A 57,494-nucleotide genomic window follows, 5' to 3' on the forward strand; every position below is an offset into this window, starting at 1 on the left:
CGGTACTCGACCAACCTGCAGGTCGTCATCGACGCCAACAGCCGCCTGGTGGTGACGGTCGGCCTGCCGCTGCCCGGCAGCCGCAACGACTGCCGGGCCTTCACCGAGTCCGGCGTCGACCGGGCCTGCCGCGGAGCCCCGGCCCTCGCCGACGGCGGCTACCAAGGCACCGGCCTCCTCATTCCACACCGCAAACGACGAGGCCAAAGCCACCTCAGCCCACAGCAGGAAGCAGAGAACGCCGTCCATCGCCGGGCCCGAGCACGGGTCGAACACGCCCTGTCGCGGCTGAAGAACTGGAAGGTCCTTCGGGACTGCCGGCTCAAGGGCGACGGAGTTCACCAGGCCATGCTCGGCATCGCCCGGTTGCACAACCTGGCCCTCACGGGATAACTCACACCCCATACGGGACAACCTCTAGCCATCCTCATTGATCGGTACGGGCACCCGGACATCGCCACGGCCATCCAGACGCCGCGCCGTGGGCCGTCCGAAGACCCCCGCCCGCCGGGAATTCCGACAGACCGTTGCGCACCACAACGACACCGGCGGCGCCGGGAACGAGTCCCCCGGCACCCCGGGGTCGCTCCGGCTGCGGAAGACCTCGGCGGCTGCTCGTTTCAAGGATCGGCCGGTTGGTGTGTGCCGGTTTCGTTGTCTGCTTCTCTACGCCACCGGGCGATGTCAGTTCGGACAGTACGGGCATGGGTGTGACCGGGCCCCAGCACCTCAGATAATCGCCGAGCAATACGTCCATGACGGTGGCCGCTTCGGCCACGCTTCAGGCTTCGCCCTTCCACTGGGCCAGAGCGAAGCGGGTCATCAGGGTTTCGGGATGGTCGGGTCCCAGCACCTGTGACACGTCGTGCAGCAGGACTGTCAGGGCGGTGGCAGTGCCCGCCGCATCTCCGGTCTCACCGCACCAACGGGCATGACTGAGCCGGGGGATGAGGGCGCGGCGGGGTTAGGCCCCCACATCCGCAGCAGGTTACCGAGTAGGGCTGCCTTCGCGTCGGCTGCTCCGGTCGCGTCTCCCGCTTCGCCCTGCCATCGTGCGAGGTTGAGCCGGGGCATCAGCGCGTCAAAGGTCCTCAAAACTTGGCTGGGATGCGCGGAAATCTGGATTGTCTTGACTGTCAGCGCGGGTGCGCCGACTCGGCTCACCAGTCGAGTCAAGAATGCCGCCGTCACATGTCCCACCTTCATGTCTCCCTCTGCGGGAGAGCCGAGCTCTTCTGCTCACCATGTGATCCGTGGATAGATCGGGGTTTATAACGCTGCCGGAGCGGTGGACTTCCCGTGTTTTCCTGGTGGACGGCGACGACGTCTGCTTCTGCTGTACGGCCGTGATCCGCGCAGGCCGGGGCACGATGGTGGTTCACCGTCGGTGGTGGCGTCGAGGACGGCGAGAGCTACCCTCAGGCTGCCGTGCGGGAAGTCCGGGAGGAGAGGCGCTGTCGCTTCCCGTCGGGCGCTTGGGCCCCGTTGTCTGGACCCGTCAGGCGATCTTCAGCGTCGACGGCCGTGTCTTCAATCAGTACGAGGAATACCGCCTTGGCCGCGTCACGGCCTATCGGTAGTTCGTTGAACCGGGTGGTAGAGATCAAGGGTTCTGCCGGTGGTGACCGCGTCGAGGAGGGCCTGGAGCTCGTGCGGCGGATCCTTGTCGGTCCAGGCGTGCCACCAGCGGGTCAGGGTGGTGGCCGGGATGAGCCAGGAGCGGACGGCAGGTAAGGCCCTGGGCCGGCAGGGCGGCTGGGGCTGGCGGGTGTGGTAGGTCCCCTCTCTGGCCGGTCGTCGGGGCAGGGGTCCGGTGCGGTAGCGTCCAGGAGTCCCGGCGGGGCGAACCGGAGCCCACCGTCAGCCCTACGGCGAACCCATCTCCAGAGCCACCTCTGGAGCGCCGCCGAGGTAACAGCTCCCCGCAGCCCCAGCGGGCCCGAGCCAGAACCGCAGCCAGGAGTCACCCGCCGAACCCGTACAGGACCGCCACCGGGAACAGCGCAGCACCGAGAACTGCACACGTGTCATTCGCGCTGAGCAGTGATGCGTCGAACTCGGCAACGTCAACGGCAACCAGCACGACGACCTCTGGTTCCGCGTCGATCCCCACACCTGCACGACAGCGCTCAACACCGACGAGGCCAAGAAGATCACCTTCGCCCCGCGCACCACGGGGTGCTGAACCGTACGACGACCGGGGCGGCCCGGCCCCTTCTGATGGCTCCGTGTGCAGCCGAGCTGCGCACATGGTGGTGGGTGAGGCGCAGGCGATTTGGGGAGAGTTCCCGCGCCGCCGTCGCATTTCGGTCGCTCTCCACCAGGCGTTTCGGGTTCGGGAGCCTTGTGAAAGCCCCCGGTCAGCCGCTGGGTGCCGACCCGGCCGCAAGGGCACGGGCCGGAATGCCACCGTACGGCGTCCCCGTACGAACCGACGGCATGGACGGGCTCGGCGGCCGGCGAAAGCATGGAAGGGCTCAGTCGGACGGGGGCGTTTCCGCGAAGCACATCGCGGCAGGGAAAGGGGGCCGCAATGGCGGTCGACATCACCCCTGAGATCCAGTACTACATGGTGATCACCGACGGCACTGGCCGGGGGATCAGCCGAGAGCCCTACATGAACTGGGACTTCTGCCTGCTGGCGAATAACGCGGGCAACAAGGGCTATCCGGTCGTCTTCCACACCAAGGGAACGGGCTACGCCATCGAGATGACGTCGAGCAACTGGGGCGGATATCGCTATCTGCAGCGTGTCGCGACCGGCGTGAAGCTGGTGCAGGAAGGTGACGCGCACATCTGGGTGGCGCAATCCCACACGAAGGGAGCATCGTTCACGACCTCCGGCGCTTCCATGGTGTACAACACGAGCGGCAAGGCGTGGATCTACGCCGAGGAGAGCATTCTCCCCAACCTGGGAAGGGACTTCGCGTTCTGGACGCTGGACAAGGTGTGACCGGTACGCGTAAGGGAAGGGGACCGGTGCACTCGCACCGGCCCCTCTTCACGTCACCGCCGCACCGGTCAGTGGCCGTGGTCGTGCACGTGGTTCGTCGCCTGGATCGTCTCCCCGGACTTGGGCTGGGCCACAGCCTCGGCCGGGGCGGCCGACCGCCACGGTTCACAAACAAGCTGAAGCTGGGGGTCAAGTACCTTGAGATGCAACGAACGCTGCCCTACCGGTAGTTCGTTAAACCCGGCGGTAGCGGGGTTGACACCTGGTCGGGGCGGTCGCAGGGCGGAGGGAGGGGGAGCCGGCAGCCTCGCCGAGTGGGGGGCATGATGACTGAGCGACGGACGTGTCCGCCTGCGCCGGGACCGTTGGAGGAGTACGCGGCCCGTTTCGATGATCTGTTCCTCAACCTCGCCCAGCGGCGTGGGTTTCGTGAGTATCTGACCGGGCTGCTCGCGCCGCGGGACCGGAACAAGACGCTGACCTGCCTGGCCGGAGCCGAGCCGGTGCTTGGCGCGGACCTGGCGAGCGTACAGCGACTGCAGTGCTTCCTCTCCGAGTCGCGCTGGGACAGTGAGCAGGTCAACGCCCGGCGGCTGGAACTACTGCGAACCGCCCCCGCCTTGGCACTCCACGAGGCCGGGGTGCTGGTTATCGACGACTCCGGAGACCGCCCCGACCAGGTGTCAACCCCGCTACCGCCGGGTTTAACGAACTACCGGTAGGTTGGTCTTCAATGACCGGGGTCGCGTGGCGCCTCGAACTTGACCACTCGGTTCGATACCCGACGTATGCCAGGGCTGCGTTTACGGTGGGGAAGTCCGCCAGGACGTTTCTACTGCCGGTCAGATCCAGGACGCGGAGAAGGCGTATAACTTGGTCCGGCCAGCAGGAGGGCGCCGTTGCGTCGGGTCGGCAGCCACTGCAGGCCCAGGAGGCAGTTCAGGCGGTGGGAGTCGCAGAAGGACAGAGCGGCGCAGTCCAGAACCACGTATCGGTGGTCGGTCTGGATGCATACCCCGAACACAGCTCGGAACAACCGTTCACCGGTTCCTCATTGCCGCGGCAGGACACTCGTACGTCCCCGGCTTCGCCGCCCCGAGCGGCCCAGCCTGGTCCGGGCCGCCGCGAGAACAAGCCCGCAGCAGCCCGAGCCGCATCAGCTCAGGCGTGTCGTGGCATACACCTCGATGGCATCGCGCTGGTACACCGCCGGCCCCGGCGCGATCCCCTCATCTGTACTGTGCGCTCGCGGTGACCGTCCCCGATCTCCGCCTCGGCCAATGTCGAGGTGTGCCGTTCGATGGCCTCGGCGAGCTCCGGGAAGTTGCGCAGGCCCCCCCACGTACTGGGCAGGGCGGATATCCTCGAAGGCTGTCACGCCGACATCCGGGCCGCCTGCGCGATCAGCCAGCTCGTTGCCGCCTCCTCACGAGGGCTTCACCCGGAGCCTGTCCTTCCGGCTCTGGCCAGTACGGCAGGAGCTGCCGTTGCGGCAGCTCCACGTACGTATCTGCACCATGCTTGCTTCAACGGCGGCGTCGGCTCTTCGCCCTGCCTGCCACGCGCCATGCCTCATGATGAAGGCGAGAATCCATACGAATCGGAAGGAATCGTATGGCCACACCGCTCTCCCGCCTACCGTGTCCGTTCCGGGCTCCGCTGCCCCGCTCGGGCCGGCCCCGACCCGTCCCCTGGCTGACCCTGGTGGCTGTCGCCTACGCACTGGTCCAGCTCGCCTTCGTCGTTCCGCACACTCACACCGGTCTCGGCTGGGACGAGACGGTGTACGTCTCACAGAGCGACCCGCGCACCCCGGCCGCCTACTTCAGCGCCCCCCGATCACGCGGCATCAGCTTCCTGGTCGCCCCCGTTCTTGCCGTCTCTCCGTCAGTGCCCTTGCTGCGCACGGTTCTGGCGCTCGCGTCAGCCGTCGCCCTGTACGGAGCGTTCCGTGTATGGGAATCGCTGCTCGGGCACCGTACGGCTGCGCTGGCCGCGCTGCTGTTCGCCGGGCTGTGGGCCAGTATGCTCAACGGCTCCCAGGTGATGCCCAACTTGTGGGTGGCCCTGTGTGCCGCTGCGGCAGTCGCCTGGTTCCTGCGGATTCCCGCGGACCCACGTGCCCGCTGGTGGCTCGCCGGTGCTCTTTGCCTCGCCACGCTCCTGCGGCTTCCCGACAGCGGTTGGCTCAGCCTTCCACTGCTGCTGACCGCCGTGTGCGTACAGGCGTACCGCCCCGCCGTCCCTGCCCTCCTCGGCGGACTCGCCCTCGGCAGCGCGCAGTGGGTCGCGGAGGCGTACGTCCGCTTCGGCGGAATCGGTGAACGACTGCACATCGCTGACGCCACCGAGGGCGGGATGGCTGCCGGCCACGGATTCGGGGCCGGTGCCGCAGCCGCGCTGCACAGCCTCAACGGACCGTTGCTCTGCCGCCCCTGCCATATCCCACTGCATGCCCCCGCGCTCGCCTTGTGGTGGCTGGCTCTGCCGCTCCTCGCGGTGACGGCACTGGTGTTCACCGTACGCCGGCGCCGCCCGTTCGCAGTCACCGCCCTGCCGTTGGGATGCGCCGCGTCCGTCGGCGTTCCCTACCTCTTCCTCCTCAACTACTCCGCGCCGCGCTTCTTTCTTCCCACCTACGCACTTCTGGCCCCGCCTCTCGCCGCCCTGGCCACGAGTGCGATGCGCAACGCCCGCTCAGGTCCCAACCGCCCCACCTGCTCCCGTCGGCGCCGTTTCGCCACCGCCCCCGCCGTCGGTGTGCTGCTCCTGGCCCATCTGGGATGCCAGGCCGGCGTCCTCACCCAGACCACCGCACAGACCTCCGCTCTCTCCCGCACCTACCGACAGGCCGCTGACAGGCTCCGGCAGCTCGGCATCCATCCGCCTTGTCTGGTTTCCGGTCCGCATGCGCAGCCCGTCGGCTACGACGCGGGCTGCGCCTCCGGCGACATTCAAGGCAACAACCGCTCCCCCACCCCACTGCAGTTGCGCCGGCAGGCATCTCGCCAACCAACCGCTGTCCTCACCGATGGCCACTCCCCTCCCCCGGCACTCGCCCGGGGCTGGCCCAAGTATCTACTTCCTGGCCATGGGCACTGGGTCGCGTACATCTGGCTGCCGCCCCCGAGGGCGGTCCGCGCAACACAGCCCCGTGCTCGCTTTCTGCACGCTGACAGCGATCCGGCGCGGCCTCCAGCCCTGTGGCGCTGCCACCGCCCTGTGCCCGGCCAACCGCCGTACCGCCGCACCACCGGTACGGCCCGGTCTTCAAAGACGGCTCCCCCTGCACACGGAGCCACCGCCCGGCCAACGGCACGTGGTGCGTGTCGAATTGGGTTCCAGCCGACTACGGCAGTCACGTCACCGTGCACGCCTGCTTCCGGCTGTACAGTGGCAGTCGGCAGGTCAACGACACCAGCACCAACTCGCCGTCGATCACGGTGTCGTTCACGGGCATGGCGCACTGCTGAACCACCACGCGCCGGAGTTCGGCGCTAGCCTCTCTGCCGCGGAGCCAGGCCACGCTCCCGACAGCAGTGACGGACACCCCTGCTTCTTGGTCAGAGCGCTGAACTCGGCCTGTACGGCGAACCCAAAAGCAGCAGGCGCAGCGGTCCAGCCGCCGTCATCCGCCGGGCGAGCGCCGGGGAAAGACGCCCCACCGCAAGCATGATCGCGAGTGCGGCGAGCCCGCCCACAACCAGGCCAGTCAGTACGTCGTGCGGATAGTGCACACCCACCCAGACGCGGGAGGCCGCCATGGCAACAGCCGCTCCGCAGGCAAGGGCCCCCAGCCACCGTGAGACGAACAGCAGCGCCACGGCCGCTGCCGCCGCGATCGCCGCGTGGTTGCTGGGGAACGACCAGTCGCCGGGCCCCGGGCACGCCTCCAGGGTGCTCACCCGCAGGCTCTGGCACGGCCGGTCCTCGCGGACCACCAGCTTCAGGACGACATCCAGGCCGTACGCCAGGAGAACGGCGAGCGGTACGGCCAGCGCCGTCACCGCAGCCGCGGCTCCCGTCCGGCGGGCCCGCCACCAGCCCAGTACCGCGACCAGGGCGAAGAGCACCAGTCCGTACGCGGACCACACCGTGACCGCGGTGTCCAGCCAGCGGGGCGAGTGCTGTGCCAGGCGCGTCACGGCTTCGTAGGCGGAGCCGTCGACCGGCGCCCCGTCGAACGCCAAGGTCACCTTCGGGCTCCCCTCACCAGGGCGGGCCTGCGGCCTCGGTACGCATACGAAGCGGTGACGGTCGGCATCAGCGAACCCACCGGGCCGGCGGGACGCAGGCGGGGTTGCGGCGACAGCACACCGTGCTGGTCCGGCGCGAGCTGCGACGATGGAACGGGTACGGGCATCGGCACGAGTCCTTCCGGCGACGGCCGGACGCACGGCCCCGGCCGCACACCCGACCGACTACAATTCCGTAGACGGTCTACAGCACTGTAGACGATGGTGAGGTGAGGAGCGTTCCCGTGAACGCCGAAAAGGACGAGCGCCGGCCGGGGGGCGAGCTGGAGGCCGCGGTGCTGGCCGCGCTGTGGGCGGCGGACACACCGCTCACCCCGGCCCAGGTACAGGCCGCTCTCGACTCCGGCCTGGCCCGTACGACCGTGACCACGATCCTGTCGCGCCTGCACGAAAAGGGCACCCTCCACCGGGAGCGGCAGGGGCGCGGCTACGCCTACCGTCCCGTCCAGGACCCGCACGGCCTGACCGCCCTGCGCATGCACGGCGAACTCGATCGCGACAGCGACCGCCAGGCGGTCCTGGCCCGCTTCGTCGCCCAGCTGAGCCCGGACGATGAGCAGGTCCTGCGCCGGCTACTGGAGGAGGGCCCGTGATGATCGCACTACTGCTGGTCCCGCTCCTCCTGCCCTGCGCGGCGCCCCTGCTGGCCCGCCGGATCCTCGACCGCTGCCCGCCGGTGGCCGCCCTGTGGACCTTGACCGTCTCGGCGCTGCTCCTCGCGGCCGGTACCGTGGCGGCGCTCGGCATCCTCGCGCTGACCGGCCTGCTCGACATCCCGGCCTTCGCCGCCCTCGGTGAACTGGTGCACCCGCTGCGCACCGCCCCCGAACGGCTGCTCCTGCCCCTGGCCGCCCTGGCCGCCACCCTGCTCACCCTCGCGACCCTCGCCCTCGGCCGCTCGCTCGTACGGCAGGCCGCCCGTCTGCGTACCGCCCGCTCCCAGGCCGGCCGCAAGCCCGCCGCGGGCGACCTGTGCGTCGTCGAATCGCCGCACCCCGACGCCTACGCCCTGCCCGGCCGCCCGCACCGCATCGTCGTCACCACTGCCATGCTGCGCAGCCTCGACGCACGCGAGCGCGAGGCCCTCTTCGCGCACGAGCGTGCCCACAACGCCGGCGGCCACCACTACTTCCTGGCCGCGGCCGAACTCGCCGCGCACTGCCACCCCGCCCTGCGCCCGGTGCGCGAGGACATCCGGCTGGCCGCCGAACGGGCCGCCGACGAAGCCGCCGCCATCAGCGTCGGCGATCGCGACCTGACCGCGCGCGCCATCGCCCGCGCCGCGCTGGCCGCGCACACGGCACACGCCTCCCGGTCCACGGTCACACCGGCGGCCACCACCGGCCCCGTACCCCGGCGGGTGACCGCCCTGCTGCACCCCGTCGTACGCGCCCCGCGCGCCGCCTCCTGGATCGCCGCCTGGCTGGCCGTCTGTGCCCTGCTGTCCTGCGCGACCGCAGGGACCGGCGCGCTCCACGTCCACCAGGACATCGAAGTCGCCCAGGGCGAGACCGGTCCCTGAGCCGCCCACGTGCGCGGCGTCGGCCGGCTCCTGTGGCCGGCTCCTGTCTGATCGCCGGTCGGCACGTGGTGAGGAAGACGGCCGCAGCCAGGGCCTCCCGGCCCGCACCGCAAGCCGCCCCCCGTCGGACGGCGCATACGCCACTACGCCGCCATGGCTGCCTCCCCTGCTCGGCCAGATGCTTCAGTCGGGTCTCCGCCATCCTCCATCCGGCCGCTGCGCCCCAACAGCCCGGCGAACCTACTGTTCCTCTTGCGGTTCCGGGCGTGTGGCGCACCGCCGCACCGTCGGCGCCGTGGGCCCGGCTGTCACGACTGCCGTCGGGGTCGGGACGGTCGTCCTGTCGCTCCTGCCACGACTTTCTGCAGCAGGCTGTACGAGAGGATCGGCAGCAGCACCCCGGGGCGGTGGGGAAACCAGCCGGCGGCCAACACGGCCGCCGCGCTGCTGTTGTTCATCCCCGTGGCGAAGGTCAGGGAGATCCCGTCCGGCCGCTCGCACCGCGTCCAGGCAGACATCCACCGACCGCAGTAGAAGGTCAGGCAGCACACCGTGCCGGACAGGCCGAGCGCCAGCATCAGCAGGTCGGGGTCCGGGCGGGCGAGCGCCTGCCCCAGTGCGCCCGCGGCGTTGACGTAGCAAAGGAGCAGGACGTTCACCAGGTTTACGGCCTTGACCGCGGGCAGAGTCCGGTGGGCCCGGTCTTCGCCGAGCGCGATGCGTACGGTGATACCGGCGAGGCACGGCAGGACCACCGACACCAGCGCGAACACTCCGGAGCCGGCCCGGGCGATGATGTCGACCGTGGCGGTGTCGTCCAGGGTTCCGGAACCGTGCGGGCCGACCAGGTGACCGGTCAGGTGGATCCCGAGCGGGACGGTGAGCGGGCTGAGCACCGTGGAGCCGATCACCATCGCGACGACCAGCGGGACATTGCCCCCAGCGGTCTGTCCCCACGAGGCGGCGCCGCCCGCGATCGGCATCGCCAGCACCAGCAGGAGCCCGACCACCAGCCCCTCCGCCTCTCCCGGATCGGGCCAGGTCCGCAGGCCCAGGGCAACGGCCGGCAGCACGAGCAAGGGGAGCAGGGCATTGGCGGCGATGCCGAGCACCAGCCGCGCCGGCCGGCACAGCACGACGCGCAGATCGGTGATGCGCACCCCCAGCCCGGCGTTGAACAACATCATCGCGAGCAACACCATCGGCAGGGTCAGCACGGACGCGCCCACCGGCATGCGCAGCACCAGGCCGCGCAGCGCCTCACCGGGCCCCGGCAACGCACCGGCCAGCACATAGCAGGCCAGCATCAGCCCCAGCAGCCACCGCTGCGCCACCGCCGTCACCGCCACCGCTGTCGTCACACAGCAGAGTTTAGCGATCACACGACGCAATTACTCCAACGCGTGACAGCGTTCGGCAAGGGGGCGCGCTCGCCCGGTTGGGGCTTGCGGCGGTGGGCTCTCGTGCGCCCACCGGACGTGCCGCAGCCCCCTCGGCTGCGGCACACCGGCGCGGGCGATGGGACCTGTCAGCGGTGGTTCCAGTGCTCGGTGTCGACGATCACGCGGTGGTCGTTGCGCAGGGTGGCGGTGTCGCGGTGGTTGTCCCAGGCGTAGGTGCGGCGGTTCTGGTAGACGTCGCGCATCGTGTCGTGGCCGCGGCCGGTGTGTACGCGGACCTGCTGGTGGCCGCCCAGGCGCAGGTGAAAGCGGTAGGTGGTGTGGGTGTGCCGGCTGGTCAGCGTCCAGCCGGTGAGGTTGACCGCGTGCCGGCCGGTGTTCTTCACCGTGACCCACTCGGCGTTCAGGCTCCGGTTGGAGCCGTCGTCGCGTCCGGGGCTGTCGGCCTGGACCGCGCCCAGCACGACCGGGGACCGGTGCGGAACCGGCAACTGGCGGCCGGTGGCCGAGGCCGGGCCCGCCAGGGCGGTGGCCAGGGCCGCCGATACCGCCGCGGCAGCGGCCAGACGCGGTGCGAAACGAATCACGTGATCCTCCTGGAGGACGCCCTGACGCACGGGGCGGGTAGAGCCCAAGTGCCGGCCGATCGCCGGGCGAAGACCACTGTGGAACCCCCCGGACGTGTGTGGTTGACGGTTTGACGGCCCATTACGCAACGCGGACCTCCCCATGCCCACCACACTCCGCCACCCCCAGGCGCACACGCCCTGGCGCACGCAGGTCGCCTCGCACCACCCCGATCACGTTCCGCGCCCGTCCCCTCCCGACGCGAACGGCAACTGCACCTCCGTTCTCCTGGCGAGCGCCTCATGCATCCCGGCGACGGCTGCGGCCTGCCGTCTGCGGCCTGCTGTGTGCCGAGACGGGCAGCCGGGGCGAGGCGCTCGCCCGGACGATCCCGCTGCCGCTCAGACAGGCCGGGACGGCGGCTGCGTCTGCTCGGAGTGGACGCGTCGCGTGCGGTACGGCGGTGTCGTGCAGACGGCCCAAAGGGTGCGGACGTCAAGACGGCGGTTACGGACAGCCCTCTCCTGTTCACGGCCAATTGCTGTTTCTTTCATGTGCCCCCTCCTGCCCAGGACGCGCTGTCGCCACGACAGTCGGTGCGGCCCGCGTTGGGCCCGTGTGCCCCAGGAGGGAGCGCTTCCATGCCCGACATGACCCGTCGCAGACTCCTCACCGGCGCCGCCGGTGCGGTCGGCGGCGCCGCAACGCTGTCGTTGCTGCCCCCCAGCGTCCAGGCGGCCGTGGCGGCCGGCCCGGTGCCCGGCGGCTCGCTGCGCGACATCGAGCACGTCGTCCTGCTGATGCAGGAGAACCGCTCGTTCGACCACTACTTCGGCACCCTGCGCGGCGTACGCGGCTTCGCCGACCCGCACGCGCCGCAGCTCCCCGGCGGCCGCCCGGTCTTCTACCAGCCGGACGCCCAACATCCCGACGGCTACCTGCTGCCCTTCCGCCTGAACACCCACGAGAGCAGTGCCCAGGCCATCCCCTCCACCAGTCACGCCTGGGCCGTCCAGCACGAGGCGCTCAACGGCGGGAAGATGGACCGCTGGTTGCCCGCGCACCGCAAGGCCGACGGCGTCAACGGCCCGTATGTGATGGGGTACCACACCCGGGAGGACATCCCGTTCCAGTACGCCCTCGCCGACGCCTTCACCGTCTGCGACAACTACTTCTGCTCGGTCCTCGGCCCCACCTGGCCCAACCGCCTGTACTGGATGACCGGCACCATCGACCCCGGCGGCACCCGCGGCGGCCCGGTCATCAGCAACACCGCGCCCAGCCCCTACCGCTGGACCACCTACGCCGAGCGGCTCCAGAAGGCCGGCGTCAGTTGGCGGGTCTACCAGGAACAGGACAACTACGGCTGCAACATGCTGGAGGAGTTCCAGCGGTTCCGTGACGCGAAGCCGGGCGATCCGCTGTACGAGCGGGGGATGCGCCGGCTGCCCGCGGGCACCTTCGAGGACGACGCACGCAACGACCGGCTGCCCGCGGTGTCGTGGATCATCCCCACCAGCTACCAGTCCGAGCATCCCGCCTACCTCCCGGCCGCGGGCGCCGACTACGTCGCGAAGAAGATCGAGGCCATCGCCGACAACCGCGAGGTGTGGCGCAAGACCGCCTTCATCCTCAACTACGTCGAGAACGACGGCCTGTTCGACCATGTGATCCCGCCGCCCCCGCCCGCCGGAACGCCGGACGAGTTCGTGGGCGGCCTGCCCATCGGGGGCGGCTTCCGTGTCCCGTGTCTGATCGTCTCGCCGTGGACGGTGGGCGGCTGGGCAGCCGGAGAAGCCTTCGACCACACCTCCGTCCTGCGCTTCCTGGAACGCTGGACGGGGGTCCGCGAGCCCAACATCAGCGACTGGCGCCGGGGCACCTTCGGCGACCTGACCTCCGCCTTCGGCTTCGGCAGCCCCGCGCACCGCCCGCCGTGGCTGCCCGACGACACCGAGGCGCAACTGGAGGAGGCCGAATGGGAGGTCGAACACCTCCCGAAGCCGACTTTCCCGGGTACCGGCCAGAAGCCGCCGGGCCAGGAGCCCGGAGGGCGCAGACGGCGCTGAGCGACCGGCGGGGGCGCGGGGAGCCCCGGCGGCGGGCGGCGGGCGGCGGGCGGCCGCTGTCATTAATAATGGACCCGCCCGGACACGGAGGAAGCGACGACGAGCGTACGCGCTTGGTGAGGGAGGCCGGTACACGGTGACCACGCGGCGCTGCTCTCCGGTGCGGCTGGCGATCGCTACCCTCGCCCTTGCCGCAGCAGGCACGGCCTGTACTCCGGTCGGTTCCGGCCGTGCACCGGGTACGCCGAAGACTGCCACCACCACCTCGCCGCAGGCCCAGGCGTACGACCCTTCCCACTTCGCACCACAGGTGGTCGCACACGCCCGCCAGGCCGGCGTGAGTGCCCGCCTGCTGATGGCGATCTTGTACAACGAGGCGTACAAGCCGCACGACCCGGAGTGGGAACGGGCCTGGCAGCGCACCAAACCGGACGCTGCCTTCGGCATCGCCAACATGCACAAGGCCGCCTTCGACCAGACCAAGCGCGGGCGCGACTTCGCCGACCGCGACTGGCACGAGCTGCCCGACGACCGTGACCTCGCCATCAAGGCAGCAGCCTGGTATCTGCACGACCTGGGCAGGCAACTGCCTGCCCAGCGCAGCGGATCGCTGTCCCGGGACGAACTGCTGGCCCTGGGCTACAACACCGGGGCGGGCAACATGCGGGCCTTCGCCAGGGGTACGGCACCCGGCCCCCAAGCCCAGACCTACCTGGACCGCCTGCACAACAACTGGACCAGAGCCCAGCAAGCCCTCCAACACACCTGACGCACCGGCCGCACACCTGCAACTCAGAGCGTTGTCCGCCACCCCTCACCAGGGGTCGGCCGGACCGTGGCCGTTCACTCGCCGCGGCCACGCCTCCCCGGGCCGACGGCGGCACTCGGCCACGGAGGTTCGCCCCGGCGGACCGAGCCGGCGGCCTGGCCCGGGGGCCGGTGCCGCCTGCGGTGCGCGGAGGTCAAGTGCCAGGGCACGCTGGTGACCATGACGCCGGGGGCGAACAGCAGCCGACTCTTGAGCCAGAGCGCGGACTGATTGTGCAGCAGGTTCTCCCACCAGTGGCCGACGACGTATTCAGGGATGAACACGCTGACCACCGTACGAGGGTGGTCTCGGCCGAGGGAGCGTACGTACGCGACGGCCGGCCGGGTGATCTCCCGGTAGGGCGATCGCAGCATTTTCAAGGGAATGCCGACGCCCAGACGGTCCCACTGCGACCGCAGCGTATCGGCTTCTTCGCGCTCCACCTCGACGGTGAGGGCTTCCAGGACGTCGGGGCGGGTGGCGCGCGCGTAGGAGAGAGCGCGCAGGGTCGGGCGTTGCAGGCGGGAGACGAGGACCACCGCGTGTACGCGGGTGGGTGAGCGCAGGTCGGCGGCGGGGTCGGTGACCTTCAGCTCGTCGGCGACGTTGGTGTAGTGCCAGTGGATCGTCCGCATCGTCAGCCACAGCACCGCCGCCGCGATCACCGCCAGATACGCGCCCTCGGTGAACTTGGTGGCCAGCACGATCACCAGGACCGATGCCGTCACCACCGCCCCCAGGGCGTTGATCGCCCGCGCCCGGTGGTGACGCCGGCGCACCGCCGGGTCCCGCTCGGTGGCCAGGGCGTGTTTCCAGTGCCGCACCATGCCCGCCTGGGAAAGGGTGAAGGACGTGAAGACGCCGAGGATGTACAGGTGGATGAGGCTCGTCACCGAGGCGTGGTAGGCCCACAGCAGACCACCGGCGATCAGGGCCAGGAAGATGATGCCGTTGGAGAAGGCGAGACGGTCACCGCGGGTGTGCAACTGGCGTGGCAGGTAACGGTGTTGGGCCAAAACCGACGAGAGCAGCGGGAAACCGTTGAACGCGGTGTTGGCTGCGAGCACCAGGACCAGGGCGGTGACGGCCTGGATGAAGAAGAACCCGAAGCCGTGGCCGCCGAAGACCGCCGCCGCGAGCTGGGCGATGACGGTGCGCTGGGGGGTGTGGGCGCAGTTGCCCGGAGCAGGGGTCAGGTCGCAAGTGTCCTGAGTGATGTGCACCTTGCTGATCAGAGCCAGGGCGGTGATGCCGGAGAACATCGCCACCGCGACGCCGCCCATCACGGCCAGCGTGGTGGCGGCGTTACGGGACTTCGGCCGGCGGAAGGCCGGGACGCCGTTGGCGATGGCCTCGACGCCGGTCAGCGCGGTGCAGCCGCTGGAGAAGGCCCGTAGCGCCAGGAGCAGCAGGGCGAGCGGGGCCAGAGCGTCCTGGCCGGGTGCGGCGTGGATGCCGTAGCGGGCCGACTCCGCCACCGGCGCGTCGCCCAGCAGCCAGCGCAACAGTCCAGTGGCACACATCAGGAGGATCCCGGCGACGAACAGGTACGTCGGAGCGGCGAACACCCGCCCCGACTCGCGCACCCCACGCAGATTGAGCGTGGCCAGCAGGGCCACGAACAACACCGCCATCGGCGTCCGGTACTCGTGCAGTACCGGAAGCGCCGAGATGATGTTGTCCACGCCCGAAGCGACGGAGACCGCCACCGTCATGACGTAGTCCACCAGCAGCGCGGCCGCGACCACCAGGCCGGCGGACGGGCCAAGGTTCGTGGACACCACGGTGTACGAGCCGCCACCGGACGGATAGGCGCGCACCACCTGCCGGTACGACAGCACCACCACCGCCATCAGGACGACCACCGCGACCGCCACCCACGGGGCCAGGTACAGGTAGGCCAATCCGCCCAGGGCGAGCACCAGCAGGATTTCCTGGGTGGCGTAGGCGACCGACGACAAGGGGTCGGAGGCGAAGACGGGCAGCGCCAGCCGCTTGGGCAACAGCGTCTCCCGCATGTCTTCCGTGGGCAGTGCCCGGCCGATCACGATGCGCTTGATCACGTCCAGCGGCTTCGGCATGCGGCGATCCTAGGCCGCGGCTGCGGCTCCGGAGGCGACGTTTTCCGGCGCCCGGTCCGCGTGTCGGACGCCGCGTCCGGCGTACGGTGTCACTCGCCCCGCCACCTGCCACGCCGTCAACCGCGACCCGACCTCTCAAGAAACGACTGGCCTTCCTGTCTCACCGCCCGAGTTCCCCATGTGCACGGAAGACCTCCAAGGTGGCTTCTCCGGGACCAGGCACCGTGTTCCTGCACGACTACGCTGTGCAGCCCGCCCTCTTCCGGTTCGCCCCCGCGCCGTCGCATCCGCACCCTGACGGAGCCTCAGGCCCGTCACGGGACGGAGTTGAGGGGGATGTTCCTCCTCCGTTCATCGTGAGCAGCCCTTTGGGAACTGTGCCATCGGGGCATCACTCCTACGTACGGCCTGCTCCCCCGTGCAGCCGGTACTTGACGGTGTGCCGCGTTCCCGCTCTTCTTCGTCCACTTGCCCGGAAGAGCTGGCGCCATGGCCGTCCGCGCCGTGGGCGCAGGTGGCCAGTCCTTGCACTCCCCTCGCCGAGGAGCACCTGTGCACGTCTCCCACCGCATCAAGGCAGCCGACTGGCCAGCTTTCGAACAAGTCCTGGACCAAGCTCTGACTTCTGAGGAAGTCAGGGAAGCAGCAGACGACGCCGGTGGTGTCTTTCCTGCCGAGCAGATGCGTACCGAGGTACTGCGATCCCGCGCCGCCATCACCTCCACGGCGGCGACCGAGTATCGCGACTACCTTCGAGCGCGCGCCTGGGCCACCGAAAACGGGCTACAACGCCGGCGGCATTCGCCCCGGCGCATCGGTGCCGGGGTCCGGCGCGCCTCGACCGGTATGGTGCCGTGCCTGACGGTCGTGGCCACCATCGTCTTCTTTCTCCTCGGCTACTACCTCTACGATTTGCGCACCCGGCCGAACCTCACCGACGAGTACCTGTCCATGGGCCTACTGGCCACCGCCGTGACGGTAGGTCTCGTCGTGGTCGGATGGCGAGCGGCAGAAGACGACTGTTCCGCCCCTGGCAGGAGCACGCCGGGCCCCGGCCACCTCAGTGTGGCGCAGGCCCGGGAGAACTGGCAGCAGGCTCTGCTGGAACGCGGGATCCTTCCGTACGTACTCGGCCGGATTCAGTTCCCTGGGCCACTGCAGCGTACGGGCAGCCACGGCCGGCCCACGCCGTCCGGCGCACGACGTACCGGCGATCGCAGGTCCAACAGCATGCGGTGCTTCGGTCGTGAGGGTTGCGGGCCCGGCGATCCGGAGAGGTGAACGGGCCCGCCGGAATACCGCAGGCCGGATCAGGTCTGACGTGTCGTGGCAGTGTTGGCCTGTGCCGGTGCTGACCCGGTGTTCCCACTGCCGACCGTCGATGGGGCCGCCCTGCTCCTCCAGGGCGGGCCGTATGGTCAGGTCAGGAGGCCGGCGACGGTCTGGGTCAGGGCGGCCAGTGACGCGCCACCGGCAGCCGCGGCGGCCATAGTGCTCAATTCCTCATTCGATGGGTACATGTCCTGGTGACAGGTCGGCCTTCGGGGTGGGGTGTCGGGCGATGGTCTTACGGGCACGGCAGGACAGCAGACCGCATGAGCGGGCGATGGTGCTGCGGCTGGCGAGAGCGAGGAAGGCCCCGCGGGACCTGGCGATGCGGGCAAGGATGGTCGAGCTGAGCTGGGCCGGGGAGACCGTGCCGATGATCGCCTGGGAGCTGTGCTGCAGCGAGAAGACCGTGCAACGCTGGCTCCACCGCTTCAACCAGGCCGGGCTCGGGTGTCAACAACGCTCGTGATCAATACAGCTAGCGAGTCGTGACGGTAGTTGAAACCAAGATCCGGACCGTATGCGGACCAACGCTCTCCCAACAACTGTCGTAGCCAGCATTACAGCAGGTCAGCCCCGCCCTGAGCCCTGTACCACCAACAGACGAAGGATCTGCTGGACGGCTGCGCTCAAGTGGCCGAGCCTGCCCCTTGGCGCCTCGTAACACTTGGCAGTCCCGCCTGACCGGGTCCGAGAATGGCCTCTGGCCAGCCTCACGATACGCCTGACGCTCCATCAGGACGTGCGTCAAATGAGCGTCACGAGCGTCATTTCGGCGTCAAGATATCGCCCGTAACGCCCACATCGCACATAATGCGCACGCGCAAAACCGCAGGTCAGGAGCCCTTTGTCGCCCTCTCAAGGATGACAACGCACTCCACATGATGCGTAACCGGAAACACGTAGGGACAATGCCGACGCCCCCAAGCGGCAAGCTGGCACCGATTGGGCTCACTGCAGCCCGTCCCTGATGCCGAGCAGAGCAGGGTACCCGCCAATGACCGGTTACCAAAACCGGCGATTCCTCGGATTATTGGTAGTCCACCGCATCTCCCCGATTCCCCACCGCCCGGAAGCAACCAAACCCGAAAGGCACTGCCGACAGGAATGCCCAGCCAGACCGGCGAAACACAACACGGCCCCTTCAGCCCCGAGCACATCCGCGCCACGTGGAGTGGAACCGCGAGCGTAGAGGACGCCGCCCAAGCGTTCGGCTTGTCGAGGTCGAAGAGCTACGACCTTGTGCGCCGCGGGAAATTCCCCTGCCGCGTGCTGCCGATAGGCCGCACGGCCCGCGTCGTCACCGCCTCCCTCCTCCGGGTACTCGAGAGCGGCGAGCCGGAGTACAACAGAACTTCCAACGCAACCCTCAATTCATCTTGACCAACTGCACGAAGACGCCCCGCCGGAGCAAGCCAGCGGGGCGTCTTCGTATCAGAACCACGTTCACACAGGCCCCCCATCGGAGCAAGCCGACGGAAGACCCCACATGTCACGAGCGATCACATAGATGTCACCAACCCCATGGATGCACTCACACCACAAGGCCCTGACCTGGACTTATGCGCTCGCCCTGGACCACCTGAACGCCCCTGGACGGCTTTTACGACATATGCCATGTGGGGCCGCTGACAGCGTCTCGGAGTGGTGCCGAGCTGTTCGGTAACGCTTGTGCCGACCCCGCACGTAACCGGGAGGTCGGGGGTTGACGTGCGGGGCCGCTCACCGAGTGTGGGCCGTCAGACTCCGATCAGGGTGTACGTACCCGTACCGTCCTGCCTGCCGCTGGAGTACTGGCGTATGAACTCCCCGTCCGCGTACCGGTCGTGGCCCATCATGGAGCCGGTGTACTTGTTCTGCACACCGATCTTCGAGCTGCCGGGTACGTCGCGGTAGATGTAGAACCGCTGGAGGTCGTCCTCCGTGCAGGGGACCGTCTGCAGCACCGCCCGTTCGGTGGCCGCGTTCTGCGCGGCGATGGTCGCGCATCCGCCGTTGCCCCAGTTCCACAGGGACGCCTCGATGACCCCGTTGCGCTCCGTCACGTTGCACAGGCGCCAGTTGTCCAGGTGGGCGCTGAAGATTGACGAGGGCCGCAGGCGGACACCGTCGTCCGCCAGGAGCGGCGCGCCCCAGGACAGGGGCTTGCCGGGTACGGCGATCTTGTAGGCCTGGGCTTGGCAGTCGAGAGCGGCCCGCGCGTTACGCCCGCTGGTGACCTTGGGCTGTTCGGCGGACGTGCCGCCGGCGAGCGCCGGGCGCTGCACGAGGCGGTCCCGCGTCTGCTTCTCCGTCGGCGCCACCGCACCCGCCGGGTGCTCGGCCTTCGCGGCGGCCGAGCCGCAGTCGAGGAGGCTCTGTGCCTTGGCCATGATACTGCCTGCGGGCACCCGGTCCTGGCAGCGCACCGCGCCTTCCTCAAGGGTGCTGTAGGTGGTGAAGTTGCCTCCGTCGGGCCCCTCGACCCACTTCAACGCCCAATTACCGTCGCCCTGTTGCACGCGGTTGCAGTTGAGACTTACGTACGTGCCGGTGACCTTCTTGGTGCCCTTGTAGGCGCCGTAGTAGCCGGGCTGGTTGAAGTTCCACGTGACCGCGTTCGACTCGGTGTTGGTGGAGGTGTAGCCGACCTTCACCTCAAAGCCCAGGCTCGCGCCGACCTTGCCGAGGGCCTCGGTGCCGAAACCGCCGTCGATCTTGCCGTTGAGACCGACGGAGACCGTGATGACCGTCTGGGTGGTGGTGGTGACGGTCTGGGTGCCTGTGGTGCCCTCGGTGACGTACCAGCCCTTGAAGTGGGTGATCGTCGGGGACACTTCGGTGGACTTGATGTACGGGTGGCGTGTGCCGAGGTCGGCCGCCGTACACGTGTCGCCGGGCGCGGGCGTCTGCGCCGTCGTGGTGGTGGGTGCTGCGGCAGCCGGTGAGGCGGCAAGGCCCATGGCGGTGACCGCCCAGGCGGCCGCCGTAGCGGTCACCGCCATGAGTGATCTGCCGTTGCGGCTGACGGGTCTGATGGGGCGCATCGTTGCCCTTCCCCCTGGTCGTGTGTGTTCGGTCAAGGGGTGAACGTAGCGGCCACGGGGGTAGTGGCGAGAGCCCTGAACTGGCCAAAAACGATCATAGAGGGGCTTATTCCGCCCCTGACGCGACCGGCTTGTTCGCGCATTCACGCCTCCAGCCACCGGTCGGGGACGTGGTGGGTGGTCATCCCGTCCATCCGGTGTGGTTCAGCCAGTCCTCGAAGGTCATCAAGTCGGGGTGCAGACGGCGCAGGAGCATATGGCAGGCGAACCAGGCGATGTCGTCGAGGGCGACGAGCGGGTAGCGGGCGGCGCCGGGAGGTAGCCGGAAGGTCAGGCCGCCCTGGCCGTCCGGCCAGGGAGTGAGCCGGTGCCGCAGGTTCTCGAAGTACGGCGCCGTGGTCAGTACCGAGACGTGGTCCGTGTACCAGCCGTCGGACTCCTTGCGGAGCATTTCCTCCGACCGCATCAGGCCGATATGGGCAGCGACGGCGGCTGCTGTCGAAGTGCGCGACGGGGCGGCCGGTCAGGGACACCGCGCTGTCCGACGAGGACCAGATGAATCGCTCCACACAGGCCCGCTCCGCGGCATGGCGTTCTTCCCTGATGTGTCAGCACGTGTTCGGCCACCTGGGCGTGGGTGGCAACCCAGACGTCGCCGGACTTACGGACGTGGTCGAGGGTCTGGCCAACCATCCCCGCCAGGGGCGGTCGGCCTCCGACGTGGGCGTGGACGGTCAGGCGGAAGACGCCTGGGCCGGGGGCGGCGAGCAGCTGGTCCAGTAGCTCACGGTGCAGGTCGCGGTAGGCGTACGGGCCGGCCGCGGCGTCGCGGACGTCGGAGGGGTCGCTGTGCATGAGGGAGACCAGAGGGCCGTGAGCGGTGGACAGGAGCTGCGGGAGGTCGTGGTCGCTGTGGTCGCCGGTCCAGCGGTAGCCGGCCTCGGCGAGGAGGTCGGCCGTGTGTCTCGAACCGGTGGCGCGTGGACTCATCCAGCCCGCCGGGCGGACGCCGGTGACTCGGCGAAGGATGTCGGTGCAGCGACGGATACTGGCCCGCTCGGCATCGGCACCGAGCAGCGCGGGCACCAGGTCCTGGGCCCAGGAGTGCGCGGCGACCTCGTGACCCGCCTCGTGCACGGCCCTGACGGTCTCGGGGTGCCGCTCGGCCACCAGTCCATTGACGCCGACGGTGGCGGGCACGTCACCGAGGACGTCGAGCAGCCGCCAGATGCCGGTGGTGACGCCGTAGTCCACCCAGGAAGTGCTGTGCGTGTCGTCGCTGCCGGACAGCGGCCACGCCGCGGCCATCGGCGCGTACGCGGGCCAGTGCCCCGGCGACCACAACTCCAACGCGACGGTGATCAGCGCGACGACCTTCCGCCCGCCCGGCCAGCCGGTTTCTGCCCTCATGTGGTTCTCCCCGCTCGGTGGCTTCCGCCGTGGACGCTAGTGAGGGGGCAGGTACCTCCAGGTTCCTGGCGGCGGGCTACGGTCGTGGCATGCGCGCGTACTCCGGCAGCGTCTTCCTCGCCGACTGCCCGGCTCGGCTGGCGGTCGAGATCATCGCCGACAAGTGGGCGGTGGTCGTGCTGTTCGGGTTGAGCCGGAAACCGTGCAGACACGGCGAGCTGGTCGACCTGGTCGGCGGCATCTCGCGGAAGGTGCTGACCCAGACGCTGCGGCGGTTGCAGGGCTACGGCCTGGTCGACCGCCACGTCGATGCCGGGAAGATCCAGTATGTGCTGACCGACTTGGTCCGGACGCTGGTGGAGCCGATCGCTGTGCTCACCGAGTGGGCTCACGAGCACGGCGCGGCCGTCGTGGAATTCCAGGAGTCCCGCACTTCGGACCAGCGGGCCCGGTGACGATCGCGACGATGACCTCACGCTCGTCGATCTCCGGCCAGCGGACATGACCGGCGCCTGAGCCCACAGTTGCGCGCCCGGCGCCTACGCCCTCACCAGGCCGGGGAAGCTGCTACTCGCTCGCGTGTGGTCCCGTCGTCCGGGTGGTTCGTCTGCGCGGAAGGCTCCGGTCCATGGTCCGCGTAAGACTTTCGCCGATCAGGTGCCGGGGCTCACGGGCCGGGGAGCGTATGTACGGTACGCCCAGTGCAAGGGCTTCTCCGCGAACGCGTCCTGCTGGCATTACCGGACGTCACACGACCACATGAGGTGGACCAGAAGCCGGGCCGTATCTTCGGCCCACTCAGTGTGAGGACCGAAGCAGCTTCTCCTCCTCAGACCGGCGGGCTTGCGTCTGAACCGGAGATGTCCCGGCCGTGCGCGGACTGGCAGGATGGGGGACGCCACGTGTCCGGCCCGCTGACCTCGGGAGCGAAGGATGCTGGAGAAGTTCAGGGCGCAGACCCGGGCACGGAGAGGTGAGCGCCGCGCTCACGCCGACTATACCGGTGGGGTCTACGGTTCACTGCTCGCCGCCTCCGTCGTGGTCGGAGCCAGTACGCTCGGGAACTTTCCGAGGCTGGAGCTGGCGTTGCTGCTGCTCGCCACCGGGGTCGTCTTCTGGCTCGCGCACGTCCATGCCCAGCTGTTCGGCGCGCGCATGGCGCAGCGCTCCCTGAACCCAGGAACCGTGCTGCACGTGTGCCGTGAGGAGTGGCCCATCGTGGAGGCCGCCGTGCCTTCCGCGGTAGCCGTGCTGGTCAGCCCCCTACTGGACCTCGATGTCCAGGGAGCTGCCTGGCTCGCCCTCGCCGTCGCTCTGATCAGCCAGGTGGGCTGGGCGACCGCTGCCGCTCGGCGCGCAGGCGCCCGCTGGCGCCAAGTGGTCCTCACCGACGCGGTCAACCTCGCGATCGGCCTGCTGATCGTCGCCCTCAAGTTCGCGCTGAAGCACTGATATGGGGCACGATGCGGCAGCCGTACCGACCGGAAGTCCTCTCGCCCCGCGACGAAGGGGCGTGAGCGCCGGGTCCGCTCCGGACGGCTCGTGGCCCTCGGGCCGTACACGTCGGCAGCGGCTCAGGGTGCCGGTGACTGTGCCGGTGACCACGAAGTCAGCCCGCTTTCACCGGTCGGCCCGTTGCCACCGCTGACATTGCGAGCCAGGGGGGCGGGGTGGCTCAAGGGGCTAAAGATACTTAACCCTGCCCGTTCGGGGAGCTGCCTGGCTCTTGAGTGTTGACTAGCATTTGCATGGGCACCCATCGTGCAATCCCATATGGGAATCGCTCACCACAGCACGACTGGCAGGCAAGATCCGACCGAACGAAGGTGGGGATGTTGATGCAGGTCAACAATGGTGTTGCCGCCAACGAGATCCCTGGCGTGACGTGGCAGAAGGGGAGCGCAAGCCTCGGGGACGGGAACTGCATCGAGATCGCAGCGCTACCTGAGGGGGGCGTGGCCATGCGCAACTCTCGCTACCCCGACGGGCCGGCACTGGTGTTCACCACGGCTGAGCTTGCGGCGTTCGTCGCGGGCGCCAAGGATTCAGAGTTCGATCACCTGACGCTCTGAACAGTGAACCTTAGGCCATAGCTTGGATCGGCGGACTCCGAGACGGCATGCTGGGTACGCTAAGTGCCTTCTGCCTTCTCGGAGTTCGCATGCCTACCCCTCGTCTTGCGCGTTTACGACCTGACGCGTCTGTCGTCCCCTTGCAACCGGCACCCTCTCGTGCTGTCGCGGGTCGGCTGCTGGGCGAGGAACTGCGCCGGTGGCGGGAGTCGCGAGGGCTGACGCTGAAAGACGTGGCTCCGGTCATACGGGGGTCGACCTCGAAGATCAGCAGGTTGGAACGCGGAGAGAGCCCTCCCAAGCCGCGGGACGTGCGGGACCTGGCCCGCCACTACGGCCTCGGCCAACAGGAGATGCAGTTGGTGGAGCGGCTCCTGGAGCAGGCTCAGGACTGCGAGTGGTACGAGCAGTTTTCGGATGTGACCCCCACCTATCTGCGTCGGCTCATCCAGCTGGAGGGCTCTGCGAAGTCGATCTGCACCTTCGAGAACCAGGTGGTTCCCGGGTTGCTACAGACCCGCGAGTACGCCCGGGAGCTTGTTCGGCTCGTGATGCCCGGCGCCTCGGAGGACGAGATCGACAGGGTCGTGGAGCTACGGATCAGGCGCCAGCTCATTCTGGCGCACGGCGTTCCCCGACTCACTGCCTTGCTCGACGAGAGCATCCTGTACCGGCCCCGCGGCGGCGACCGGGTCATGCGGGAGCAGATGGAACATCTGCTTCGCGCGGCCGGCACCGCCAAGGTGAATGTACGTGTGATCAAATTGGACCGGGTGACGCCACCGCATCCGATCACGCATCTGGTCTTCCCCGAAGGGGGCCCCTCGGAGCTCGCGTACGTCGAGCTCATCAGGAGCGCGAACTATGTGACTCAGACCAGGGCCCTCGACGATTACCGGAAGATACTGACCCATCTGCGCGATATCTCCGCCAGCTTGGAGGAGAGCAGGGACATCATCGTGGAAGCCGCAGAACGCTATCGCTGACCGGAACCGCCGAGGGCCTGCCGGCTGCGCCTAGAGGAGGCCCATTCCGCCCCATTCGACCCACTCCGTGGGCCGCATATCGGGAGGTGGGGGCGGCGTATCGGGGCGCCAGTCGATCACATCCACCAGCCCGGGGTCGACGATGGTCATGCCTTCGAAATACTGCCGGACTTCGTGGTCTTCCCTCACACGGCCCCAGCGGTTGTGAGTGCTCTCAGCCATCAGCTGGGTGACATCACGGCGTACGGTGGGGTTATCACTGACCAGCTGACAGATGACCATGCAACTGCCCGCTGGAAGCGCCGCGGCGACCCTTTTCACCAAAGCTGCAGGGTCTCGTTGATCGTCGGTGTCCGGCAGGCAGTGCAGGACCGACACGAAGAGGGCCGCAATGGGCTTCGTCCAGTCGAAGAATTCCTTCGTGGCTTCGAGAATCCGTTCGGTGTTCCGCATGTCCTGGTCGATGACCATCGTATTGCTGTTCTCGTGCAGAGTCGTGCGTCCGTGTGCGAGCACCATCGGGTCGTTGTCGATGTAGGCGACCTTCGCGTCGGGGGTTACCCGCTGCGCCACTTCGTGCACGTTGTCCTGGGTCGGCAGACCGGATCCGTGATCGAGGAACTGGGTGATGCCGAAGTCGGTGACGATGATGCGCACGACGCGCCGGAGGAACTCGCGGTTGGTGCGGGCCAATTGCTGGGAGTTGGGCGCGATTCTCAGGAGTCTGTCACAGGCGTCCCGGTCCACCTGGTAGTTTTCCACGCCTCCCAACAGCCAGTCGTACATGCGGGCGACGCTGGGTGTCTCCATGTCGATGTAGTGAGCTTGGGATTCCTCCCCGTGGGCCATGCCCCCTCCTCGGCGGCCTGAGACGAAGGCCAAATGCAGTGGGAGGGACCCATCGTAGGGAGGAGCGGGGCCGCGCGCTATCGGACAACAGGGCTACTACCCCAGGTGTTGGAGCCCACAGAGGGTGACTATTACGACGGCGCACTACCGGCTGAATACAGGCGTCAAGAGGTCGCTGTCCACGCCCAGCCGGGCGGCCATGCACGCGGGGAGGGCTTCCAGAACACGTTCAGCACTTCGCAGGAGGGATCGCACGGCATAGTCGGGCAGTCCCATCAGCGCCGCTGTCTTGTCGACCGACAGGCCCAGGTGGTGGTGAAGAAGCACCGTGTCGGCCTGTGCCGCCTCCAGGAGGCAGTGCACGCTCCATGCGTGCCGGGCCCGGCAGTTCGCCCTGCCGTCAACCTCTCGGCTCAGCAGGCTCCAAGCCACTGCTGCCGGGCAGTTGCTGCGTAACGCCATCGGCCAATGTGTGGAGAGAGCGTCGAAGGCGGCGACCACACATTGCTCGGCCTGTGCACGATCTCCGGTTCGTACACGTGCGTAGTGCAGGTACGGACCATGGTGCATCTGCCGGAAGGCCATATATTCCAGCCGGAAACACATCGGGGTGCTACCCCCCTCTGGCACGGGCACGGTCGGCCGCAGGTGGTGAGTGTTCATGATGCAGAGTCTCCTTCCGTGTCCCCGCGCTCGGAGGCACTGGTTTCCCACAACGCCCGGTAGGCGTGGGGCTCGGCTCCCAGGCATGTGATCAGTTCACGGAGTACGTCCCAGTCCGGCACCTTTCGCCCCTCCAAAGCCGCTGTTACCACCGCGGCGTCGAGGCCGGCTTCCGCACACAGACTGGAGACTTCCGGGGCTCCGGCCACCAGGTGGGCTCCACGCAAAGCCGCCGGCAACCGCTGTGGTGCAGTCAAGGAGGTGTTTGATTCCGTACCCCAGGCTCGCTCCCACAGCAGACGCAGGTCCGCAGGGGAGCCCCCAACCGCCTCGGTCAGCATGTATGTCACCGGCCAGGACGGCAGGCCCTGGCCCTCGAACACCAGGGCCACCAAGCTGATTGGCAGGACGAGTCGTGCAGCGATGGTGCTCAGCTCGGTCTGGGATGCACGCCGCAGGGTTGCCAGGGCTTTGGCCAACCGGCGTACCGCCTCTTCCGCCATCGGAGGTACCGGCAGAACGTCGGACCCGAGGCATTGCCTGATGGCGAGAAGCCCACTTCGCGGCTCCACCTCGCCGCCACCTGCCTGTTGGTACCGGGCGAGGGTCCTGTTGGCCTTGGCCCCTCCCCACCGGGCTCGGGCAGATGCCTCGTTCACGCCGGCAGCATCGGCGATCTCGGCCCACTCGGCTCCCTCGGACCGGGCTTCGACCACAGCCGCCGCGGCGTAGCAGCGCGCGTCTTCCCGCAACCGGGCAGACCGGTCCAGCACTGATGCGAGGGAAGAACGCATATCGGGGACGACCAGCAACACCTCGATCGCCATGGCCATTTCCTCGGCGATCGCATGACTGAGATGCGGGCCCTGGGGCGCGGGGGCGGTGCGCCTGTCACGGTCCCGACGATACTGGGCCCGGCGTCGGCACTGGAGGTCGCAGTAGTCTCGACGACGCCCCCGACCGCCTTTCTGCGCGACGGGCTTTCCGCAGTATCCACAGAGAACCTGTTCTGAGGGCACAGTCACGGAAGCACTTCCCTCCCGCCCTTGTGACGCGTGGCGCACCTACGCGACAGTGGGGGCAGCGGCTCCACACGGGCGCCACGATCCCGAGAGTGACGCCCGAACCGGTGTGAGTGGTCAGCCTCGACGAAGGCGGACGAACCGCAGGCTGCTGCGGCAGGACGCCACCAGCGACATCACGAGAAGCGGCAATACGATCTGGTCCGGACTCTGGACGGTCACGGATGCCCACCAGATGATGAGAATCACCAGAACCAGGCTGAAGCAGATCCGAATGTCCCACAGACACGCGGAAGGAGTTTCACTACGCCGCCGAAGCGGGATAATGCACGTGCGAAGCATCGGGGAGGCCGTAGCACGCTCCCGGTCGTTTCGAGAGGTCACTGGATACGCCTTTCTGGGCGTTGATGGCCTGTCAGGTGGCCTCGGGCCTCACCCCGGGGCCACCGCACACAGTCCGCCATCATCTCGCTGCATGCGGTGAGCCAACCATACCGTCGGATGTTGGCCCCACACCTGCAAATCGTGCAGCCCGAATATTTTTCCCCTCATGCAAGTCGCTGGCGTATGCAAGAGGATGCGAATCGACCCTCTCTCCGCATTTTGCTGATCACAGAGCAGCTCACAGCGATCGAAACTTTCCATTGCTCGATCAGATCAGAACAACAACCATGAGTGATACGCCTCTCCATGGAGACAGCCCCTGCTCAACGCCAGTAGGTCGGCTTCGTTCGCGCCCCCGTCGAAACCTTCACATGCGGAGCTGTCGCATCCAGCCACCTGCACAAGCACATGGGAATGCCAGACACTTCACATACGCTAAGACGGCGACTTTCCTGCCAGAGCTTCCGCATCCATGGGAGTTGAGCATCCTCCCTCCGGCCTGCAGGGCAACACGTCGTGAAAGGCGTCCCGATATGTCCCGTAAGGGCGTCTCCCGAGCAAATCCCAGCCGAAGTCGCCAAGCAGGAGCGAACGGCAACCGGAGGCCCCAGCTCCCGGCCCACGCGTCCAGCGGTCACGGTCGGGCGGGTTGCCCAGGGTCGCAGGTACGGCTCGGGCTGCTTCGCACCAACCGGCCGACGGGGCCGGCGTGGTCGTCGGTGAAGCGCCGGTTCTTCGCATCCAACCTGGCCTCCTCTACGACCGACACGGTCGGGGCGCGCACTGCCCGAGGACCCACGTATCCCCCACCGCCACTGGTCAGTTGCACTACGACCCAAGGGCGCCATTCCACGCGGCGTCGCTCCTCACCGGAATCACATAACCGGCGATGTATATATACCAAGCAGGAGGAGCAAACGCTTCCCGCATATGCGTGCGGCAGGTAGAGCAAAGCAAGTGGAAGGTTGCGTATAACTCTGCCCAATTGTGTTCATCAGAGCGGTTCGAGGGGTGCTTTCAGAGTCAAGATTGGGCCCGAAAAGCGCCCGGCTCGCTGACAGGACACAGGGTGCCGCTGCGCGGAGAGAAGGGACGTCTACGTGACGCATCGCGGAGCACGCAAGGCGGCGGAACGTGCGGCGGGGGCGGCGGCGGAGCGGTTGCTGCGGCTCGGTCGGCACTTGCAGGGCGCTTCTACGACACCGGACCTGCGTGCGGTCTACCGCACCGACCAGCACGTCAACGACGCTCCGTACCGTGAGCGGTGGGCCCACGACAAGGTGGTGCGCTCGACGCACGGTGTGAACTGTACGGGCTCGTGTTCGTGGAAGGTGTACGTCAAGGACGGGTTGATCACCTGGGAGACGCAGCAGACGGATTACCCGTCGGTGGGGCCGGACCGTCCGGAGTACGAGCCCCGGGGCTGCCCGCGCGGGGCGTCCTTTTCCTGGTACACGTACTCGCCGACCCGGGTGCGATATCCCCATGTCCGCGGTGTCCTGCTGGAGATGTACCGGGAGGCGCGGAACCGGCTGGGCGATCCGGTGGCGGCCTGGGCCGAGATCACCGGAAACAGCGAGAAACGACGGCGATATCAGAATGCGCGCGGCAAGGGCGGGCTGGTGCGGGCGGGCTGGGACGAGGCCCTGGAGATCGCGGCCGCGGCTCATATCCACACTTTGCGGGAGTACGGCCCGGACCGGATCGCGGGATTCTCGCCGATTCCGGCGATGTCGATGGCCTCGCACGCGGTCGGTGCCCGGTTCATGTCGCTGATCGGCGCGCCGATGCTGTCGTTCTACGACTGGTACGCGGATCTGCCGATCGCCTCGCCGCAGGTCTTCGGCGACCAGACGGACGTGCCGGAGTCGGGTGACTGGTGGGACGCGGCGTATCTGATGCTGTGGGGTTCGAACGTGCCGGTGACCCGGACCCCGGATGCCCACTGGATGGCCGAGGCCCGCTACCGCGGCCAGAAGGTGGTGGTGGTCTCCCCCGATTACGCGGACGCCACGAAGTTCGCCGACGAGTGGCTGCACCCGCATCCGGGCACGGACGGGGCGCTGGCGATGGCGATGGGCCACGTGATCCTGCGGGAGTGCTTCGTCGACCGGCAGGTGCCGTATTTCACCGACTATGTGAAGCGGTTCACGGACCTACCGTTCCTCGTCGGGCTGGAGGAGCGTGACGGGTCCTTCGTGCCGGGAAAATTCGTCACAGCGGCTGCTCCGGGACTGTCCGCGGAGGGGCAGGGCGTGGAGGCCGACCATTGGAAGCCCATGGTCTTCGATGCGGGCCGCGGTGTTCCTGTGGCACCGCCCGGCACGTTGGGGGAACGCTGGTCCGAACGCGGAGCGGGCCGCTGGCACCTCGGCCTGGGCGACCTCGACCCCTTGCTCACCTTCCACCAGGAGCAGGACGGCACGCATGTGGAGGTCGTGCTCCCGCGTTTCGACCAGGCGGCGGGAGAGGCGCCCGGTAACGGAAGCACCGTGCGGCGGGCGGTGCCGGTGCGCAAGCTGGGCGGGCGCTGGGTGACGACGGTCTTCGACCTGTTGCTGGCCCGCTACGGGGTGCGCCGCCCGGGCCTGTCGGGGCAGTGGCCGCAGGGGTACGACGATGCGGCGCTGCCGTGTACGCCTGCCTGGCAGGAGGCGCTGACCTCGGTTCCGGCGAGTGTGGTGGTGCGCGCAGCGCGGGAGTTCGCACACACCGCGGAGAAGACCAACGGGCGCTGCATGATCGTGATGGGGGCGGGCACCAACCACTGGTTCCACTCGGACACGATCTACCGTTCGTTTCTGACGCTGTTGTTGCTGACCGGCTGCCAGGGCGTCAACGGTGGTGGTTGGGCCCACTACGTCGGGCAGGAGAAGGTGCGCCCGTATGCGGGCTGGCAGCAACTGTCCACGGCCGCCGACTGGGTACGCCCGTCGCGGCAGATGGCGGGCACGCCGTACTGGTACCTGCACACCGACCAGTGGCGCTACGAGTCCTACCGCGCCGATGCGCTGGCCTCCCCGACAGGGCGGGGGCTGTTCTCGGGCCGGCACACCGCCGACCTGGTGGCGCTGTCCGCCCGCCTGGGCTGGATGCCCTCCGCCCCCACGTTCGGCGACAACCCGTTGGACCTGGGGGAACGGGTCCGCGCCGACGGGCGCGAGCCGGGGCAGTGGGTCGCCGACCAGCTCCGGCGGGGGCGGCTGGGCTTCGCGTGCGAGGACCCGGACGACCCGGCGAACTGGCCGCGGGTGCTGACCGTATGGCGGGCGAACCTGATCGGTTCCTCCGCCAAGGGCAACGAGTACTTCCTGCGGCACCTGCTGGGCGCCGGCGACAACGCGAGCGCCGAAGAAGCACGGCCCGAGGCCCGGCCGCGCGATGTCACCTGGCACGAGCAGGCACCGCGCGGCAAGCTGGACCTGCTGCTGGCGTTGGACTTCCGGATGACCTCCACGACCTTGATGGCGGATCTCGTGCTGCCGGCCGCCACCTGGTACGAGAAGCACGACCTGTCCAGCACGGACATGCACCCGTATGTGCATGCCTTCTCCCCCGCGATCGACCCGCCTTGGCAGACACGGACCGACTTCGAGATCTTCCACGGTCTGGCAGCCAAGTTCAGCGAACTCGCCCGAGGGCGTCTGGACACCCGCTACGACCTGGTGGCCACGGCCCTGCATCACGACACACCCGGCGAGACGGCGCAGCCCGGCGGTACGGTGCCCGACTGGCGGGAGGCGGGACCGCCCCGGCCAGGGCACAACATGCCGGCCTTCGCCCTCGTCGAGCGGGACTACACGGCGGTGGCCGCGAAGCTGGCGAGCCTGGGGCCGTTGGCCGAGGAGTCGGGCATGACGGTCAAAGGGGTGACCGTGTACCCGCGGGCGGAGGCCCGGTGGCTGGCCGACCGGTGTGGAACGGCCCCGCAGGCACCGGCGCTCGGGCGCCCGCTGCTGGATACCGACGTGAAGCTGTGCGAGGCGATCCTCGCCCTCTCCGGCACCACCAACGGCCGGCTGGCCGCCGAAGGCTTTGCACGTCTCGCCGAGCGCTGCGGAACGGACAGCCGGCTGGAGACGCTCGGCGAGTCGGTTGCCGAGCGGCGAATCGTCTTCTCCGACACCCAAGCCCGCCCGGTACAGGTGTCGGCGAGCTTCGAGTGGTCGGGCAAGGAGGGGCCCGAGCGGCGGTACGCGCCATTCACCATCAACACGGAGCACCGCAAGCCCTGGCACACGCTCACCGGCCGCCAGCACTTCTACCTCGACCACGACTGGATGGCCGAACTCGGCGAGCAACTGCCCGTCTACCGGCCACCGCTGGACCTGGCCGCACTGGGCGAACACCCCCAGACAGGGGCGGGAGGCGTCCGATCGGTGACGGTTCGCTATGTCACCCCGCACTCGAAGTGGTCGATCCACTCCGAGTACCAGGAGAACCTGCTGATGCAGACGCTGGCCCGCGGCGGCCCGGTGATCTGGATCAGCGTCGAGGACGCGGCGCAGATCGAGGTGGCGGACAACGACTGGATCGAGGCGGTCAACCCCAACGGAGTGGTTGTCGCCCGCGCCGTCGTCTCCCACCGGATGCCGACCGGCACGGTGTTCATGTACCACGTACAGGAACGCCTGGTGAACGTGCCCAAGTCGGAGACCACCGGCCGTCGCGGCGGCGTCCACAACGCACTCACCAAGCTCCTGATCAAACCCACCCATCTCATCGGCGGCTACGGCCAGCTGTCCTTCGCCCCGAACTACTACGGGCCCACCGGCAACCAGCGCGACGCCGTCACCGTCATCCGGCGCCGCTCGCAGAACGTGGAGTACTGACATGCCTCGCGGCACACCCCCCACCCCGCGCGTCATGGCCCAGGTGGCCATGGTGATGAACCTCGACAAGTGCATCGGCTGCCACACCTGCTCGGTCACCTGCAAACAGACGTGGACCAACCGCTCCGGCACCGAGTACGCGTGGTTCAACAACGTCGAGACCAGACCAGGACAGGGCTACCCCCGCGGCTACGAGGACCAAGAGCGCTGGCAGGGCGGCTGGCAGCTCAAACACGGCCGGCTGGTCCCGCGCAGCGGCGGCCGCGCCCGCCGATTAGCCCGCCTCTTCGCCAACCCCGAGCTGCCTGACATCGGCGACTACTACGAACCCTGGACCTACGACTACGAGAACCTCACCACCGCCCCGCTCGGCGACGACGTCCCCACCGCGCCGCCCCATTCCCTGATCGACGGCCGCCCCACCGACATCACCTGGGGCCCCAACTGGGACGACGACCTCGGCGGCGGCCCCGAGCACCTCGCCGGCGACCCGGTCCTCCAGAAGATGAACGAACAGGTGCGCCTGGAGTACGAGCAGGCGTTCATGTTCTACCTGCCCCGCATCTGCGAGCACTGCCTGAACCCGTCATGCGTGGCCGTGTGCCCCTCCGGCGCCCTCTACAAGCGCATCGAGGACGGCATCGTCCTCGTCGACCAGGACCGCTGCCGCGGCTGGCGCATGTGCGTGACCGGCTGCCCGTACAAGAAGGTCTACTTCAACCACCAGACCGGCAAGGCCGAGAAGTGCACCTTCTGCTACCCGCGCATCGAAGCGGGCGACCCCACCATCTGCTCGGAGACCTGCGTCGGCAGGCTGCGCTACCTCGGCGTCATGCTCTACGACCCCGACAAGGTCGGCGAGGCCGCTCGCGTCACCGACGAGAAGGACCTCTACGAAGCTCAACTCGGCTGCTTTCTCGACCCCTTCCACCCCGAGGTCGCCCACGCCGCCGAAGCCTCCGGCATCCCGCACGACTGGGTCACCGCCGCCCGCCGCTCCCCCGTCCGCGCGCTGATCACCGACTACCGCGTCGCGCTGCCCCTGCATCCCGAGTACCGCACCATGCCCATGGTCTGGTACGTGCCCCCGCTGTCGCCCGTGGTGGAATCCCTGACCGCCACCGGGCACAACGGCGAGGACCCCGCCAAGCTGTTCGCCGCCATCGACTCCCTGCGCATCCCCCTGGAATACCTCGCCCACCTCTTCACCGCGGGCGACACCGCACCCGTCGAGGCCGCCCTGTGCCGGCTGGCCGCGATGCGCGCCCACATGCGGCGCATCAACCTCGGTGACCCCCGCGATCCCGCGATCGCCCGCAGCGTCGGCCTGGACGAGCGCGCCATCGAGGACATGTACCGGCTGCTCGCCCTGGCCAAGTACGAGGACCGGTACGTCATCCCCACCAGCTACACCGGAACGCTCCCCCCGGACACGGCGGACAGCGGGTGCAGCCTGGACGGAGACGGCGGCCCCGGCATGTACGACATCGGCCTGCCGGACATGGAGGCTTTCCACGCTCCGCCGGTCACTGAACCCGCCACGGCCGGCAACGGGCTACGCGGCCGCGTCAACCTGCTCAACTGGGACGGTAGGGGTGCCCCCCGCGGCCTGTTCCCTCGCCGCCGGGAGAACGAACGATGACAACAGCCGGCCCTGCCGTCCATCAGGCTGCCTCCCTGCTGCTGACCTACCCCGACGGTGACTGGCCCGTACGGCTGGCCGCCGTCGTCGAGACGATGCGCCAGCTGCCCGGGGAGGCGCCGGCCGCGCTGTTGCGCTTCTGCGGCCACGCGCAGGCCGTGCCACTCCTCGACCTGGCGGCCCGCTACGTACTCACCTTCGACCGCAGCCGACGCCGCACCCTGCACCTGACCTACTACACCGACGGCGACACCCGCCGCCGCGGCGCCTCCCTGGCCCGCATCAAAGCCCTCTACCGCAACTACGGCTGGCAGCTGGGAGACGGCGAACTGCCCGACTTTCTGCCTGCCGCACTGGAATTCACCGCGCGCTGCCCCGTACCCGGCCTTCGCCTGCTGCGGGAGCACCGGCCCGCCCTCGAACTGCTCGGCGATGCATTGGAGAAGTACCGGAGCCCGTACGCCGACGTGCTACGCGCCGTGCGCGACACCCTGCCCGCTCCCGCCGCCGCGGACCGCGCCGCCGCTCACACCCTGGCACGCACCGGCCCTCCCACCGAGAACGTGGGCCTCGATCCCTTCCCGGCCCAAGGGTCCTCGCACACCGAAGGAGCCCGCAGGTGACCCACGTGCACATCGCCCTGTGGGGAGTGCTGCCCTACCTGGTTGTGACCGTCCTGGTCGCCGGCACCGCCTGGCGCTACCGCTACGACCGCTTCGGCTTCACCACGCGCTCCAGCCAGCTCCACGAATCCCGCCTGTTGCGGATCGGCGGGCCCCTCTTCCACTACGCCCTCTTCGCGGTCATCGGCGGACACGTCATGGGCCTGCTCGTTCCCGAGTCCCTCACCGACCGTCTGCACGTCAGCGAGGCCCAGTACCACCTGGTCGCCCTGACCGTCGGCGGGCTGGCGGGCCTCGCCGCCGTCGCGGGCCTCGCGATTCTCCTCCACCGGCGACTGCGCGTACCCGCCGTCCGCGCCGCGACGAGCCGCAGCGACCGGCTGGTGTATCCCCTGCTCAGCGCCGTGCTGCTCGCCGGTCTGCTGGCCACCGCCTCCTCCGTCACCAACCCTTACGACTACCGGCTGGGCGTCTCGGTCTGGTTCCGCAGTCTCTTCGTCCTCGACCCCGATGTCGGCGCCATGGCCCAGGCACCGTTCGTCTACCAACTCCACGCCCTGTTGGGCATGGCGCTGTTCGCCCTGTGGCCCTTCAGTCGTTTGGCCCATGCCTTCACCGCGCCGCTCGGCTACCTCGTCCGGCCCTACGTCATCTACCGCTCCCGCAGGCGCGGGCCCTATCGCCCGGCCTCGCCACGCCGTCACATCGATCACCGGGCCTGGCCACGACCGTGGCGGCCAGAGCAGCGGCTGCCAGCCACTCACAACCGCGCAAGAAGTCGGAGTACCCGTGGGCCACGAGGCCGCGCTCAGGCGGAAGAGCTACCGGACCCACGCGCGTGAAGGCATCGAGCGGCTGCCGCCAGGTTGTTTCGCATCCGTCATGGCAGCCGGCATCGTCTCCAGAGCAGCCACCACCATCGGCGCGCAGACAGCGGCCCGTGTCCTTGCCGCGCACCGGAACACGGCCCGGAGAGGAATCGAGAACCATGCCTGATGGCGAAGCCACCCTGCCGCTGCGATCCCTCAACGCGGCTGGATGGGACCGCACTTAGGTTTCCACGGCCGCCGGATGGGACGAGGAACCGCCGCCAGTGCTCGGCGAACTCCTCGCCGAGTACGCTCCGCCCCCGGCCCGCGTGCTGGATGTCGGCTGCGGACTCGGCATTACCGCGCGGTGGTTCGCCAACCGCTCCTACACCGTGACGGCATGCGACTTCTCAGCCCAGGCGATCCAAGAGGCCCGGCGCCGCACACCGGCCGGTTCGGCGGTGCGGTACGAGGTCCTGGACGTCACCGGCCACTCGCCCTTGGACCCGTTCCCGGTGGTCCTCGATCGCGGCGTACTGCACACCTGCCCCACTGACCGTGAGCGTCGGACGTTCGCCGCGGCGATGGCCCGGGTGTGCCGGCCCGGCGGACTGTGGGTGCACATCGGGGCCGCCGCACTCGGCGAAGAAGACGCCCTGGACCAGTCCTGTGGACCGTCCTGGACCACGGAGGAGACTTTCCGCGACACAGTCGCCGCGTGGTTCACCGTGCTCGATCTTCGCGTCGCTGCTTTCGGCCGGCGGGCGGGGGTGGCGGACTGGTCGGCTCGGTACGCCGTGCTCCGAAGGAGGGACCCGGCGTAGGGACAGCGGCTGGGTCCGCGGGTTTTGGGCCCGGAACGCCGCCTTGCTCCTCACCACCGCATAGGGGCGGGCACTATGGCACGCGTGCGGCGAAAGCGCAACCCGCCTTCCTGAACGCTTCGTTGGGCAGAACGTGCTGGTCGCGGATGCGGAGCGCTGGGTACCTTCGGCTCCCATATCCGCGGTCCCGGTCCGGGGCCGCGTTCGCGTTCGTATCTGGGGGTGTTCTCTCATGCCCGTTCACCACGCATGCCGGCGTGCGCACGCCGTGCCGTACGCACCGGGATCCCGCCGATGAGGGTGGGGATCGTCGGGGCCGGGCGGATGGGGCAGGTGCATGCCCGTGCGCTGGCGGAGCTCGCCGACGGGGTGTCCCTGTCCGTTTACGACGCCGACGCCGGTGCCGCCGAGCGGCTGGCCCGGACGCTCGGAGGTCCCGCCGGGCCGTGCACCGGCGGGGTCACGGTGCGGCACTCGCTCGACGAACTCGTCGGCTCGTCGGACGCCTTGGTGGTCGCGACGCCGGCCACCCGGCGCAGCGGGCCGCTGCTGGCGGCGGCGCGTGCCGGACTGCCGGTGTTCTGCGAGAAGCCGCTGGCAGCGGGGGTGGAGCAGGCGCGGGAACTCGCCGCGGCCTTGTCCGGGGCCCGGATCCACGTGGGTTTCCAGCGCCGGTGCGATCCCGAGTACCAACTGCTGCGGGAAGAGGTCACGTCCGGTCGGCTGGGGCGGATCCTGATGGTGCGCTGTACGGCCTTCGACCACGCGCCGCCTGCCGCCGGGTACGAGCAGGGCGCCGGAGACATCTTCACCGACTGCCTCATCCACGACATGGACGCGGTGCAGTGGCTGACCGGGCAGGCGGTCGTGGCCGTGCAGGCCGACGGTGTGCGGCGCCTGGGTGATGCCGGTGCCGTCTCCGGCGGTGCGGGTGGCCAGGACGGCGGGTACGACGTGGCGACCGCCGTGCTCACCCTGGCCGACGGCGCCCGGGCCGTGCTCACGGCCTCCCGTCTCGATCCGCACGGCTACGACCACCGCGTCGAGGTCCTCGGCACGCTGGGCTCCGTGTCCGTGGGGCTCGGTGACCGCACTCCGCTGCGGCTGGTGCGTACGACCGGTGCAGGGGCCGCCGCCGGACCGGCGCCGCAGTCCGCCTTCACGGATTTCACCGACCGGTTCCGGGGCGCCTACCGGGCCGAGATGCGCGCCTTCCTCCAGATGGCCGCGCACGGCGGCCGCAGCGTGTGCACCGTGCAGGAAGCGCTGCTGGCCCAGGAGGTGGCCGACGCCGCCGGGCGCTCAGCGCGCGGCGGTGCCCGGGTCGCCCTCTCCTCCGGGACCGGCCTCTCGTACGTCGCCGTCGGCGGCGGACACGCGAACGGAACGACAGGGAGCCGGCACCGATGACCACCACGGCAGTGCGTTCGTCCCACACCTCGCGGCGGCGCGGCCTGATCGCGTGCGCGGCCGTCCTGACCACCCTGTTGACCGTGCCCGCCCCTTCCCCCGCTCCCGCCCGCGCGGCGCACGGGGCGGACGACCCCACCAACGTCATCCTGCTCATCGGGGACGGCATGGGCGACTCGGAGATCACCCTCGCCCGCAACTACACCGTGGGCGCCACGGGCCGGCTGGCCATGGACCGGCTGCCGGTGACCGGCGCGTCCCTGACCTCGTCCGTGGACGAGCACGGCCGCCCCGACTACGTCACCGACTCGGCCGCCGGCGCCACCGCCTGGGCCACCGGCCGCAAGACCGTCAACGGCCGCGTCTCCAAGACGCCGGACACCGACCGGCCGCTGCCCACGCTGCTGGAGCTCGCCCAGCGCCAGGGCCATGCGACCGGAAGCGTCACCACCGCCTCGGTCACCGACGCCACGCCCGCCGCCCTGACCGCCCATGTCACCGACCGCAGTTGCAAAGGGCCGGCCGACATGGCCGAGTGCCCCACCGACACCCTCGCCCGCGGCGGCGCGGGGTCGATAGCCGAGCAGAGCGTCGCGCGCCGCCCTGACGTGTTGCTCGGCGGTGGGGCCGGGGTCTTCGGGCAGACCATCGCGCAGGGGCCGCACCAGGGCCGTACGGTCCTCCAGCAGGCTCGCGCAAGCGGTTATCAGGTGGTACGCGACCGCGCAGAACTGGCGGCGGCGCGGCCCGGGAAGCCGGTGCTGGGGCTGTTCGCGGACGAGTCCGTACCGGTGGAGTGGAGCGGCCGGCCCGCGGCCGTCGGTGGCACGGCTCCCCAGCGTTGCGCCCGCAACGCCGCGCGTCCGGCCGGCACACCCGATCTGGCGGAGTCCACCCGCGCCGCCCTGCGGCTGCTCACCGCGGGGCGTGGTGTCGCCGACGGCGGGCCGGCCGGTACGGGGGCTAAGAAGGGCAAGGGGTTCTTCCTCCAGGTCGAAGGGGCCTCCATCGACGACAAGGACCACGATGCCGACCCCTGCGGCCAGATCGGCGAGACCGCCGCCTTCGACCGGGCGGTCGCCGCGGCGCTGGAGTTCGCGGCCGGGCACCCCCGTACGCTCGTCATCGTGACCGCCGACCACGGCCACGCCAGCCAGATCATCCCCACCGACGCCCGCCCGCCGGGCCTGTCCGCCACCCTCGTCACCGACGAGGGCAGCCCGATGCACGTCGGCTACGCGACCAACGCGACCGACGACGTGCAGGAGCACACCGGTGTTCAGGTCCGCGTCGCCGCGCAAGGGCCGCAGGCGCACCGCGTGCAGGGTGTCCACGACAACACCGCACTCTTCGGGACCGTACGCGCCGCCCTCGGCCTGCGGAGAGAATAAGCGCAGCGCGCGGGAAAGACGAATTTCCGGTCCGCGGTTCCGGTGCGGCCAATTCGTGCACGGTCGGCGCAGGTTGAAGAATTTCCGGGCCCAATCCAGCATGGTCCACCGGAAGCGGACCTCCGCCATTCCGGCACAGCCTCCATGGAAATGAAGGGTGTAAAGCGTTGAGTTCTTCCATAGAATTGCCCCGGTGGCCCCAGCTCTCCGACGAGGACATCGAAGCAGCGGTCGCGGCGCTGCGCTCCAACCGTCTGGTCGGCCTGGGGAACAGCGTCGTCACGGACTTCGAGGCGGCGCTGGCGGCCGGACAGGGCGTCGAGCACGCCGTCGCGGTGTCCACCGGCACCGCCGCCGTGCACTTGGCGCTGCACGCCCTCGACGTCGGTCCCGGCGACGAGGTGATCGTGCCGACCCATACCTTCATCGGCTCCGCCAGCCCCGTCACCTACCTCGGCGCGCGCCCGGTCTTCGCCGATGTCACCCCCGACACCCACTGCCTGGATCCCGACTCGGTCAAGGCGCTGCTCACCGAGCGCACGAAGGCCATCGTGGTCGTCCACATCAACGGGTGTGCCGCCGACATGGAGGCGCTGAGCGCGCTGGGCGCCGAGGCGGGCGTCCCGGTGATCGAGGACATGGCGCAGGCGCTCGGCACCCGTATCGGCGGGCGTCCGGTCGGCGGCTTCGGTGACCTCGCCTGCGTCAGCCTCTTCGAGCAGAAGGTCATCACCTCCGGCGGCGAGGGCGGCGCCGTCCTGACGAACAACCCGGCCTACGCCGAGCGGGTGCGGCGGCTGCGCAGCCATGGCGAAGGTCCCATCGAGGGCCGTCCCGGGCTCATCTGGGCGCACGAGGTGGGTTACAACTACCGGCTCACGAGCGTGCAGGCGGCGGTCGGCCATGCCCAGCACAAGCGCCTGGACGCCATGGTGGAGGCCCGCCGGCACAACGCCGCGTACCTGACGGAGCGGCTGGGCGGCATCGACGGGCTGGAGCTGCCGGTGGAGCCGGAGAACACCGTGCACGCGTTCTGGAAGTACGTGGTGCGCGTGGCGCCGGGCGGCGGCCGCGCCCCGGCCGCCGAGGTCGCGGCGACGCTGCGCTCGCGCGGCGTACCGGTGCTGCTTCGTTACCCCTTCCCGCTGCACCGCCAGCCCGCGTTCGCCGAGCACCAGGGCGTGTCCCTGCCGGTCGCCGAGCGGCTGTCCCAGGAGCTGCTGGCGCTGCCCTCCCACCCGGGGCTCGGCGAGAAGCACCTCGACCACATCGCGGACGAGGTGCGCCGGGCCGTCACCGCGTGACGTACGGCCGCCGCGCCGGGCGGTGCGACCGCCCCCGCCCGGCGCGGCGCCCTTCCTTCTTCCACCGACGTCAGGAGAGCGCATGTCCCCCGCCCCCGCCCCCGTCCCGCACGACGACGCCGGCCGGCCCCGTACCGTGCTCGGCACCTCCGCCTTCGGTCAGAACGAACGCGCCTTCCCCGTCTACGACGCCTACTGGGAAGGCGGTGGCCGGGCCTTCGACACCGCCTGGCTGTACGGGCACGCCTACGGGCCCGGCTGCTGCGAGCGCGCCTTCGGCGCATGGGCCACGTCCCGCGGTGTCCAGGACGAGGTGTGGGTCCTCGCCAAGGGCGCGCACACGCCCGAGTGCCTGCCCGACCGGGTCGAAGGCCAGCTCAACGAGAGTTTCGAGCGCATGGGGCGCGGCAGCGCCGCGCTCTACATGCTGCACCGGGACAACCCCGACGTGCCGGTGGGCGAGTTCGTCTCCGTCCTCTCCGACCTGGTCAAGCGCGGGCTGATCGGTGCCTACGGCATGTCGAACTGGCCGCTGGAGCGGGTCAAGGAGGCCGTGGCGTACGCGCGGGCCCACGCGCTGCCCGCCCCTGCCGGGGTGAGCAACCAGTTCAGCCTGATCGACATGGTGCACCCGATCTACCCGGGGACCGTGACGGCCAACGACCCGCAGTGGCGCGCCTGGCTCGCCGAGGAGGAGGTCTGCCTCTACCCGTGGGCGAGCCAGGGCCGCGGGGCGCACGCTCTCGACGACCCGGACGAGCTGCGCACCGGGCCGCTCGCGGAGTCCTGGTACAGCGAGACCAACGCGGAGCGGGTGCGGCGCACCCGGGTCCTCGCCGACAGCAAGGGCGTCTCGGCGACGGGGCTGGCCCTGGCCTGGACGCGGTCCCAGCCGTTCCCGGTCGCCCCGCTGATCGGGCCGCGGCAGGTGGCGGAGGTGCGCGATTCGCTCGCCGCGACGGCGTACACCCTCAGCGAGGCCGAGCGCGAGTGGCTGGAGCACGGCACCGGCACGCTGCCCGGAGTGTGACGGGGCCGCCCCGCGGCCGATGACAGCGGAAAGGCGGCACAGCGGTGGTCCTCGCTGTGCCGCCTTGCGCTTGTTGCGTGTCGCGTGTGCCGTGTCGTCAGTTCAGCGCCTCCAGCAGGGGCGCGTAGTAGCCGCCGTCGGTGTGCGCCGCCGCGACGAGCATCCGGTACGGCTCCCACTGCGCGTACGCTTCCCGGCCGGGCTTGGCCAGTTCCCGTTCCAGGCCCCAGGTCTCCAACTGGATGGAGTGCCCCATCAGCAGGGCGATGTCCGCCTCCGTGCGCAGGAAGGGGCGGGCGAGGCCGGTGACCGCTTCCTGGAGCCGGCGGCGGCCCGCCTCGTCCGCCGGGCCCGGTGCCGTACCGGGTTCCGGCGGCGCGTAGGCGATCTTGATCAGTTCGTTGAGGTCGAGCTGTACGGGGGCGACGACCGCGAACTCGAAGTCGAGCAGCGACACCACCTCCGACCCGTTCCACAGGGCGTTGACCGGGGAGAAGTCGCCGTGGTTCAGCACGCGCGGGGCACCCGGCAGCGCGGCCCAGTACCGGTCGAGGGCGTCGCTCAGGCGCTTGAGCTCCTGGTCGGTGAGCACCTGCGCCGCGTGCAGCCGCAGCAGGCTCTCCGCCGCCTCGTCGGGCGTCTGCGCGTAGAAGGGGTTGCGGGAGCGGGCCAGCGGCGCGGCGGTGGCCGCGTCGACCCGGTGTGCGGCCCGGGCCCTGGCCCAGAGCTGCCGGACCGCCGTGATGCGCCGGTCCCAGTCCAGGTCCGGCCAGGCGTCCTCCAGGCCGACCCCGTCGATGCGGGCCATCGCCACCCACTGGTGGCCCCGGGTGGTGCCGGTCTCCAGTACGCGCGGGTAGCCGACCTCCGGCGGCAGCACGGCGGACAGCCGGGCCTCGCGCCGCAGATCGGCGGAGCCGGCGGCGCCCGCGACCCGTACCGCGAGGCCGCCGCCCAGCCAGGTGGCGTTCGTCCGGCCGCCGGCGCGGCGGGCGGCCGCGAAGTCGATGCCGTGACGGTGGAAGACCTCCGCCGCCACCGCTGCGGTGTCCGCGGCGCGGGCGGCGGCGTCCTGTGCGGCGCCGGGCACTACCGGGCCATCAGCCGGAGCGAGACGACCAGGCGCAGCGGGTCGGGGCCGCCGGGCAGCCGCAGCAGCGGGGGCACCTCGTGCCACATGCGCGGGCCGAGCAGCCGGGCGTCGCCGTCGCGGTCGTACATGGGCTCCAGGTAGCCCTGGCGCAGGATGCGCATCGAGCCGACCGTGTCGTAGCACAGCGGGAACTGGAGGTTGAAGCGGTCGAGGTCGGTGTCGTGCTCGGCGCCGTGCGGGCCGATGTAGTCGCCCTCCCGGTAGGCCAGCAGGAACACCCGTTCGTAGTGCAGGTTCCGGCCGGTGATCCGGTCGACGAGCGGGAGCAGTTCGGCGGCCGTGCGCTCGGCCCAGTCGAGGAGGCCGTGCGCGCGGAAGACCGCGGTGACGCGTTCGGTGTGGGCCGGTGAGTCGGATTTGGCGTCGATGCGCAGCAGCCGGAAGCCGTACCCCAGCGTGCCGGCGTCGTCGGTGTGCTCCTGCGCGTCCACGACGGGCTCGTCGCGCAGCTGCTCGTACACCGAGCGTGCCGCGGCCCGCAGTTCGGTGACGTCGGCGACCTGCGGGATCTGTGCGCACCGGTGGGCGAGGTAATGCGCGCGGAGTGCTTCGGCATCGGCGTCCGCGGTGCTGAGCGTGTCGAGCGTTGCCATGAGCCGGGCGGAATTGGCGACCACAGAAGTTCCCCATTCGGATGGGCGGACGGGCGGACCGGTCAGGCGGTGCCGAGCACCATCAGACGGCGGCTGCTGACGGTGAACGTGCCGCCGTGCTCGTCCGTAACCTTGGCGTCGGAGAAGCCGGCGGTACGGAACCACTCCAGGATTTCCGGCGCGGTGAACATGCGGACGCTGTAGCGGGCCCGTTCCACCTTGCCCTCGCGGATGGTGACCTTTTCCGCGTAATAGCGGCTGGCTTCCGCGTCCAGTTCCTGGATGTCGATCGCCAGGTCGGTGCCGCGCCGCAGCACGTCGACGTGCATCTCGTGGTTGGCCAGGACGCTCGGGATGTGCCGGTACGGGGAGTGCATGTCCAGCAGGAACCGGCCGCCCGGGCGCAGGGCGCGGCGATAGCGGGAGAGGATGTCCCGGTCGGTGGCGTCGTCGAAGTAGCCGAAAGAGCTGTACCAGGAGACCGCCGCGTCGAATTCGGCGTCGAACGTCATCTCCCGCAGGTCGAGATGGCGGTAATCGACGTCGACGCCCATGGTTCGGGCCTCGTCGGCGGCCATGGCCAGGAAGCGTTCGTCCCGGTCGATGCCGACCACGGAAAAGCCCCGGGAGGCCAGCACGTTGGCGTGCCGGCCGTGTCCGCAGGGCGCGTCGAGAAGTTTCATGCCCGGCTCGAATCCGCCGAGTTCGGTCATGGCCGACGCTTCCTGCGCACTCAGTTCGGGAGTGAGGTCGGGAAGGTCGAAGTGATCGTAATCGTCGCCGAAAAGGCTGTCCCAATCGACATGGGGTTGTCTCGGTTCCATATCCTCAGGCTAGGACCGCGGCAGCTTTGTTCACAATGCGGTTACCGGGCCGCGAAGTCGCGCAATCAGGACGGGAATTCGACCCGTTCCGGGAATTCGGAGAATTCCCTCGCGGCACCTCGTCCCCGTCCCGTGCGCCGTCTCCGGCTGCCGTTCAGTCGCCGTGCCAGGTGCGCCACAGCGCGGCATAGGCCCCGCCGGCGGCCAGCAGTTCGTCGTGGCTGCCGAGTTCGCAGATGCGGCCGTCCTCGACCACCGCGATGCGGTCGGCGTCCCGCGCGGTGTGCAGGCGGTGGGCGATGGCGATGACGGTACGGCCCCCCATCACCGCGGCGAGCGCGCGTTCGGCGTGCCGGGCGGTCGCGGGGTCCAGCAGCGCGGTGGCCTCGTCCAGTACCAGCGTGTGCGGGTCGGCCACCAGCAGCCGGGCCAGCGCGACCTGCTGGGCCTGCGCCGCGGTCAGTTCGTACCCGGCGGAGCCCACCACCGTCTCCAGCCCGTCCGGCAGCGCTTCCGCCCAGCCCGCCGCGCCGACCACCTCCAGCGCCTTGCGGGCCTCCGCGTCCCCGGCGGCGGGCCGGGCGAGGGTGAGGTTCTCCCGCAGCGTGCCCCGGAAGATGTGGTGTTCCTGGGTGACCAGCGCGATCCGGCCGCGCAGCTCGCCGGTGCCCAGCTCGACCAGCCGGACGCCGCCCAGCTCGACCGTGCCGGAGCCCGGCTCGTAGGTGCCGGCGAGCAGCTTGCCGAGGGTGGACTTGCCGGAGCCGGACGGGCCGACGACCGCCAGCCGCTCGCCCGGCGCGATGTCCAGGTCGACGCCGTGCAGGATGTCGCGCCCCGGCAGGTAGGAGTAGGTGACCGCGCGGGCGGTGAGCTTCTCGCCGTCCGGTACGGCGCCGGTGGGCCGCCGGTCGGCGGGCAGCTTGCTGACGCCCAGGACGCGGGCGAGCGAGGCCGAGCCGATCTGCAGCTCGTCCATCCAGCTGAGCACGTCGTCCAGGGGGAAGATCAGCTGCCGGACGTAGAGGGTGGCCGCGACGACCTGTCCCAGCGTGGCCAGGCCGTGCGAGTGCAGCAGCCCGCCGACGGCCAGTGTCGCCACGACGGGCACGACATAGCTGAACTCGACCAGCAGGTACCAGGAGCTGCGCAGCCACATGGTGTGGCGCTCGGCCTCGTACGCCTCGCCGAGGTCGCGGTCCAGGGCCCGGCGGCGCCAGGCGCGCAGGCCCAGCGCCTCGACCGTACGGGCGCCCGGCACCGTCTCGGCGAGGCTGTCGCCGAGCGCCACGTAACTGGCCCCGCGCCGCCGGTAGGCCGCGCCGGAGCGGCGCAGGTACCAGCGGGTGCCGGCCCACAGCAGCGGGATGACCACCAGGCTGGGCAGTGCCGTCAGCGGGCCGACCAGCATCAGCGCGGTGAAGGTGAACACGCAGGTCAGCACCGCGATCAGGGTTTCGGGCACCCCGTAGCGCACGGTGTTGGTCAGTGCGTCGGTGTCGCGGGAGGCCCGGGTGATGAGGTCGCCGGGCTCGGCGTCCTCCACCGTGGGCAGGGGCAGGCCCACGACCCGGTCGACGAAGTCCTCGCGGATCTCGGCGGTGACCTTCTCCCCGAACCGGCAGGAGCGCTGCACCGCCCAGTACGTCAGCGCCGCCTGCGAGACCAGCGACAGCAGCAGGCCGAGGCCGAGTTGGTTGACCGTGGCCGCGGTGGTGCCGCGGACGACCTCGTCGATGAGGCGGCCGATCAGCCAGGGGGCGACCAGGCCGCAGACGGCGGCGAGTCCGTGCAGGGCCAGCATCCAGACCAGGTCGGCGGCGTGCCGGCGGGCGAGCGCACGGCCGTGCTCGCGGACCTCGGCGGTACCGGCGACCGGCAGCGAAGCCCGGCTCATTCGGCGCTCCCTCGTGAGGCGGGACGGGGGGCCGGCGTGCTGCCGGCCGGGACGTGGTGACCGGGCAGTTCCTCGCCGGTCTCGCGCTGGATCACCAGGCGGTAGCCGGGGTCGGCGGCCAGCAGGTCGCGGTGGGTGCCCGTCGCGGCGACGCGGCCGCCGGGCAGGAAGGCGACCCGGTCCGCCTGGTCGAGCAGCAGCGGGCTGGAGCTGATCAGCACGGTCGTACGGCCGGACCGCGCGGCCCGCAGGCGCCGGCCGATCTCGTTCTCGGTGTGCGCGTCCACCGCGGAGGTGGGGTCGACGACCACCAGGACGTCCGGGTCGGCGAGCACGGCCCTGGCCAGGACGAGGCGCTGCCGCTGGCCGCCGGAGAAGCGGCGCCCGTCGGCGGTGACCGGGGTGTCCAGGCCGTCGGGCAGGGCTTCGACGACGTCCTCGGCGACGGCCGCCCGCAGTGCGGCGGCGATCGCGGCGTCGTCGGCGTTCCCGTGCGGGTCCAGGGCGGCGCGCAGCGGTCCGCGGAAGAGCCGGGAGCGGCTGTCCGCCACCAGGATGCGGCGCCGGACCGCCTCGGGCGGCAGTTCGGCGAGCAGGGTGCCGCCGTAGGTGACGGGGTCCTTGGTGTAGCCGCCGAGGCGGTCGGCCAGGCGTGCGCCCTCGGCGGGGGGTGTGACCACGACGAGCAGTTCACCGGGCGTCACGGCCAGGCCGGAGTGCTCGTCGACGAGTCCCTGGCCGCGGTCGGGCACCGGCCGCGGGTCTTCGGGCGGTACGGAGTCCACCGGCAGGCGCAGCACCGCGACCGCGCGCCGCGCGGCGACGTGCGCGCGGGCGAACCGGTCGGCGGTCTCGGTGAAGATGCCCAGCGGTTCGACGAGGAAGGCGGCGTAGGCGTAGAAGGCCACCAGTTCGCCGGGGGTCACCGTGCCCGTGAGCGCGGCGTGCGCGCCGACCCAGGTGACGGTGGCGACCAGCAGGCCGGGCAGCAGGACCTGCGCGCCCCTGATCAGGGCCTCGGCCCCGGCCACCCGCGAGCCCGCGGCGCGTACCCGCTGCGAGCGTTCGCGGTAGGAGCGGGCGAAGGAGGTCTCCCCGCCGACGCCGCGCAGGACGCGCAGCCCGGCGACGACGTCGGTGAGGCGGGAGGTCAGTTCGCCCTGGAAGTCGCGGTAGGCGCCCTGGCGGCGGTGCAGGGGGCGCAGGGTGTAGCCCATGGTGAGGATGATGGCGGGCAGCGCCACGATGATGAGCATGCCGAGCGGCAGGGACTGGCCGAGCAGCACCGCGGCCACCAGGACCGTGGAGACCAGGGCGCCGACGGCCCGGCCGACGATGTCGAAGGCGTTGCCGATGGTGGTCATGTCCGAGGTGCCGACGCTGACCAGCTCCCCGTCGTCCACCTTGCGCTCCAGGGAGGCGCCGAGCCGGTCGGCGTGCCCGACGACGAGCTGGACGGTGCGGAACCCGGCCGAGAGCGCGTTGTGCATGTTCAGGCGCCGCCGGATGGTCCCGGACACCGCCTGCACGACGCCGAGGGCGAGCAGCACCGCCGACCAGGAGAGCACCACGCCCATCTCGCCCGGTACGAGACCGTCGTCGATGGCCTCGCGCACGACCACCGGCACCAGCGCCTGCGAGCCGAGCCAGAGCAGGCCGCAGAACGCGGCGGCGCTCAGCGGCCGGACGATTCGGCCCGCGAGCCACAGCAAGAACCGCGTGGCGGAGCGGATATCCGGAATTCCTGGGTCTGCGACGGGTAACGGGCGCATTGCGTGAGAGTACCGAGCACGCCGGACACAACGTCAACTCGGTTGCCTCTCGCGCCGTCCGCCGCACGCGTACCTGTGGTGAACAGCGGAAACGGGAAGGGCGCCGGCACCTGGTTGCCCGGGGACCCGGGCCCGCCCTAGCCTGCGACATCCGTGACGAAACGACACAAACCAGGGAAGCGCCCATGTTAGTTCACGCCACGCCGCTGGACGGCGCCGCGCTGATCGAGCTGAAACACCTGGAAGACGACCGCGGCTTCTTCGCCCGTGCGTTCTGCCGCGAGGAGTTCACCGCGGCCGGACTCGAACCCGCGGTCGAGCAGTGCAACCTGTCGTTCAACCACCGCAGGGGCACCCTGCGCGGCTTCCACTACCAGCTCGCACCGAACGCCGAGGCGAAGACGATCCGCTGCACCCGGGGTGCCGTCTACGACGTCATCGTCGACCTGCGGCCCGACTCCCCCACCTACTTGCAGCACTACGGGGCCGCGCTGACCGCCGAGAACCGGCTCGCCATGCACGTCCCGCGCAACTTCGCACACGCCTACCTGACGCTGACCGACGACGCCGAGACGCTGTACCAGGTCTCCACCGCCTACACCCCGGGCGCCGAGCGGGGGCTGCGGTGGGACGACCCGGCCCTCGGCGTGGCGTGGCCGGTCCCGGTGGAGGTGGTCTCGGACAAGGACGCGGCCTGGCCGCTGCTGACCGAAGCCCCCTTGGGAGCACGATGATCGTCGTCGACGCCGCGCTGCGCCGGCGCGCACAGGAGGAGCGGCCGATCCGGGTCGGCATGATCGGCGCCGGCTTCATGGGCCGCGGACTGGCCGACCACATCATCGCCTCGGTGCCCGGCATGCGGCTGGCCGCCGTCGCCAACCGCACCGTGGCCAACGCCGAGCGCTGCTACACCGAGGCGGGCCGCAAGCCGGTCAGGGCCGACACCGTGCGGGAGATCGAGGCGGCGGTCGCCACCGGGCGCCCGGCGGTGACCGAGGACGCGTTCGCCCTGATCGCCGCCGAGGGCATCGACTGCCTGGTGGACGTCACCGGCGCGGTGGAGTTCGGCGCCCACGTCACCGTCGCCGCCATCGAGCGGGACCTGCCCGTGGTGACGATGAACGCCGAACTGGACGCCACCGTGGGCCCGTTGCTGGCCCACCGCGCCCGCGCCGCGGGCACCGTGCTGACGGGCGCGGACGGCGACCAGCCCGCCGTCCAGGCCAACCTGCTGCGCTTCGTGCGCGGCCTGGGCGTGACACCGCTGGTCGCGGGCAACGTCAAGGGCCTCCAGGACGCCTACCGCACCCCCGCCACCCAGCGCGCCTTCGCCGAGCGCTGGGGCCAGAACGTCAACATGGTCACCAGCTTCGCCGACGGCACGAAGGTCTCCTTCGAACAGGCCATCGTCGCCAACGCCTTCGGCCTCACCGTCGGCCGGCGCGGCATGTACGGGCGCGACCACACCGGGCACGTCGACGAGCTGACCGAGGTCTACGACATCGACGAGCTGCGCGCGCTCGGCGGTGTCGTCGACTACGTGGTCGGCGCGAAACCCGGTCCGGGCGTGTACGTGCTGGGCACCCACGACAGTCCGCGGCAACGGCACTACCTGGAGCTGTACAAGCTCGGCAAGGGCCCCCTGTACAGCTTCTACGCGCCGTACCACCTGTGCCACTTCGAGGTGCCCAACTCCATCGCTCGCGCCGTGGACTTCGCCGACGCCGCGCTGAGCCCGCCCGCCGGCCCGCGGGTGGACGTGGTCGCCACCGCCAAACGCGACCTGGCAGCCGGAACGACGCTGGACGGCCTCGGCGGCTACGACACGTACGGCGTCGCCGAGACCCACGCGAGGACGCGGGCGCAGCACCTGCTCCCGATGGGCGTGGCCGAAGGCTGCGTCCTGCGGCGCGGCGTCGCCAAGGACTCCGTGGTGACCTACGACGACGTGACGCTGCCGCCGGGCCGGCTCGTCGACGCGCTCCGCGCCGAGCAGGACAGGCTCTTCCCCGCCCGGCCGGCCGGCGCCTGACCGGAACGCACACGGCCGCGCAGCAGGCCCGGTGCCTGCTGCGCGGCCGTGTGCGCCGGCGCCCGGCGCGGTCAGTCCCACACCTTCCACGGCGCGTTGCCCGCCGCCCACAGCGCGTTCAGGTGCTGGTAGTCCTTGTAGGTGTCCATGGCGCACCAGAAGTCGTGGTGGGCGTGCAGGGTGAGCTGCTGGTCGCGGGCCAGGCGCTGCAAGGGCTCGCTCTCCAGCCACAGCATCGGGTCGTCGCTCAGATAGGTGTCGAGGAACTCCCGGCGGAACATGAAGAAGCCGCCGGAGACGAAGCCGGTGACCTGGGTGGGCTTCTCGTTGAACTCCAGGACCACGTTGTCCCTGACGTCCATCTCGCCGAACTTCGACGTCGGGTGGATGCCGGTGACCGTGCCGATCCGTCCGCCGTCGCGGTGTTCCTTCTCCAGGGCGGTCAGGTCGATGTTCCCGACCCCGTCGCCGTATCCCATCATGAAGTCGTCGGTGTCCACGTAGTGCCGGATCCGCCGCAGCCGGGCACCGGTCGCGGTGTCCAGGCCCGTCTCGGCGAAGGTGATCTCCCAGTTCTCGTCGGCCCGGCCGTCGTGGAAGTGCAGCCGGTGCTCGTCGGTGAGCGCGATGGTGAAGTCCGACAGCTGCGCCCGGTAGTCCAGGAAGAACTGTTTGATCGCCCAGCCCTTGTAGCCGAGGCACAGCACGAACCGCCGGAAGCCGTAGTGGCTGTAGATCTTCATGATGTGCCACAGGATCGGGCGCCCGCCGATGTCGACCATGGCCTTGGGCAGCCGTTCGCTGGCCTCCCTGATGCGGGTGCCGTAGCCGCCACACAGGAGTACCACCGGAATGTCCGAGTTCACTGTCGTCCCTTCTCAGCCGATGTCTGCCGGTCGTCCCGCCCGGCCGGGCACGTGCACCCGGGTGAGCCGCGCCCCGGCCGCGGGGAGGGCCGCGGGGCCGGCCGCCGCTTCGACGCCCGCCCGTTCGAGCGCTTCCGCCACCTGCTGCCAGGTCTCGGCGCAGCCGCGGGCCAGCTCGGCGGTGACGCCCACGCAGTGCGGCGGGACGCTGCCGAGCAGCCGCTCCCACTCCTGGCTGCGCACCGCGACGACGGTCAGCCAGCGCAGCAGCGCCCGGCCGTCCTCGGTCAGCCGGAGCGAAGGGTCCCGGCTGAGCTGGCGCAGTTTCAGGTCGCGGGGCACCCGGTTCTCCGTCCGCTCCGCCGGGCGGCGGGGCGGCTGCGCGGCCGGGGCGCCGGCCGTCTCCGGTTCGGCGCGCCCGCGTTGCGGGACCGGTTCCTCGCCGCGGCTGCGGCGTTTGCGGACGTCGAAGACCGTACCGAGTGACACGCCGGCCTGCTCGGCGATCCGGCGCAGCGGGGCGTCGGGGTTCTCCCGCATGAGGCGGTCGGCCACCCTGCGGCCCTCCGTCGAGTCCAGCGGCCTGGCCCGGCCGTCGCGCCCGATCCTGACGTTCGACTGTGGAACTCCCTCGGTTGAACGCGCCCGGACGGCGCCGACCGTCTTCGGGGAGAGTCCGGTCGCGGCGCCGATGGACCGATCCGACCACTGCGGGTGCGTGGTGATGATGCGGGCCGCGGCGGCCCTGCGGTCGGTCAGGGAGAGCGGCAGGCCGTGCGCGATGTTGGCCTCGACGGCGAGGACGAAGGCGTCCCGCTCCTCGCCGTCGAAGAATTGCACGTCGATCTCGGTCGCGCCGCGCGATTCGGCGGCCCGCAGCCGGTGCATGCCGTCGATGACGCGCATACTGGACCGCAGCACGACAATGGGAGGAAGGTTCTCCCCGCATTCCGCCAGCGCGCGGATATGCTCCGGATTCTCGCCTGCCGAACGAGGGGAATCGGATGGCAGGAGCGAGCTGATGGCCACTCTTGTGATACCGGGTAAACGCGATGGCGTTTCGCCGGATTCCGCCGGGCCGACCAAGGCGGGGGGATCCTCCACTTTAACGGGATCTTCGAGAAAGACAGCGTCCAACGCACACCCCTCCGGTCACCACACGCCTGACTGCCAACCAGGTGCTACTCCGCCGGGCACGCAGCCTCGTGTCGGCCACGCACCAAGGACAATTACGCTCCCGAGCCCAGGTGCCCGCGAATACGGTTCCCGCATCCACGGCATCGCCGACCTTCGCCCTGGCATATGCTTATCACTCGGCTAAGTTTTCAGTAAAGTGCTAAAACGTCTTTTACTCGCCCATCGGCAGCGTGTTCGAGGGGCGCGGCCTGCGGCATCCTGGGCGCAGCGCGGCGACCGGCACTGCGGGTGATCCGGAAAACCCCTGGTGGGAGCGTTACGTGTGCTCTTCGCCCCTGGGGAGCGTTCCGGCCATCACATGCGTCACAACCGCCACACTCACACCTCAAGTAACAATTGGGGCAGGCAAAGAACTCGCCAAGCAGCAACTGTTTTCCGCCGCCGGCGGACGGTACGGCGACCCCGCGCGGCAGACGGCACGCCCAGGGTCCGACACCTCTTTGGAGAACGCCGTGAAAGCACTCGTTCTGGCAGGCGGCGCAGGAACCCGCCTGCGGCCCATCACCCACACTTCCGCCAAACAGCTGGTCCCGGTGGCCAACAAGCCCGTTCTCTTCTACGGCATGGAAGCCATCGCAGCCGCCGGGATAAAAGAGGTGGGGATCGTCGTCGGCGACACGATGGAGAAGATCCAGGAGGCCGTGGGAGACGGCTCCAAATTCGGCCTGGACGTCAGCTACATCGCCCAGGAGGCGCCGCTCGGGCTGGCGCACGCCGTCCGCATATCGCGGGACTACCTGGGCGACGAGGACTTCGTCATGTACCTCGGCGACAATTTCGTGGTGGGCGGCATCAACGAACTCGTGGCGGATTTCCGTACGGCCCGGCCTGACGCCCACCTCCTCCTCACCCGGGTCGCCGACCCCCGGGCCTTCGGCGTCGCCGAGCTGGACGCCGCCGGGCGGGTGCGGGGCCTGGAGGAGAAACCCGCCCGTCCCAAGAGCGACCTGGCGCTGGTCGGCGTCTACCTCTTCTCCCCCGCCATCCACGAGGCCGTGCGCGCCATCCGGCCGTCCTGGCGGGGCGAGTTGGAGATCACCCACGCCGTGCAGTGGCTGATCGACGAGGGCCGGGACGTGCGGTCCACCCTCATCAGCGGCTTCTGGAAGGACACCGGCAACGTCACGGACATGCTGGAGGTCAACCGTCTGGTCCTGGAGACCGTCGAGCCGCGCTGCGACGGCCTGGTGGACGGGGCCAGCGAGATCATCGGGCGGGTGCGGATCGAGGAGGGCGCCACCATCCGGGGCTCGCGGGTGGTGGGGCCCGTGGTCATCGGCGCCGGCTCGGTCGTCGCCGACTCCTACGTCGGGCCCTTCACCTCCATCGCCGACGGCTGCCGCATCGAGGACAGCGAGGTGGAGTTCTCCATCGTGCTCCAGGGCGCCTCCATCTCCGGCGTACGGCGCATCGAGGCGTCCCTGATCGGCCGGCACGTCAAGGTCACGCCCGCCCCGCACGTACCGCACGCCCACCGGCTCGTCCTCGGCGACCACAGCCTGGCCCAGATCTCGTCCTGAGCCCCGTCCTTCCCCGGCAGCCCCCCTCCCTCCCAGAAAGCGGCCCCGATGACCACACGCCTTCTCGTCACCGGTGGAGCGGGTTTCATCGGCTCCCACTACGTACGCACCCTGCTCGGCCCGGACGGGCCGGGCGACGTGGCGGTCACCGTCCTGGACGCCCTCACCTACGCGGGCAACCCGGCCAACCTCGCCCCGGTGCGCGACAGCCCCCGGCTGTCCTTCGTCCACGGCGACATCTGCGACGCCCCCTTGGTCGACCACCTCGTGGCGCGGCACGACCAGGTCGTGCACTTCGCCGCCGAGTCCCACGTCGACCGCTCCCTGCTCGACGCCTCCGCCTTCGTACGGACCAACGTGCAGGGCACCCAGACCCTGCTCGACGCGGCGCTGCGGCACGCGGCGCGCACGTTCGTGCAGGTGTCGACCGACGAGGTCTACGGCTCCCTGGAGCACGGCTCGTGGACCGAGGACGAGCCGCTGCAGCCCAACAGCCCCTACTCCGCCTCGAAGGCGTCGGCCGACCTGCTGGCCATGGCGCAGCACCGCACCCACGGCCTGGACGTCCGGATCACCCGTTGCTCCAACAACTACGGCCCGTACCAGTTCCCCGAGAAGCTCATCCCGCTGTTCGTCACCCGGCTGCTGGACGGCGGCAAGGCACCTCTGTACGGTGACGGGCTGCACGTCAGGGACTGGCTGCACGTGGACGACCACGTACGGGCCATCGAAGCGGTCCGTACCCGCGGCCGGGCGGGCCGGGTCTACAACGTCGGCGGCGGCACCGAGCTGAGCAACAAGGAGCTGGTCGGCCTGCTGCTGGACGCCTGTTCCGCCGGCTGGGACAGCGTCGAGCACGTCGAGGACCGCAAGGGCCACGACCGCCGCTACTCCGTCGACAGCGGCAGGATCAGCCGGGAACTCGGCTACGCGCCCAAAACGGACCTGGCCACCGGCCTGGCGGACACCGTCGAGTGGTACCGCACCCACCGCTCCTGGTGGGAACCGCTGCGGGCCGCCCGGTCCCGGACGACCTGAACCCGCCCGCAGCCCGCGCCGCACTCGGCCGCGCGGGCCGATCCGGAGGTGAACCGCTGTGCCGACACTCCACGCGCCCTGGCTGATCACCGGCGCGTCCGGCATGCTCGGACGCGAACTGGCCGCCCTCCTCACCCGCCGCGGCATCCCGGTGGCCGCGCTCGGCCGCCGGTCCCTGGACGTCACGGACGCCGCCGCCACCCGGGCCGCCATCGCCCGGCACCGGCCCGCCGTCGTGGTCAACTGCGCCGCCTGGACGGCCGTCGACGCGGCGGAGACCCGGCCGGCGGAGGCCCTGCGGGTCAACGGTGACGGGCCCGCACACCTCGCCGCGGCGTGCCGCGGGCACGGCGTACGGCTGCTCCAGCTGTCCACCGACTACGTCTTCGCGGGGCACGCCGGCCGGCCGTACCGCGAGGACGACCCGACCGGCCCGCAGACGGTGTACGGCAGCACCAAGCTGGCCGGTGAGCAGGCCGTGCTGGGGGAACTGCCGGAGACCGGTTACGTGGTGCGCACCGCCTGGCTCTACGGCGCCGGGAGCCCGAACTTCGTCTCCACCATGATCAGGCTGGCGGCGGGCGGCGACCCGGTGCCGGTCGTCGACGACCAGCGCGGGCAGCCCACCTGGACCGCCGACCTCGCCGAACGGCTGGCGGCGCTGGGCGGCGGCGCGCTGGCGGGCACCGCGCCCGCCGGCATCTACCACGCGGTCAGCAGCGGGGAGACCACCTGGTACGCGCTGGCGCGGGAGACGTTCCGGCTGTCCGGCGCCGACCCCGGCCGGGTCCGCCCGACCACCACCAGGTCACTGGACCGCCCGGCGGCGCGGCCCGCGTTCAGCGTGCTGGGCCAGGAGCGGTGGCGGGAGGCCGGGCTCGGCCCGATGCGCGAGTGGCGGGCCGCGCTGGCGGAGGCGTTCCCCGCGCTGCGGCGGGCGGTTGACCGGTCCGCCGCATAGGGCGTGCCGTTCAGGAGCGCACGGACGCGAACTCCTTGCGCAGGCCCTCGTGGAACTCGGTGCACGCCTCGAAGTCCGGCAGCAGGCCGCTGCGCTCCAGCTCGGCCAGATCGGGCGCCGCCGCGTCCTTCGCGGACAGTACGGGCTCGATGCCGGCGGGCCAGTCGATGCCCAGGGCGGGGTCGAGGGGGTTGAGGGCGTGCTCGCGGTGCGGGGCGTAGCCTTCGGACGTGAGGTAGACGACGGTGGCGTCGTCGGTAAGGGCCATGAACGCGTGGCCGAGGCCGGCCTCCACGTACACACTCAGCCGCCGGTCGTCCAGGCGCACCGCCTCCCACTTGCGGTAGGTGGGCGAGCCGACCCGGATGTCCACGACGACGTCGAGCACGGCGCCGCTCAGGCAGGTGACGTACTTCGCCTGCCCCGGCGGCACTTCCGCGAAGTGCACGCCCCGCAGCACCCCGCGCCGGGAGACCGAGCGGTTGACCTGCGCGACGGACAGTTCGTAGCCGAGGGTGTCACTGAAGGACCGGCCCCGGAACATCTCCTGGAACTCCCCGCGCTCGTCGCCGAACGCGTCCGAACGCACGGACCAAGCACCTTCCATACCGAGTGGGCGCACGACGCGACTCCTCCTGACGAGACGGTGACGGGAACGACGGGTCCGGCGGGGCACGGCGCGCCCCGCCGGACAGGTGGTGCGCGGCGGGGTCAGCGCGGGGAGAGCACCCGCATCGACCGGTCCAGCGAGCCGTCCTGCTGCCGGCGCCGGAGGGTCGCGAGGCGGGTGAAGTCGTTGTCGAAGGCGGCCTGGGTCAGGCCGCGTCCGACGTACTCCTTCGCCAGCTGGGCCGCGCCGTCCGGAATGCTCCAGCGGGCCCGGAACCCGAGTTCGGTGCGCGCCCGGGTGAAGTCGACCCGGTAGGAGCGCGGGTCGCTGCCGGTCTCGCCGGTGATGCGCACCACCGAGCCGGGCACCGCCGCCGCGGCGGCCTCGGCGATCTCGGCCACGGTCCGGTTGTTGCCCTCGGTGCCGACGTTGAAGGCGCGGGCCCGCACCACGTCGGCCGGCGCGGCGAGCCCGGCCACCACCGCGTGCGCGATGTCCTCGGCGTGCACCAGGGGCCGCCAGGGCGTGCCGTCGGACAGCACGGTGACCTCCCGCGTCAGCACCGCGCTGCCGACGAGGTTGTTCAGCACGATGTCCGCGCGCAGCCGGGGCGAGAAGCCGAAGGCGGTCGCGTTGCGCAGGAAGAACGGGGCGAAGTCGCCGTCGGCCAGCTCCGCGAGGTCGTCCTCCACCCGGACCTTCGAGACGGCGTACGGCGTGACGGGCTTGAGCGGCGCGTCCTCGCCGACCAGTTCGTCCGCGGCCTGCGCTCCGTACACCGAGCAGGTCGAGGCGTAGGCGAACCGGCGCACCCCGGCGTCCTTGGCGCACCGGGCGAGCCGGACGGCGGCGTGGTGGTTGATGTCGTAGGTGATCTCGGGGGCCAGGGAGCCGAGCGGGTCGTTGGACAGCGCGGCCAGGTGCACCACGGCGTCGAAGCCGCGCAGCGTGGCCGCGGTGACGTCCCGCAGGTCCATGGCGAGCCCGGGGACGTCGGGGGTGTCCTGCGGGCCCAGGACGCAGGAGGCGAACAGGCCGCTGTCCAGCCCGGTGACCTCGTGCCCCGCGGCGGTCAGGAGGGGCGCCATGACGGTGCCCAGGTAGCCTTGGTGGCCGGTCAGCAGTACGCGCATCCGTCCGCCCGCCTCAGCCGAGCACCGCGTGCCACCGCGGGTCCCGCACGTCGACGCCGACCGAGGACAGCTGGGCGCGCAGGTCCGTGCGCAGCCCGTCGAGGTCCGTGCCGGACTGCCGCAGGTTGGCGGCGAGGCGCCGGCTGCGGGCCCGGTAGGTCTCCGGGGCGTCGGAGCGCGCGTTGAACCCGTCCAGGAGCAGCGCGTCGATGTGCGCGGACCACGGCAGCTCCTGGATGCCGGCGGCGATCTCGCTGGGGCGCAGCCGGTGCCAGTACGAGATCCCGCCCGCGTGGACCAGCTGCGGCGCGAAGACCTTGGTGCCGGGGAAGCTGTGGAAGTGCCCGATGCGCCAGCCCGCGGCCAGCGCCATGAGCTGGTAGAACATCAGCCCGTCGAAGACGACGCGGGTGACGCTGTGTCCGTTCTGCACGTGGTGGTAGCGCTCGTGGCTGCGGACCTCGCGGCCGTCGTCGAGCACGTCCAGCAGGCCGCCCTGCGGGAAGGGCAGGTGGTGGTCCTCCATCGCCAGCACCTTGGCCAGGGCCGCTTCGTGGTGCGGCTCGATCAGGCGCACCATCGCGCCGTCGATCTCCTTCTCGGGGCCCGGCGGGACGAAGGAGTAGGCCGCGGGCG

General features: G+C 70.2%; 48 protein-coding genes and 2 pseudogenes (1 of these 50 running past the window's edge). 29 read left to right on the forward strand and 21 right to left on the reverse strand.

Annotation, left to right across the window (positions count from 1 at the left end; all coding sequences use genetic code 11):
• Positions 1 to 393: transposase family protein (locus tag ACH4OW_RS16175; protein ID WP_398028240.1), on the forward strand; the 393-nt coding region annotated here is incomplete at its 5' end.
• A gap of 1,011 nt (positions 394 to 1,404) precedes the next feature.
• Positions 1,405 to 1,734 (forward strand): annotated as a pseudogene (locus ACH4OW_RS16180) (hypothetical protein); the annotation flags it as partial.
• Positions 1,735 to 1,963: 229 nt separating this feature from the next.
• On the opposite strand, the gene ACH4OW_RS16185 reads toward ACH4OW_RS16180, so the two are convergent.
• Positions 1,964 to 2,113 (reverse strand): hypothetical protein, encoded by a 150-nt coding sequence (locus ACH4OW_RS16185; RefSeq protein WP_398028242.1) that lies wholly within the window; start codon positions 2,111 to 2,113, stop codon positions 1,964 to 1,966.
• Positions 2,114 to 2,533: 420 nt separating this feature from the next.
• Between ACH4OW_RS16185 and ACH4OW_RS16190 the strand changes: the two genes are divergently transcribed.
• A complete protein-coding gene (locus ACH4OW_RS16190) occupies positions 2,534 to 2,953 on the forward strand; it encodes a hypothetical protein (RefSeq protein ID WP_360131759.1) in 420 nt (139 codons plus the stop codon).
• A 365-nt stretch (positions 2,954 to 3,318) separates the two neighbouring features.
• Positions 3,319 to 3,675 (forward strand): transposase, encoded by a 357-nt coding sequence (locus ACH4OW_RS16195; protein ID WP_398028244.1) that lies wholly within the window; start codon positions 3,319 to 3,321, stop codon positions 3,673 to 3,675.
• A gap of 2,841 nt (positions 3,676 to 6,516) precedes the next feature.
• Here the strand turns inward: ACH4OW_RS16195 and ACH4OW_RS16200 are convergent.
• A complete protein-coding gene (locus ACH4OW_RS16200) occupies positions 6,517 to 7,149 on the reverse strand; it encodes a phosphatase PAP2 family protein (RefSeq protein ID WP_398028246.1) in 633 nt (210 codons plus the stop codon).
• A 284-nt stretch (positions 7,150 to 7,433) separates the two neighbouring features.
• Here ACH4OW_RS16200 and ACH4OW_RS16205 point away from each other — a divergent pair, with 284 nt between their 5' ends.
• Together ACH4OW_RS16205 and ACH4OW_RS16210 are read left to right on the forward strand one after the other, a co-directional pair.
• Entirely contained in the window at positions 7,434 to 7,802 is a 369-nt protein-coding gene (locus ACH4OW_RS16205) for a BlaI/MecI/CopY family transcriptional regulator (RefSeq protein WP_398028248.1), read from the forward strand.
• Positions 7,802 to 8,731 carry a M48 family metalloprotease gene (locus ACH4OW_RS16210; protein ID WP_398028250.1) on the forward strand — a complete coding sequence of 310 codons (930 nt, stop codon included), beginning with the start codon at positions 7,802 to 7,804 and terminating at the stop codon, positions 8,729 to 8,731. The genes ACH4OW_RS16205 and ACH4OW_RS16210 overlap by 1 nt, the downstream gene beginning before the upstream one ends.
• A 308-nt stretch (positions 8,732 to 9,039) precedes the next feature.
• On the opposite strand, the gene ACH4OW_RS16215 is transcribed toward ACH4OW_RS16210, so the two are convergent.
• Together ACH4OW_RS16215 and ACH4OW_RS16220 are read right to left on the reverse strand one after the other, a co-directional pair.
• The gene (locus ACH4OW_RS16215) at positions 9,040 to 10,092 is read right to left on the reverse strand and encodes a bile acid:sodium symporter (RefSeq protein ID WP_398028252.1); all 1,053 of its coding nucleotides are present in this window, start codon (positions 10,090 to 10,092) and stop codon (positions 9,040 to 9,042) included.
• Positions 10,093 to 10,259: 167 nt separating this feature from the next.
• The gene (locus ACH4OW_RS16220) at positions 10,260 to 10,718 is read right to left on the reverse strand and encodes a lamin tail domain-containing protein (RefSeq protein WP_398028254.1); all 459 of its coding nucleotides are present in this window, start codon (positions 10,716 to 10,718) and stop codon (positions 10,260 to 10,262) included.
• Positions 10,719 to 11,339: 621 nt separating this feature from the next.
• Between ACH4OW_RS16220 and ACH4OW_RS16225 the strand changes: the two genes are divergently transcribed.
• The gene (locus tag ACH4OW_RS16225; RefSeq protein WP_398028256.1) at positions 11,340 to 12,767 is read left to right on the forward strand and encodes an alkaline phosphatase family protein; all 1,428 of its coding nucleotides are present in this window, start codon (positions 11,340 to 11,342) and stop codon (positions 12,765 to 12,767) included.
• Positions 12,768 to 12,903: 136 nt separating this feature from the next.
• Positions 12,904 to 13,536, forward strand: coding sequence for a lytic transglycosylase domain-containing protein (locus ACH4OW_RS16230; RefSeq protein ID WP_360140362.1), 633 nt, complete (start codon positions 12,904 to 12,906; stop codon positions 13,534 to 13,536).
• Between the two features lie 74 nt (positions 13,537 to 13,610).
• Here the strand turns inward: ACH4OW_RS16230 and ACH4OW_RS16235 are convergent, their stop codons facing one another.
• The gene (locus tag ACH4OW_RS16235; protein ID WP_398028258.1) at positions 13,611 to 15,656 is read right to left on the reverse strand and encodes an APC family permease; all 2,046 of its coding nucleotides are present in this window, start codon (positions 15,654 to 15,656) and stop codon (positions 13,611 to 13,613) included.
• 552 nt (positions 15,657 to 16,208) lie between these two features.
• Between ACH4OW_RS16235 and ACH4OW_RS16240 the strand changes: the two genes are divergently transcribed.
• The 3 genes from ACH4OW_RS16240 (at position 16,209) to ACH4OW_RS16250 (ending at position 18,368) form a co-directional block, all read left to right on the forward strand.
• Positions 16,209 to 16,937 (forward strand): hypothetical protein, encoded by a 729-nt coding sequence (locus ACH4OW_RS16240; protein WP_398028260.1) that lies wholly within the window; start codon positions 16,209 to 16,211, stop codon positions 16,935 to 16,937.
• Positions 16,938 to 17,310: 373 nt separating this feature from the next.
• Entirely contained in the window at positions 17,311 to 17,454 is a 144-nt protein-coding gene (locus tag ACH4OW_RS16245; RefSeq protein WP_398028262.1) for a helix-turn-helix domain-containing protein, read from the forward strand.
• A 638-nt stretch (positions 17,455 to 18,092) separates the two neighbouring features.
• Positions 18,093 to 18,368, forward strand: a complete 276-nt coding sequence (locus ACH4OW_RS16250; protein WP_398028264.1) for a helix-turn-helix transcriptional regulator — start codon at positions 18,093 to 18,095, stop codon at positions 18,366 to 18,368.
• Between the two features lie 356 nt (positions 18,369 to 18,724).
• On the opposite strand, the gene ACH4OW_RS16255 is transcribed toward ACH4OW_RS16250, so the two are convergent.
• From ACH4OW_RS16255 to ACH4OW_RS16265, 3 genes are all read right to left on the reverse strand, one after another.
• Positions 18,725 to 20,011, reverse strand: a complete 1,287-nt coding sequence (locus ACH4OW_RS16255) for a hypothetical protein (protein ID WP_398028266.1) — start codon at positions 20,009 to 20,011, stop codon at positions 18,725 to 18,727.
• 181 nt (positions 20,012 to 20,192) lie between these two features.
• The gene (locus ACH4OW_RS16260) at positions 20,193 to 20,477 is read right to left on the reverse strand and encodes a hypothetical protein (protein ID WP_398028268.1); all 285 of its coding nucleotides are present in this window, start codon (positions 20,475 to 20,477) and stop codon (positions 20,193 to 20,195) included.
• Complete coding sequence (locus tag ACH4OW_RS16265; RefSeq protein ID WP_398028270.1) at positions 20,477 to 21,421, reverse strand: polysaccharide deacetylase family protein; 945 nt, start codon at positions 21,419 to 21,421, stop codon at positions 20,477 to 20,479. The genes ACH4OW_RS16260 and ACH4OW_RS16265 overlap by 1 nt, the downstream gene beginning before the upstream one ends.
• An 89-nt stretch (positions 21,422 to 21,510) precedes the next feature.
• On the opposite strand from ACH4OW_RS16265, the gene ACH4OW_RS16270 reads away from it, so the two are divergent.
• The 4 genes from ACH4OW_RS16270 to ACH4OW_RS16285 all read left to right on the forward strand — a co-directional run bounded on the left by ACH4OW_RS16270 (position 21,511) and on the right by ACH4OW_RS16285 (position 24,479).
• A complete protein-coding gene (locus tag ACH4OW_RS16270; protein WP_398028272.1) occupies positions 21,511 to 21,876 on the forward strand; it encodes a winged helix-turn-helix transcriptional regulator in 366 nt (121 codons plus the stop codon).
• A 478-nt stretch (positions 21,877 to 22,354) separates the two neighbouring features.
• Positions 22,355 to 22,873 carry a hypothetical protein gene (locus ACH4OW_RS16275; protein WP_398028274.1) on the forward strand — a complete coding sequence of 173 codons (519 nt, stop codon included), beginning with the start codon at positions 22,355 to 22,357 and terminating at the stop codon, positions 22,871 to 22,873.
• Between the two features lie 386 nt (positions 22,874 to 23,259).
• Positions 23,260 to 23,493, forward strand: coding sequence for a DUF397 domain-containing protein (locus ACH4OW_RS16280; RefSeq protein ID WP_398028276.1), 234 nt, complete (start codon positions 23,260 to 23,262; stop codon positions 23,491 to 23,493).
• Between the two features lie 89 nt (positions 23,494 to 23,582).
• Entirely contained in the window at positions 23,583 to 24,479 is an 897-nt protein-coding gene (locus tag ACH4OW_RS16285; protein ID WP_398028278.1) for a helix-turn-helix domain-containing protein, read from the forward strand.
• Positions 24,480 to 24,509: 30 nt separating this feature from the next.
• Here ACH4OW_RS16285 and ACH4OW_RS16290 read toward each other — a convergent pair whose 3' ends face one another.
• From ACH4OW_RS16290 to ACH4OW_RS16300, 3 genes are all read right to left on the reverse strand, one after another.
• Positions 24,510 to 25,328 (reverse strand): SAM-dependent methyltransferase, encoded by an 819-nt coding sequence (locus ACH4OW_RS16290; protein WP_398028280.1) that lies wholly within the window; start codon positions 25,326 to 25,328, stop codon positions 24,510 to 24,512.
• Positions 25,329 to 25,472: 144 nt separating this feature from the next.
• Positions 25,473 to 25,991 carry a hypothetical protein gene (locus ACH4OW_RS16295; protein ID WP_398028282.1) on the reverse strand — a complete coding sequence of 173 codons (519 nt, stop codon included), beginning with the start codon at positions 25,989 to 25,991 and terminating at the stop codon, positions 25,473 to 25,475.
• Complete coding sequence (locus ACH4OW_RS16300; protein WP_360140326.1) at positions 25,988 to 26,818, reverse strand: hypothetical protein; 831 nt, start codon at positions 26,816 to 26,818, stop codon at positions 25,988 to 25,990. The genes ACH4OW_RS16295 and ACH4OW_RS16300 overlap by 4 nt, the downstream gene beginning before the upstream one ends.
• A gap of 1,679 nt (positions 26,819 to 28,497) precedes the next feature.
• Here ACH4OW_RS16300 and ACH4OW_RS16305 point away from each other — a divergent pair.
• From ACH4OW_RS16305 to ACH4OW_RS16345, 9 genes and pseudogenes are all read left to right on the forward strand, one after another.
• Positions 28,498 to 32,229 carry a nitrate reductase subunit alpha gene (locus tag ACH4OW_RS16305; RefSeq protein ID WP_398028284.1) on the forward strand — a complete coding sequence of 1,244 codons (3,732 nt, stop codon included), beginning with the start codon at positions 28,498 to 28,500 and terminating at the stop codon, positions 32,227 to 32,229.
• Position 32,230: 1 nt separating this feature from the next.
• The gene (gene narH / locus ACH4OW_RS16310) at positions 32,231 to 33,871 is read left to right on the forward strand and encodes a nitrate reductase subunit beta (protein ID WP_398028286.1); all 1,641 of its coding nucleotides are present in this window, start codon (positions 32,231 to 32,233) and stop codon (positions 33,869 to 33,871) included.
• Positions 33,868 to 34,494, forward strand: coding sequence for a nitrate reductase molybdenum cofactor assembly chaperone (narJ, locus tag ACH4OW_RS16315; protein WP_398028288.1), 627 nt, complete (start codon positions 33,868 to 33,870; stop codon positions 34,492 to 34,494). The genes narH and narJ overlap by 4 nt, the downstream gene beginning before the upstream one ends.
• Positions 34,491 to 35,336 carry a respiratory nitrate reductase subunit gamma gene (gene narI / locus ACH4OW_RS16320; protein ID WP_398028290.1) on the forward strand — a complete coding sequence of 282 codons (846 nt, stop codon included), beginning with the start codon at positions 34,491 to 34,493 and terminating at the stop codon, positions 35,334 to 35,336. The genes narJ and narI overlap by 4 nt, the downstream gene beginning before the upstream one ends.
• A gap of 239 nt (positions 35,337 to 35,575) precedes the next feature.
• A pseudogene (locus ACH4OW_RS16325) lies at positions 35,576 to 36,127 on the forward strand (class I SAM-dependent methyltransferase); the annotation flags it as partial.
• A gap of 294 nt (positions 36,128 to 36,421) precedes the next feature.
• Positions 36,422 to 37,537 carry a Gfo/Idh/MocA family oxidoreductase gene (locus tag ACH4OW_RS16330; protein ID WP_398028292.1) on the forward strand — a complete coding sequence of 372 codons (1,116 nt, stop codon included), beginning with the start codon at positions 36,422 to 36,424 and terminating at the stop codon, positions 37,535 to 37,537.
• Positions 37,534 to 38,928, forward strand: a complete 1,395-nt coding sequence (locus tag ACH4OW_RS16335) for an alkaline phosphatase (protein ID WP_398028294.1) — start codon at positions 37,534 to 37,536, stop codon at positions 38,926 to 38,928. Before ACH4OW_RS16330 ends, ACH4OW_RS16335 begins: the two co-directional genes overlap by 4 nt.
• Before the next feature lie 167 nt (positions 38,929 to 39,095).
• A complete protein-coding gene (locus ACH4OW_RS16340) occupies positions 39,096 to 40,232 on the forward strand; it encodes a DegT/DnrJ/EryC1/StrS family aminotransferase (protein WP_398028296.1) in 1,137 nt (378 codons plus the stop codon).
• An 82-nt stretch (positions 40,233 to 40,314) separates the two neighbouring features.
• Complete coding sequence (locus ACH4OW_RS16345; RefSeq protein WP_360140110.1) at positions 40,315 to 41,262, forward strand: aldo/keto reductase; 948 nt, start codon at positions 40,315 to 40,317, stop codon at positions 41,260 to 41,262.
• A 97-nt stretch (positions 41,263 to 41,359) separates the two neighbouring features.
• On the opposite strand, the gene ACH4OW_RS16350 is transcribed toward ACH4OW_RS16345, so the two are convergent.
• The 5 genes from ACH4OW_RS16350 to ACH4OW_RS16370 all read right to left on the reverse strand — a co-directional run bounded on the left by ACH4OW_RS16350 (position 41,360) and on the right by ACH4OW_RS16370 (position 47,501).
• Positions 41,360 to 42,352: a phosphotransferase family protein gene (locus ACH4OW_RS16350; RefSeq protein ID WP_398028299.1), complete on the reverse strand. Its 993-nt coding sequence runs from the start codon at positions 42,350 to 42,352 to the stop codon at positions 41,360 to 41,362.
• A complete protein-coding gene (locus ACH4OW_RS16355) occupies positions 42,352 to 43,008 on the reverse strand; it encodes a StsF protein (protein WP_360140116.1) in 657 nt (218 codons plus the stop codon). Before ACH4OW_RS16355 ends, ACH4OW_RS16350 begins: the two co-directional genes overlap by 1 nt.
• Positions 43,009 to 43,070: 62 nt before the next feature.
• Entirely contained in the window at positions 43,071 to 43,832 is a 762-nt protein-coding gene (locus ACH4OW_RS16360; RefSeq protein ID WP_360140119.1) for a methyltransferase domain-containing protein, read from the reverse strand.
• Between the two features lie 154 nt (positions 43,833 to 43,986).
• The gene (locus tag ACH4OW_RS16365) at positions 43,987 to 45,729 is read right to left on the reverse strand and encodes an ABC transporter ATP-binding protein (protein WP_398028302.1); all 1,743 of its coding nucleotides are present in this window, start codon (positions 45,727 to 45,729) and stop codon (positions 43,987 to 43,989) included.
• Positions 45,726 to 47,501 carry an ABC transporter ATP-binding protein gene (locus tag ACH4OW_RS16370; protein WP_398028304.1) on the reverse strand — a complete coding sequence of 592 codons (1,776 nt, stop codon included), beginning with the start codon at positions 47,499 to 47,501 and terminating at the stop codon, positions 45,726 to 45,728. Before ACH4OW_RS16370 ends, ACH4OW_RS16365 begins: the two co-directional genes overlap by 4 nt.
• A gap of 185 nt (positions 47,502 to 47,686) precedes the next feature.
• Here ACH4OW_RS16370 and rfbC point away from each other — a divergent pair, with 185 nt between their 5' ends.
• Both rfbC and ACH4OW_RS16380 read left to right on the forward strand, forming a co-directional pair.
• Positions 47,687 to 48,235, forward strand: a complete 549-nt coding sequence (rfbC, locus tag ACH4OW_RS16375; RefSeq protein WP_360140128.1) for a dTDP-4-dehydrorhamnose 3,5-epimerase — start codon at positions 47,687 to 47,689, stop codon at positions 48,233 to 48,235.
• A complete protein-coding gene (locus ACH4OW_RS16380) occupies positions 48,232 to 49,533 on the forward strand; it encodes an NAD(P)H-dependent oxidoreductase (protein ID WP_398028306.1) in 1,302 nt (433 codons plus the stop codon). The genes rfbC and ACH4OW_RS16380 overlap by 4 nt, the downstream gene beginning before the upstream one ends.
• A 71-nt stretch (positions 49,534 to 49,604) precedes the next feature.
• On the opposite strand, the gene ACH4OW_RS16385 is transcribed toward ACH4OW_RS16380, so the two are convergent.
• Positions 49,605 to 50,399 carry a glucose-1-phosphate cytidylyltransferase gene (locus tag ACH4OW_RS16385; RefSeq protein WP_360140134.1) on the reverse strand — a complete coding sequence of 265 codons (795 nt, stop codon included), beginning with the start codon at positions 50,397 to 50,399 and terminating at the stop codon, positions 49,605 to 49,607.
• A gap of 12 nt (positions 50,400 to 50,411) precedes the next feature.
• Positions 50,412 to 51,320 carry a ParB/RepB/Spo0J family partition protein gene (locus ACH4OW_RS16390; RefSeq protein ID WP_360140137.1) on the reverse strand — a complete coding sequence of 303 codons (909 nt, stop codon included), beginning with the start codon at positions 51,318 to 51,320 and terminating at the stop codon, positions 50,412 to 50,414.
• A 728-nt stretch (positions 51,321 to 52,048) separates the two neighbouring features.
• Between ACH4OW_RS16390 and ACH4OW_RS16395 the strand changes: the two genes are divergently transcribed.
• From ACH4OW_RS16395 to rfbD, 3 genes are read left to right on the forward strand one after another with little or no spacing between them, the layout of a single operon-like run.
• Complete coding sequence (locus tag ACH4OW_RS16395; protein ID WP_360140140.1) at positions 52,049 to 53,116, forward strand: glucose-1-phosphate thymidylyltransferase; 1,068 nt, start codon at positions 52,049 to 52,051, stop codon at positions 53,114 to 53,116.
• A gap of 48 nt (positions 53,117 to 53,164) precedes the next feature.
• Positions 53,165 to 54,154, forward strand: a complete 990-nt coding sequence (rfbB, locus tag ACH4OW_RS16400) for a dTDP-glucose 4,6-dehydratase (protein WP_360140142.1) — start codon at positions 53,165 to 53,167, stop codon at positions 54,152 to 54,154.
• Between the two features lie 58 nt (positions 54,155 to 54,212).
• Positions 54,213 to 55,115 (forward strand): dTDP-4-dehydrorhamnose reductase, encoded by a 903-nt coding sequence (gene rfbD, locus ACH4OW_RS16405; RefSeq protein WP_398028309.1) that lies wholly within the window; start codon positions 54,213 to 54,215, stop codon positions 55,113 to 55,115.
• Between the two features lie 10 nt (positions 55,116 to 55,125).
• Here rfbD and ACH4OW_RS16410 read toward each other — a convergent pair whose 3' ends face one another.
• From ACH4OW_RS16410 to ACH4OW_RS16420, 3 genes are all read right to left on the reverse strand, one after another.
• Positions 55,126 to 55,737: a dTDP-4-dehydrorhamnose 3,5-epimerase gene (locus ACH4OW_RS16410; RefSeq protein WP_360140148.1), complete on the reverse strand. Its 612-nt coding sequence runs from the start codon at positions 55,735 to 55,737 to the stop codon at positions 55,126 to 55,128.
• 89 nt (positions 55,738 to 55,826) lie between these two features.
• Positions 55,827 to 56,858 (reverse strand): NAD-dependent epimerase/dehydratase family protein, encoded by a 1,032-nt coding sequence (locus tag ACH4OW_RS16415; RefSeq protein WP_398028311.1) that lies wholly within the window; start codon positions 56,856 to 56,858, stop codon positions 55,827 to 55,829.
• A 13-nt stretch (positions 56,859 to 56,871) separates the two neighbouring features.
• On the reverse strand, positions 56,872 to 57,494 hold the 3' portion of the coding sequence (locus tag ACH4OW_RS16420) for a dTDP-dihydrostreptose--streptidine-6-phosphate dihydrostreptosyltransferase (RefSeq protein ID WP_360140154.1). 535 nt of this gene lie beyond the right edge of the window; only the last 623 of its 1,158 coding nucleotides appear in the window; its start codon lies beyond the right edge, outside the window; the stop codon is at positions 56,872 to 56,874.

The organism is Streptomyces sp. NPDC017056 (assembly GCF_044332485.1).
In the GTDB taxonomy this organism is placed as follows: Bacteria; Actinomycetota; Actinomycetes; order Streptomycetales; family Streptomycetaceae; genus Streptomyces.

Bases quoted from the DNA above. Each gene is read 5' to 3' on its own strand.
- ACH4OW_RS16295 (WP_398028282.1), bottom strand. From the start codon at position 25,991: ATGAACACTCACCACCTGCGGCCGACCGTGCCCGTGCCAGAGGGGGGT.
- ACH4OW_RS16285 (WP_398028278.1), top strand. From the start codon at position 23,583: ATGCCTACCCCTCGTCTTGCGCGTTTACGACCTGACGCGTCTGTCGTC.
- ACH4OW_RS16250 (WP_398028264.1), top strand. From the start codon at position 18,093: ATGCCCAGCCAGACCGGCGAAACACAACACGGCCCCTTCAGCCCCGAG.
- ACH4OW_RS16275 (WP_398028274.1), top strand. From the start codon at position 22,355: ATGCTGGAGAAGTTCAGGGCGCAGACCCGGGCACGGAGAGGTGAGCGC.
- ACH4OW_RS16245 (WP_398028262.1), top strand. From the start codon at position 17,311: ATGCGGGCAAGGATGGTCGAGCTGAGCTGGGCCGGGGAGACCGTGCCG.
- ACH4OW_RS16330 (WP_398028292.1), top strand. From the start codon at position 36,422: ATGAGGGTGGGGATCGTCGGGGCCGGGCGGATGGGGCAGGTGCATGCC.
- ACH4OW_RS16280 (WP_398028276.1), top strand. From the start codon at position 23,260: ATGCAGGTCAACAATGGTGTTGCCGCCAACGAGATCCCTGGCGTGACG.
- ACH4OW_RS16210 (WP_398028250.1), top strand. From the start codon at position 7,802: ATGATCGCACTACTGCTGGTCCCGCTCCTCCTGCCCTGCGCGGCGCCC.
- ACH4OW_RS16265 (WP_398028270.1), bottom strand. From the start codon at position 21,421: ATGAGGGCAGAAACCGGCTGGCCGGGCGGGCGGAAGGTCGTCGCGCTG.
- ACH4OW_RS16235 (WP_398028258.1), bottom strand. From the start codon at position 15,656: ATGCCGAAGCCGCTGGACGTGATCAAGCGCATCGTGATCGGCCGGGCA.
- ACH4OW_RS16355 (WP_360140116.1), bottom strand. From the start codon at position 43,008: ATGGCAACGCTCGACACGCTCAGCACCGCGGACGCCGATGCCGAAGCA.
- ACH4OW_RS16370 (WP_398028304.1), bottom strand. From the start codon at position 47,501: ATGCGCCCGTTACCCGTCGCAGACCCAGGAATTCCGGATATCCGCTCC.
- narJ (WP_398028288.1), top strand. From the start codon at position 33,868: ATGACAACAGCCGGCCCTGCCGTCCATCAGGCTGCCTCCCTGCTGCTG.
- ACH4OW_RS16360 (WP_360140119.1), bottom strand. From the start codon at position 43,832: ATGGAACCGAGACAACCCCATGTCGATTGGGACAGCCTTTTCGGCGAC.
- rfbC (WP_360140128.1), top strand. From the start codon at position 47,687: ATGTTAGTTCACGCCACGCCGCTGGACGGCGCCGCGCTGATCGAGCTG.
- ACH4OW_RS16290 (WP_398028280.1), bottom strand. From the start codon at position 25,328: ATGGCCCACGGGGAGGAATCCCAAGCTCACTACATCGACATGGAGACA.
- ACH4OW_RS16335 (WP_398028294.1), top strand. From the start codon at position 37,534: ATGACCACCACGGCAGTGCGTTCGTCCCACACCTCGCGGCGGCGCGGC.
- ACH4OW_RS16300 (WP_360140326.1), bottom strand. From the start codon at position 26,818: ATGGCGATCGAGGTGTTGCTGGTCGTCCCCGATATGCGTTCTTCCCTC.
- ACH4OW_RS16415 (WP_398028311.1), bottom strand. From the start codon at position 56,858: ATGCGCGTACTGCTGACCGGCCACCAAGGCTACCTGGGCACCGTCATG.
- ACH4OW_RS16345 (WP_360140110.1), top strand. From the start codon at position 40,315: ATGTCCCCCGCCCCCGCCCCCGTCCCGCACGACGACGCCGGCCGGCCC.
- narH (WP_398028286.1), top strand. From the start codon at position 32,231: ATGCCTCGCGGCACACCCCCCACCCCGCGCGTCATGGCCCAGGTGGCC.
- ACH4OW_RS16380 (WP_398028306.1), top strand. From the start codon at position 48,232: ATGATCGTCGTCGACGCCGCGCTGCGCCGGCGCGCACAGGAGGAGCGG.
- ACH4OW_RS16225 (WP_398028256.1), top strand. From the start codon at position 11,340: ATGCCCGACATGACCCGTCGCAGACTCCTCACCGGCGCCGCCGGTGCG.
- ACH4OW_RS16190 (WP_360131759.1), top strand. From the start codon at position 2,534: ATGGCGGTCGACATCACCCCTGAGATCCAGTACTACATGGTGATCACC.
- rfbB (WP_360140142.1), top strand. From the start codon at position 53,165: ATGACCACACGCCTTCTCGTCACCGGTGGAGCGGGTTTCATCGGCTCC.
- ACH4OW_RS16365 (WP_398028302.1), bottom strand. From the start codon at position 45,729: ATGAGCCGGGCTTCGCTGCCGGTCGCCGGTACCGCCGAGGTCCGCGAG.
- ACH4OW_RS16260 (WP_398028268.1), bottom strand. From the start codon at position 20,477: ATGCGGTCGGAGGAAATGCTCCGCAAGGAGTCCGACGGCTGGTACACG.
- ACH4OW_RS16255 (WP_398028266.1), bottom strand. From the start codon at position 20,011: ATGCGCCCCATCAGACCCGTCAGCCGCAACGGCAGATCACTCATGGCG.
- ACH4OW_RS16270 (WP_398028272.1), top strand. From the start codon at position 21,511: ATGCGCGCGTACTCCGGCAGCGTCTTCCTCGCCGACTGCCCGGCTCGG.